The organism is Micromonospora profundi (assembly GCF_011927785.1).
Taxonomy (GTDB): Bacteria; Actinomycetota; Actinomycetes; order Mycobacteriales; family Micromonosporaceae; genus Micromonospora; species Micromonospora profundi.
The window spans coordinates 114625-172295 of record NZ_JAATJK010000001.1 but is presented as its reverse complement, the minus strand read 5'-3'; the positions used below and the strand labels follow the sequence as shown (position 1 = coordinate 172295).

46 protein-coding genes and 1 tRNA gene (2 of these 47 only partly in view) are annotated in these 57671 nt (G+C 71.1%); 19 read left to right on the top strand and 28 right to left on the bottom strand.

Annotation, left to right across the window (positions count from 1 at the left end; all coding sequences use genetic code 11):
* Nucleotides 1-713, top strand: partial view of a GGDEF domain-containing protein gene (locus F4558_RS00775; RefSeq protein WP_167942910.1) — the end only. Its footprint begins 838 nt before the window's first position; the window shows 713 of its 1551 coding nt (coding positions 839-1551); its start codon lies off the left edge, out of view; it ends in the stop codon at nt 711-713.
* A gap of 126 nt (nt 714-839) precedes the next feature.
* Here F4558_RS00775 and prfA read toward each other — a convergent pair whose 3' ends face one another.
* Both prfA and rpmE read right to left on the bottom strand, forming a co-directional pair.
* A complete protein-coding gene (prfA, locus tag F4558_RS00770; RefSeq protein ID WP_167942909.1) occupies nt 840-1928 on the bottom strand; it encodes a peptide chain release factor 1 in 1089 nt (362 codons plus the stop codon).
* 131 nt (nt 1929-2059) lie between these two features.
* The gene (gene rpmE / locus F4558_RS00765) at nt 2060-2284 is read right to left on the bottom strand and encodes a 50S ribosomal protein L31 (protein WP_030333150.1); all 225 of its coding nucleotides are present in this window, start codon (nt 2282-2284) and stop codon (nt 2060-2062) included.
* A gap of 275 nt (nt 2285-2559) precedes the next feature.
* Here rpmE and F4558_RS00760 point away from each other — a divergent pair, with 275 nt between their 5' ends.
* Nucleotides 2560-3456: a phosphatase domain-containing protein gene (locus tag F4558_RS00760; protein WP_167942908.1), complete on the top strand. Its 897-nt coding sequence runs from the start codon at nt 2560-2562 to the stop codon at nt 3454-3456.
* 46 nt (nt 3457-3502) lie between these two features.
* Here F4558_RS00760 and F4558_RS00755 read toward each other — a convergent pair whose 3' ends face one another.
* The 9 genes from F4558_RS00755 to argS all read right to left on the bottom strand — a co-directional run bounded on the left by F4558_RS00755 (nt 3503) and on the right by argS (nt 21248).
* A complete protein-coding gene (locus F4558_RS00755) occupies nt 3503-7027 on the bottom strand; it encodes a phosphodiester glycosidase family protein (RefSeq protein ID WP_167942907.1) in 3525 nt (1174 codons plus the stop codon).
* A 256-nt stretch (nt 7028-7283) separates the two neighbouring features.
* A complete protein-coding gene (gene rho, locus F4558_RS00750) occupies nt 7284-9479 on the bottom strand; it encodes a transcription termination factor Rho (RefSeq protein ID WP_053655636.1) in 2196 nt (731 codons plus the stop codon).
* A gap of 293 nt (nt 9480-9772) precedes the next feature.
* Nucleotides 9773-10717, bottom strand: coding sequence for a homoserine kinase (gene thrB / locus F4558_RS00745; protein ID WP_053655635.1), 945 nt, complete (start codon nt 10715-10717; stop codon nt 9773-9775).
* Between the two features lie 62 nt (nt 10718-10779).
* Complete coding sequence (locus F4558_RS00740; protein ID WP_167942906.1) at nt 10780-12024, bottom strand: MFS transporter; 1245 nt, start codon at nt 12022-12024, stop codon at nt 10780-10782.
* Between the two features lie 195 nt (nt 12025-12219).
* Entirely contained in the window at nt 12220-15531 is a 3312-nt protein-coding gene (locus F4558_RS00735) for an efflux RND transporter permease subunit (protein WP_167942905.1), read from the bottom strand.
* 149 nt (nt 15532-15680) lie between these two features.
* Nucleotides 15681-16730 carry a threonine synthase gene (thrC, locus tag F4558_RS00730; protein ID WP_053655632.1) on the bottom strand — a complete coding sequence of 350 codons (1050 nt, stop codon included), beginning with the start codon at nt 16728-16730 and terminating at the stop codon, nt 15681-15683.
* Nucleotides 16731-16868: 138 nt separating this feature from the next.
* Nucleotides 16869-18179: a homoserine dehydrogenase gene (locus tag F4558_RS00725; RefSeq protein WP_053655631.1), complete on the bottom strand. Its 1311-nt coding sequence runs from the start codon at nt 18177-18179 to the stop codon at nt 16869-16871.
* Nucleotides 18180-18187: 8 nt separating this feature from the next.
* A complete protein-coding gene (gene lysA, locus F4558_RS00720; protein WP_167942904.1) occupies nt 18188-19573 on the bottom strand; it encodes a diaminopimelate decarboxylase in 1386 nt (461 codons plus the stop codon).
* 1 nt (nt 19574) lies between these two features.
* On the bottom strand, nt 19575-21248 hold the full coding sequence (gene argS / locus F4558_RS00715) for an arginine--tRNA ligase (protein ID WP_167942903.1): 1674 nt from the start codon (nt 21246-21248) through the stop codon (nt 19575-19577).
* 98 nt (nt 21249-21346) lie between these two features.
* On the opposite strand from argS, the gene F4558_RS00710 reads away from it, so the two are divergent.
* From F4558_RS00710 to F4558_RS00690, 5 genes are all read left to right on the top strand, one after another.
* Nucleotides 21347-22159: a thioredoxin-like domain-containing protein gene (locus F4558_RS00710; RefSeq protein WP_167942902.1), complete on the top strand. Its 813-nt coding sequence runs from the start codon at nt 21347-21349 to the stop codon at nt 22157-22159.
* 9 nt (nt 22160-22168) lie between these two features.
* Nucleotides 22169-22837, top strand: coding sequence for a DUF305 domain-containing protein (locus F4558_RS00705; RefSeq protein WP_167942901.1), 669 nt, complete (start codon nt 22169-22171; stop codon nt 22835-22837).
* 186 nt (nt 22838-23023) lie between these two features.
* Nucleotides 23024-23716, top strand: coding sequence for a winged helix-turn-helix domain-containing protein (locus F4558_RS00700; protein WP_053655626.1), 693 nt, complete (start codon nt 23024-23026; stop codon nt 23714-23716).
* 86 nt (nt 23717-23802) lie between these two features.
* Nucleotides 23803-23874 (top strand) — tRNA-Arg (locus F4558_RS00695).
* 426 nt (nt 23875-24300) lie between these two features.
* The gene (locus tag F4558_RS00690) at nt 24301-24804 is read left to right on the top strand and encodes a cupin domain-containing protein (protein WP_157552498.1); all 504 of its coding nucleotides are present in this window, start codon (nt 24301-24303) and stop codon (nt 24802-24804) included.
* Between the two features lie 83 nt (nt 24805-24887).
* Here F4558_RS00690 and F4558_RS00685 read toward each other — a convergent pair whose 3' ends face one another.
* Nucleotides 24888-27020, bottom strand: coding sequence for a DUF3533 domain-containing protein (locus tag F4558_RS00685; protein ID WP_082377456.1), 2133 nt, complete (start codon nt 27018-27020; stop codon nt 24888-24890).
* 126 nt (nt 27021-27146) lie between these two features.
* Between F4558_RS00685 and F4558_RS00680 the strand changes: the two genes are divergently transcribed.
* Nucleotides 27147-27773 carry a TetR/AcrR family transcriptional regulator gene (locus F4558_RS00680; protein ID WP_053655625.1) on the top strand — a complete coding sequence of 209 codons (627 nt, stop codon included), beginning with the start codon at nt 27147-27149 and terminating at the stop codon, nt 27771-27773.
* Nucleotides 27774-27788: 15 nt separating this feature from the next.
* On the opposite strand, the gene F4558_RS00675 is transcribed toward F4558_RS00680, so the two are convergent.
* The 4 genes from F4558_RS00675 to F4558_RS00660 form a co-directional block, all read right to left on the bottom strand.
* Entirely contained in the window at nt 27789-30149 is a 2361-nt protein-coding gene (locus F4558_RS00675; protein WP_053655624.1) for an ATP-binding cassette domain-containing protein, read from the bottom strand.
* A 103-nt stretch (nt 30150-30252) separates the two neighbouring features.
* Nucleotides 30253-30699 carry a helix-turn-helix transcriptional regulator gene (locus F4558_RS00670; RefSeq protein WP_053655623.1) on the bottom strand — a complete coding sequence of 149 codons (447 nt, stop codon included), beginning with the start codon at nt 30697-30699 and terminating at the stop codon, nt 30253-30255.
* Between the two features lie 91 nt (nt 30700-30790).
* A complete protein-coding gene (locus F4558_RS00665; protein WP_167942900.1) occupies nt 30791-31750 on the bottom strand; it encodes a DNA polymerase domain-containing protein in 960 nt (319 codons plus the stop codon).
* A complete protein-coding gene (locus F4558_RS00660) occupies nt 31747-33219 on the bottom strand; it encodes an MFS transporter (protein WP_053655621.1) in 1473 nt (490 codons plus the stop codon). The genes F4558_RS00665 and F4558_RS00660 overlap by 4 nt, the downstream gene beginning before the upstream one ends.
* A gap of 123 nt (nt 33220-33342) precedes the next feature.
* Between F4558_RS00660 and F4558_RS00655 the strand changes: the two genes are divergently transcribed.
* The 3 genes from F4558_RS00655 (at nt 33343) to F4558_RS00645 (ending at nt 36639) form a co-directional block, all read left to right on the top strand.
* Complete coding sequence (locus F4558_RS00655) at nt 33343-33729, top strand: winged helix-turn-helix transcriptional regulator (RefSeq protein WP_053655676.1); 387 nt, start codon at nt 33343-33345, stop codon at nt 33727-33729.
* A gap of 100 nt (nt 33730-33829) precedes the next feature.
* A complete protein-coding gene (locus F4558_RS00650; RefSeq protein ID WP_053655620.1) occupies nt 33830-34417 on the top strand; it encodes a TetR/AcrR family transcriptional regulator in 588 nt (195 codons plus the stop codon).
* Complete coding sequence (locus F4558_RS00645) at nt 34417-36639, top strand: MMPL family transporter (RefSeq protein ID WP_053655619.1); 2223 nt, start codon at nt 34417-34419, stop codon at nt 36637-36639. Before F4558_RS00650 ends, F4558_RS00645 begins: the two co-directional genes overlap by 1 nt.
* A gap of 99 nt (nt 36640-36738) precedes the next feature.
* Here F4558_RS00645 and F4558_RS00640 read toward each other — a convergent pair whose 3' ends face one another.
* A complete protein-coding gene (locus tag F4558_RS00640) occupies nt 36739-37992 on the bottom strand; it encodes an erythromycin esterase family protein (RefSeq protein ID WP_053655618.1) in 1254 nt (417 codons plus the stop codon).
* Between the two features lie 188 nt (nt 37993-38180).
* Here F4558_RS00640 and F4558_RS00635 point away from each other — a divergent pair, with 188 nt between their 5' ends.
* Nucleotides 38181-38372 carry a DUF2795 domain-containing protein gene (locus F4558_RS00635; RefSeq protein WP_053655617.1) on the top strand — a complete coding sequence of 64 codons (192 nt, stop codon included), beginning with the start codon at nt 38181-38183 and terminating at the stop codon, nt 38370-38372.
* Nucleotides 38373-38429: 57 nt separating this feature from the next.
* Here the strand turns inward: F4558_RS00635 and erm are convergent, their stop codons facing one another.
* On the bottom strand, nt 38430-39227 hold the full coding sequence (gene erm / locus F4558_RS00630; protein WP_053655616.1) for an ErmE/ErmH/ErmO/ErmR family 23S rRNA (adenine(2058)-N(6))-methyltransferase: 798 nt from the start codon (nt 39225-39227) through the stop codon (nt 38430-38432).
* A gap of 491 nt (nt 39228-39718) precedes the next feature.
* Entirely contained in the window at nt 39719-40618 is a 900-nt protein-coding gene (locus F4558_RS00625) for a Gfo/Idh/MocA family protein (RefSeq protein ID WP_167947152.1), read from the bottom strand.
* Between the two features lie 250 nt (nt 40619-40868).
* Here F4558_RS00625 and F4558_RS00620 point away from each other — a divergent pair, with 250 nt between their 5' ends.
* Nucleotides 40869-41264: a hypothetical protein gene (locus F4558_RS00620; RefSeq protein WP_053655615.1), complete on the top strand. Its 396-nt coding sequence runs from the start codon at nt 40869-40871 to the stop codon at nt 41262-41264.
* Nucleotides 41257-41673: a hypothetical protein gene (locus F4558_RS00615; protein WP_053655614.1), complete on the top strand. Its 417-nt coding sequence runs from the start codon at nt 41257-41259 to the stop codon at nt 41671-41673. The genes F4558_RS00620 and F4558_RS00615 overlap by 8 nt, the downstream gene beginning before the upstream one ends.
* A 116-nt stretch (nt 41674-41789) precedes the next feature.
* On the opposite strand, the gene fabG is transcribed toward F4558_RS00615, so the two are convergent.
* A complete protein-coding gene (gene fabG, locus F4558_RS00610; RefSeq protein WP_053655613.1) occupies nt 41790-42545 on the bottom strand; it encodes a 3-oxoacyl-ACP reductase FabG in 756 nt (251 codons plus the stop codon).
* A 63-nt stretch (nt 42546-42608) separates the two neighbouring features.
* Complete coding sequence (locus F4558_RS00605) at nt 42609-44261, bottom strand: alpha-amylase family protein (RefSeq protein ID WP_167947150.1); 1653 nt, start codon at nt 44259-44261, stop codon at nt 42609-42611.
* Nucleotides 44262-44319: 58 nt separating this feature from the next.
* Here F4558_RS00605 and F4558_RS00600 point away from each other — a divergent pair, with 58 nt between their 5' ends.
* Together F4558_RS00600 and F4558_RS00595 are read left to right on the top strand one after the other, a co-directional pair.
* Nucleotides 44320-44934, top strand: coding sequence for a DUF1349 domain-containing protein (locus tag F4558_RS00600; RefSeq protein WP_167942899.1), 615 nt, complete (start codon nt 44320-44322; stop codon nt 44932-44934).
* Between the two features lie 119 nt (nt 44935-45053).
* Nucleotides 45054-45725: a DedA family protein gene (locus tag F4558_RS00595; protein ID WP_167942898.1), complete on the top strand. Its 672-nt coding sequence runs from the start codon at nt 45054-45056 to the stop codon at nt 45723-45725.
* A gap of 12 nt (nt 45726-45737) precedes the next feature.
* On the opposite strand, the gene F4558_RS00590 is transcribed toward F4558_RS00595, so the two are convergent.
* The 5 genes from F4558_RS00590 to F4558_RS00570 form a co-directional block, all read right to left on the bottom strand.
* Nucleotides 45738-47300 (bottom strand): cellulose binding domain-containing protein, encoded by a 1563-nt coding sequence (locus F4558_RS00590; RefSeq protein WP_167942897.1) that lies wholly within the window; start codon nt 47298-47300, stop codon nt 45738-45740.
* Nucleotides 47301-47430: 130 nt separating this feature from the next.
* Nucleotides 47431-48834 (bottom strand): chitinase, encoded by a 1404-nt coding sequence (locus F4558_RS00585; protein ID WP_167942896.1) that lies wholly within the window; start codon nt 48832-48834, stop codon nt 47431-47433.
* 170 nt (nt 48835-49004) lie between these two features.
* A complete protein-coding gene (locus F4558_RS00580; protein ID WP_167942895.1) occupies nt 49005-50423 on the bottom strand; it encodes a carbohydrate-binding protein in 1419 nt (472 codons plus the stop codon).
* 71 nt (nt 50424-50494) lie between these two features.
* Complete coding sequence (locus F4558_RS00575; protein WP_053655606.1) at nt 50495-51250, bottom strand: YidC/Oxa1 family membrane protein insertase; 756 nt, start codon at nt 51248-51250, stop codon at nt 50495-50497.
* Between the two features lie 98 nt (nt 51251-51348).
* Entirely contained in the window at nt 51349-51642 is a 294-nt protein-coding gene (locus F4558_RS00570; RefSeq protein ID WP_306273522.1) for a DUF6412 domain-containing protein, read from the bottom strand.
* A 184-nt stretch (nt 51643-51826) separates the two neighbouring features.
* Between F4558_RS00570 and F4558_RS00565 the strand changes: the two genes are divergently transcribed.
* The 3 genes from F4558_RS00565 (at nt 51827) to F4558_RS00555 (ending at nt 55405) form a co-directional block, all read left to right on the top strand.
* On the top strand, nt 51827-52963 hold the full coding sequence (locus F4558_RS00565; protein WP_053655605.1) for a carboxylate-amine ligase: 1137 nt from the start codon (nt 51827-51829) through the stop codon (nt 52961-52963).
* A gap of 21 nt (nt 52964-52984) precedes the next feature.
* Nucleotides 52985-54364: an FAD-dependent oxidoreductase gene (locus tag F4558_RS00560; RefSeq protein WP_167942894.1), complete on the top strand. Its 1380-nt coding sequence runs from the start codon at nt 52985-52987 to the stop codon at nt 54362-54364.
* A 72-nt stretch (nt 54365-54436) separates the two neighbouring features.
* The gene (locus F4558_RS00555; RefSeq protein ID WP_053655670.1) at nt 54437-55405 is read left to right on the top strand and encodes a LacI family DNA-binding transcriptional regulator; all 969 of its coding nucleotides are present in this window, start codon (nt 54437-54439) and stop codon (nt 55403-55405) included.
* A 387-nt stretch (nt 55406-55792) separates the two neighbouring features.
* Here the strand turns inward: F4558_RS00555 and F4558_RS00550 are convergent, their stop codons facing one another.
* Nucleotides 55793-56746 (bottom strand): carbohydrate kinase family protein, encoded by a 954-nt coding sequence (locus tag F4558_RS00550; RefSeq protein ID WP_167942893.1) that lies wholly within the window; start codon nt 56744-56746, stop codon nt 55793-55795.
* Nucleotides 56743-57671: the 3' portion of an AGE family epimerase/isomerase gene (locus F4558_RS00545; RefSeq protein ID WP_167942892.1), read on the bottom strand. The gene runs 337 nt beyond the window's last position; 929 of the gene's 1266 nt are visible here — the last part of the coding sequence; its start codon lies off the right edge, out of view; the stop codon is at nt 56743-56745. The genes F4558_RS00550 and F4558_RS00545 overlap by 4 nt, the downstream gene beginning before the upstream one ends.

The following is a 57671-nucleotide window of genomic DNA, read 5'->3' as shown; positions in this document are numbered from 1 at the left end:
GCCTGGACACCATCCAGGTCGCCACCGAGACGCTCGGCGCTGCCGAACCCGCACGGCTGCGCAGCATCGCCCTGTCCCGGGCCGGCGACCACTCGGCGGCGCACCGGGCCGACCGGCTGGCGTTCCGGCTCGCCGCCCAGCGCAACGACCGGCTCCGCGACGTCTACATCGACGGCATCGCCGCCCGGATCGACCACGAGGAGATGCGCCGGGAGGCCGCACGGTACGAGGGTGAGGCGCTCACCGACCCGCTCACCGGGCTGCCCAACCGGCGCCGGCTGGAGCGGTACATCGCCGCCGTCGTCACCCGGGGCGACCGGGTGGTGATCGGTGTCTGCGACCTGGACGGCTTCAAGGCGGTGAATACCAGGCACGGGCACCACTCCGGCGACCTGGTCCTGCAACGCATCGCCGGGGTGATCAACCGGGTGATGCGCCGGGGCGACTTCGTGGCCCGCTACGGCGGCGACGAGTTCGTCGTGGTGCTGCCGGACACCGGAATGGCCGAGGCCGCCGAGGTGGCCCGCCGGATCGAGGTGGCCGTGCACGCCGAGGACTGGGAGTCGCTGGTGCCGGGCACACCGGTCGGGGTGAGCATCGGTTTCGCCGAGGTCTCCGGCGGCGGCAGCGGGCCGCGGGACGCGCTCAGCGTCGCCTTCGAGCAGGCCGACCGGGAGATGCTGCGCGCCAAGTCCCGTCCCCGCGCGAGCTGACCGCGAGAGCTGGCGTCGATCAAGGAGTTGTGGTGCCTCATCAAAGGCCCACGACGCGACAAACCGCCCACCACAACCCCATGATCGACGGGGACGGGGACGGGGACGGGGCCCGGGCAGGGCTGGTCAGCGGCGGGTCAGTTCGGTGTCGCCGGCCAGGCGGGCCGCGCGGTCGGCCTCGGCCAGCGCGTCCAGCACCCCGTCCAGGTCACCGGCGAGCGCCAGGTCAAGGTTGTACGCCGTGTAGCCGATCCGGTGATCGGTGATCCGGTTCTGCGGGTAGTTGTAGGTGCGGATCCGCTCCGAGCGGTCCACCGTGCGGACCTGCGCCTTGCGGGCGTCCGAGGCGGCGGCGTCGGCCTGCTCCTGGGCGGCGGCGAGCAGCCGGGCACGCAGGATCCGCATCGCCTGCTCCCGGTTCTGCAACTGGGACTTCTCGTTCTGGCAGGAGACGACGATGCCGGTCGGCAGGTGGGTGATCCGCACTGCGGAGTCGGTGGTGTTCACCGACTGTCCGCCCGGCCCTGACGACCGGAACACGTCGATGCGCAGGTCGTTCTGGTCGATTGTGACGTCGACGTCCTCGGCCTCGGGCAGCACCAGCACCCCGGCCGCGCTCGTGTGGATCCGGCCCTGCGACTCGGTGACCGGGACACGCTGCACCCGGTGCACGCCGCCCTCCCACTTGAGCCGCGACCAGACGCCGTTGCCGCCGTCGGGCACACCCTTGGTCTTGATCGACAGTGAGACGTCCTTGACGCCGCCGAGGTCGGAATCCTGCGCGTCGATCACCTCGGTGATCCACCCGTGCCGCTCGGCGTACCTGGTGTACATCCGCAGCAGGTCACCGGCGAACAGGGCCGACTCCTCGCCGCCCTCGCCGGCCTTGATCTCGACGATCACGTCCTTGGCGTCGTGCGGGTCACGGGGAATGAGCAGCTCCGCGAGGCGCTCCTCAAGCACCGGCAGGGACGCCACGATCGACTCCACCTCACCGGCGAAGGACGGGTCCTCGGCTGCCAACTCGCGGGCCGCGGTCAGGTCGGCGCGCGCCTGCTCCAGCTCGCCGGCGGCCTTTCGCAACGGCACCAGCTCGGCATACCGACGGCCGACCCGACGCGCGGTGGCCTGGTCGGCGTGGATGGCCGGATCGGCCAACCGCTTCTCCAACTCCGCGTACTCGTCGAGGAGGCCGGCCAGACGCTCGCTGCTCATGCTGCGGATGCTCCTTCGACGGTACGGCGACGCCCGGCCGGGGACCTACCGGCAGCCGGGCGAAAACAGGTGTGGAACGCGGACGGCGCCCGCCTCCGGTGCGAAACCGGACGCGGGCGCCGAACGTGGAGCTACTTGGCCTTCTTGGCCTGAACCTTGGCGTACTTCTGCTGGAACTTCGCGACCCGGCCGGCGGTGTCGAGAACGCGCTGCTTACCGGTGTAGAACGGGTGGCAGGCGCTGCAGGTCTCGGCGTGGATCGCCCCGCCCTTGGCGGTGCTGCGGGTCGTGAACGTGTTGCCACAGGAGCAGCTGACCTCGGTGGTCACGTACTCCGGGTGGATGTTTGCCTTCATCTCGCCTCGGTCCTCTCGTTGGTGGTCGCCGGGTCGCCGTCATCGCTCGTCGCGCCGTACGCGACGGGCTCGGGCGTGAACCGGAACCGGTGGCCGATTGACCAGTGTGCCATGGGCCTGAGCCGACCCGATAATCGGGCCACACACCTCGTCCGGCATCGTCAACACGTGCCTCCTCGTCCGCATTCCCGCCGCCCGCCGGGGCATTCGCCCAGCCAGGAAACCGTCACGGCGTACCCCACGCGGGGTGCGCGGGTCGAGTCGGAGGTGCGTCGATGGCCCGCCTGATCGCCACCCGAGGGCTGCCCGCCTCGGGCAAGACCACCTTCGCCCGTACGCTCCAGCCGTCCGTGCTCCGGGTCAACCGGGACGACCTGCGCCGGATGCTGCACGGCGAGCGGCTCTTCACGCAGTGGGCCGAGGCGCAGGTGACAGTCGTGCAGCGCGCCCAGGTCGAGGCGCTGTTGCAGGCCCGCGCGGACGTGTGCGTGGACGACACCAACCTGCGCGCCCGCACGTTGCGGGGCTGGGCCGATCTGGCCGCCCGGCACGGCGCGGATTTCGAGGTGCACGACTTCACCGACGTACCGCTGGACGAGTGCCTGCGCCGTGACGCCGCCCGCCCGGAGCCCGACCAGGTCGGCGCGGACGCGATCCGCCGGCTGCACGAGCGGTACCTCGAGGGGCGCACCCTGCCGCTGCCCGTCCCGCAGGCGCGCACCGGCCGGCCCGCCGCCGTGCACCCGCCGTCGGCAGAACCGCCGGAGATCGTCCTGGTGGACATCGACGGCACCGTCGCGCTGGCCGTGTCGCGCAGCCCGTACGACATGACCCGGGTGGGTCGGGACCAGCCGAACCCCGCGGTGATCGCGGCGGTCCGGGCCATGCACGCCGCCGGGTACGGGGTGGTCTTCTGCTCCGGGCGGGACGCCTCCGCCCGGGCCGCAACCGAGGCGTGGCTGGCCCGGCACGTCCGGGTCCCCTACCTCGGGCTGCACCTGCGTGCCGTCGGCGACTCCCGCAAGGACTCGATCGTCAAACGGGAGATCTACGACCGGGAGATCCGGGACCGCTACCGGGTGGTGGGCGTGTTCGACGACCGCGTCCAGGTGGTGCGGATGTGGCGCGACCTCGGCCTCACCGTGTTCCAGGTGGCCGAGGGCGACTTCTGAGGGATGTCCGGACGGGCCCCCGGCCTGGGGAGCCCGTCCGGACAGGTCACCGGGTGACGGTGACGGTGGCCTCGGCGCGGACGCCGTTGACGGTGACGGCGAGGCTGATGGGTCCGGCGGCGCGCAGCGCGGTAAGCGTGCCGGTGACCGGGTCGAAGCGGGCCGTGTGCCACGGACGCACGCCGGCCGCGGAGCCGACGTGAACGCCCGGCGAGGCCGACCAGTCGGCGCTGACCGGGGCGGCAACCGGCACCGTACGACCGTCCGGTTGGGTGAGCGTGGCGGTGACCGTAGCCGGGCTGCCGACCGCCACGCTGGGCGGGGCATTCACCGTGAGCCGGTCCAGGTGGGCGTGGAACTCCGCGTCCACCCAGCGTGGCCCCTCGGCGAGTGGGTCACGGCGGGCCCGATCAGCCTCGGCCGGGGTGACCGGGTCGACGCCGAACTCCGTCCAGCCGGTGAAGCCGCCCTGGTCGGCCGGGGTGGACGGCGTCTTGCCCGCGTTGCCGTTGATCACGTACGGCACGCCGTCCACCCGGTCGGCGTGGAACGTGCCGACGTGCCCGCCCACGAACAGCGCGCCCTTGCCGGTGCGGTGCTGGAAGTCGGCGAGCCACTGCTCCAACAGCGCCGCCTCCTTACGGTCACCGAGTTGGCTGGCCTGGGCAGGGCTGGGATCGCGTGCCGGGTGGTGGTGCAGCACGACGACCGAGCCGACCCGCCGGTCGGTAGCCGCCGCGTCAAGCGTCTCGCGCAGCATCCGCACCTGGTCGAAGCCGCCGCCGCGCAGCGTCCCGGTGGACGAGTTCAACGTGACGAACCGGGTGCCGTTGTGGTCGAACACCCGTGACGTGGCACCGAACGCCGCCTCGAAGTTGCTGATCGGGGCACCCATGATCTCGTGGTTGCCGGGCACGTAGTACCAGGGCAGCGCGTCACCCAACTCCTCGTCGAGGATCCGTCGCGCCAGCGCGAAGTCCGCCGGGTAGGCGGTGTCCACGAAGTCACCGTTGATCAGGAGGAAGTCCGGCCGGGCCGCGCGCACCTCGCGAAGCGTCCGCCGGGCCTGGGCGACAAGGTTGCTGTCCGGGGCGGCGGCGACGAACTGGGCGTCGGAGAGCACCGCGAACCGCCACGGCGCGTCGTCCACAGTGCCGTCGCGGACCACCACCCGATCGGTACGCGGCGACGCCTCCGGCACGTCGACAGTGGGCGGCACCTTCGCCACCAGGTCGTCGATGATCACCTCGCTGCTGTACTGCGCGGCGGCGTTCGTCTCGGCCACGTAGAAGCGGCGCACCCGCACCGGGTACTGCACGCCTGCCGGCACCGCGAACTCCACGTACCGCCATCCGGTCCAGCTGATCAGCGGACCGCGCAGCACGTGCTGGGTGTCCTGGGCGTCGTGCAGGTGCAGGCTGGGCCACTCCCCGGTGCCGTTGCCGTGGATCCACATGCCGAACGCCTGCGGCTGGCCGGGCACCTCGATCCAGGCGGGCGGGTCGGCGTACGCGGCCCGCGTGCCTGTCGACTGGCTGAAGTCGTACGACATGCGCAGGCCGGTGCCGGTGTGCCCTGGCGCCGGCGCGACCGACCCGCTGGCCCGGGCCTGGCTGAACCGCCAGGACGCGGCGTCGTCGAATCCGGCGACCGGTACGTCGGTCAGCCCGACGGTGACCGGCAGAACCGTGCTCTCGCGTCCGACGTGGACGGTCACCAGGGCGGAGCCGGTGCCCCGGAGCGCGGTGACGCTCAGGTTGCCGTCGCCGGTCGGGGTGATCCGCAGCAGGTTCCGGTCGTAGTCGAGTGTCATATCGGCCGGCTCGATGGGCGCGGTGTTGCCCTCGGCGTCGTACCCGACCACTCCGACAAGGGCGTTGCCGTCCTGCCCGGTCAGGCCCACCCTCGGCACTGTGGAGCCGATCCGGGCCAGCGGGCCGAGCACTGTGAGACCCAGCGTGCCGGTGGCCCGGCCACGTGCGGCGGTGACCGTGCTTGCCCCCGGTGCGCCCGCGCGGAACACGCCGCGGCTGTCGACCCGGCCACGTACCGCAGGTGTCGCCCGCCATCCGGGCGCACCGGCCGCCGGACCGTACGTCTCGTCGTAGCCGGCCGCGGTGAGGGTGCGGGTCAGCCCGGGGAAGACCCGGTTGGGCCGGCCACCGCGCACCGGCGAGACGCCCGGGGCGACGGTGGGGTCGCTTGCCGTCTCGACCCAGAAGCCGGCGAGTCGGCCGCTGCCCTTCGGGGCGTAGATGGCCAGGCCGTTGGGCACGGCCCGTTCGCTGCCGTCGGACGGGCCGTTCTCCACCTGCACTGTCGACGCGCCCGGCTCCCTCGCCAGCAGCGTCGACGACCCACCGCCGTCGAGGTTGAGCGCGTGGTGGGCGCCCAGCTCCGCCATCATCCGGCCCATCTCGGTCTGCGTCACGCCACGGCTGTCGACCTGGCGTCCGTCCACCGTCAGCATGATCATTTTCCGACCGTCGGCGCTGAACCCGACTGCGGTGCGTGGGGCGAGCGTCGGGTCGGCGATGCTCTGCACCACACCGTCGCGGACCAGGACGCTGCCGCCACCGACCGCCGCGTGCAGTGTGCTGCCGTCGGACGGCTTGGGTCGCCAGGCCACAGTCACCGGGTCGCCCGGTCGGAGCGCCGCGAGGGCGTCCGCGCCCGCGTCGCGGCCGAGCAGCACGGTGCTGCCGGCGGCGATCGGGCCGCTGCCGGCGACGCCGGCCACTGTGGCCACCCGACCGCCGGTCACTGTGACTTCGACCACGCGGGCGGCGCCCTCCACGGCACGCTGCCGGGAGTACGTCCCCCACAACTCGGTGAACGCCCCGATGCCGCCGGCCTGGACCAGGTTGTTGAACTGGGTGAGCGGCACCGGCCCGCTGGGCAGGGTGGCGCTGCCGTCGAAGTTCACCTCGATCACCCGGCCGAGCCCGCTCGTGGTGACCGCCACCGCGTTGCGGTGACCGCTGACCGCCGACTGGATCAGCTCACCGTCGCGGACGCCGACGCCCTGGGCGGCACCGGAGTTGTTGATGTCGAAGAAGTCGCCGTTGACGGCGGCGACCGCACGGGAGTCGTCCACCGCCTTGCGCAGTGGCTCGGCCCGGCTGACCGCCCCCGAGTTGACGTAGTCGACGGTGGCGCCGCCGGTGAGATCAGTGGTGAGCGCGTCGGCACGCAGCCAGCCGTCGGCGTCGTACCTGTCGAAGGACGTCAGTTGCACGCCTGGCGCGACCGGCCGGGTGGCCTTCGTGGTCTCCAGGCCGCCGGCCGGCTCCAGGCCACCGGCGGCGGCCGTCGGGGCGGTCGCCGCGGTCGCGGCCGCCGGGTCGGCGGCCAGGCTGGTCGAGTCCGCCGGCCGGGACGACGCGGGCGGCGCGTCCTCCGCGATCGTGGGCGCGGCCAGCCCGGTGGACGCGGCGGCGACGGACCGGGTCGCGGGCGCGGCGGGTGGGGCTACGGGTGCGGCGGTGGCCGGCAGCGGCACGGCCAGGGCGAGCAGCGGCGTCAGCAGCAGGACGCCGGTGCGGCGGGCGGATCGTCTGCGGGTACGCATGGACGACAGTCAACCCGCCAATGAATAGAAGTTTCAAGACCTGTCGGCTGAACCGAAGGAAAATTCCGCTCTCGGGCTGCCCGCTGACGCCGTCCGGCGGCGTCCGGCGGCGTCCGGCGGCGTCCGGCGGCGTCCGGCGGCGTGAGTGCACGGTCGGAGTGCTGCCCCGCTGAAGCAGAGCAGAGGCAGCGAGCGGACACGACGAAGGGGCACGCCACACGGCCGTGCCCCTTCGTCGTGTCTCACCCGAGAGTGGTCACTCCCCCGGCGTCGACTTCGCGATCTGCATCAGGAACTCGATGTTGGTACGGGTGTGCTTGAGCTTGTCGAGCAGCAGGTCCATCGCCGCCTGCGAGTCCAGCGAGTGCAGGACCTTGCGGAGCTTGTGGAGGATCACCAACTCCTCCGGCGCCAGCAGGACCTCTTCCTTACGGGTACCGGACGGGTTGATGTCGATGGCCGGGAAGGTCCGCTTGTCAGCGATCTTCCGGTCCAGCTTCAGCTCCGCGTTACCGGTGCCCTTGAACTCCTCGAAGATGACCGTGTCCGCCATGGAACCGGTCTCCACCAGGGCAGTGGCGATGATGGTCAGCGAGCCACCGTTCTCGATGTTGCGAGCCGCACCGAGGAACCGCTTCGGCGGGTAGAGAGCTGTGGAGTCGATACCACCCGACATGATCCGACCGCTGGCCGGCGCCGCCAGGTTGTACGACCGACCGAGCCGGGTCACCGAGTCGAGCAGCACGACGACGTCGTGCCCCAGCTCGACCAGGCGCTTCGCCCGCTCGATCGCCAGCTCGGCCACCGTGGTGTGGTCCTGCGGCGGACGGTCGAACGTGGCCGCGACGACCTCGCCCTTGATCGACCGCTGCATGTCGGTGACCTCTTCGGGCCGCTCGTCCACAAGCACCACCATCAGGTGGCACTCCGGGTTGTTGTGCGTGATCGCGTTAGCGATCGCCTGGAGCACCATCGTCTTACCCGCCTTCGGCGGCGACTGGATGAGTGCCCGCTGACCCTTGCCGATCGGCATGACCAGGTCGATGACCCGTGTGGTGAGGATGTGCGGCTCGGTCTCCAGCCGCAGGCGCTCCTGCGGGTAGAGCGGCGTGAGCTTGTAGAACTCCGGCCGGCGCCGCGCCTCCTCCGGCTCCATCCCGTTGATCGTGTCCAGCCGCATCAGCGGGTTGTACTTGTCCCGCCGCTGGTCACCGCTGTTGCCACCCTCGCGGTTGGCACGCACCGCGCCGGTGATCGCGTCACCGCGACGCAGGCCGTACTTCTTGATCTGGGACATCGAGACGTACACGTCGTTCGGGCCGGCGAGGTAGCCGGTCGTCCGCACGAAGGCGTAGTTGTCGAGCACGTCGATGATGCCGGCCACGGGGACGAGGACGTCGTCCTCGCCGACCTGCGGCTCGCGACCACCGGTGTCGCCACCGGTCTCGGCGCGCTCGCCGCGACCGCGACGGCGGTCCCGGAAACGGCTGCGCCGGCCACGCCGGCCGCCGCCCTCGCCGTCGTCATCGTCGTTGTCCCGCTCGACCCGCTGACCACGGTCGTTGCGGTCGCCGCGGTCGGCACGCTCTGGCCGGTCGTTGCGCTCGGCACGCTCGCCCCGGTCGGAACGCTCGCCCCGGTCGTTGCGGTCGCCCCGGTCGTTACGGTCGCCCCGGTCGGAACGCTCGCTCCGCTCGTTACGCTCGCCGCGCTCGGCACGCTCACCCCGGTCGGCACGCTCGCCCCGATCGGCACGCTCGCCCCGATCGGCACGCTCGCCCCGATCGTTGCGATCGCCCCGCTCCGAACGGTCACCCCGGTCGGCACGCTCGCCCCGGTCCGGACGCTCGGCACGCTCCGGACGCTCGGCCCGGTCCCGGCGGTTCTCGCCGCGATCGGCCCGCTCGCCGGTCTCCACCTCGTCGGTACGCGCCTCAGCGGCACGTCCCTCGGTGCTGCGTACCTCGGTGGCACGTGGCTCTGTGGTCTGCGCCTCGGCGCTGGGCTCAGCGGCGCGCGGCTCGGTGCTGCGCGCCCCCGTGGTGCGGCCCTCAGCCGGGGCGGTACGGGTCCGCCGGGTACGACCCCGACTCGCGGTCTCGGTGGCCGGCTCGGCCGGCGCCTGGTCGGTGCTGCGACCCTCGGCCGCCGGGCGATCCACTGTCTCGCGCACCTCCTCACGGGCCGGAGCGGCCGCAGCCGCGACCTCAGCCCGCGGTCGAGGGGTCCCGGCAGCGTTGCCGCCCTGCCGCTCGGAGATCGCGGCGATCAGCTCACCTTTACGCATGCGAGCCGTGCCGGAAATGCCGAGCGACGCGGCCAAGCTCTGCAGCTCTGGCAGCAGCATCGCCGACAGACCGGTGCCGCTGCGCCGACGACGGGCGGGGGCGGCAGCGGTGGCATCGCCAGCGACGTTGGAAACATCCGACGTCACGTCGGTGGTGTCGCTCAATGGATTCCTTCCCTCGATAGGCCGGGACTGCCCGGAGTCGGAACTCAGGTGGCCGGGCGGCCTCGGTGCACCCGCCTCGCAAGGACGCGTCGCGGGAGTCTGTGACACAGCAGCCGGTGGTTTCCCGACTCACCAACATCGGTGAGCAGGTCTCGCCGTCTGCGGCGACCTGTGGAAACTGCGGTGCGGCGTGGGCCTTGAGCAGGGGTGACGGGCTGACCGCCGAAAGCTTCGGGGAGCGCCGCCCCGCAGGAGATCGCGTGCTTCGCGGCTGTGCTAGGTCTAGAGCGTAATCAACTCTTCCGACCTGCGGCAACAGGGTCCCGCTCGGCGTGTCCAAGTCTACCCCGGGCGACCCGGGCACCGCTGACGTCTATCGGTAACTTCCAGAACTCCCAGTCTGTTCCCAGCGGGAAATCCGCTGGCGGCTCGCTCAGCGCCAGCACGGTCGGCCCCGCCCCACTGACCACAGCCGCCACACCCGCCGCGCGCAACTCGTTGACCAGCGCAAATGTCGCAGGCATCCCGGCTGCGCGGTAATCCTGGTGCAGTCGGTCGACGGTGGCCGGCAGCAACAGCGACGGATCTGCGGTCAGCGCGTGGACCAGAAGCGCCGCCCTCCCCGCGGTGAACGCGGCGTCGGCGTGCGGCACTGTGGCCGGCAGGGCGGCCCGCGCGGTCGCGGTGAGGCCACGCTCGGACGGCACAAAAACGGTGGGCCGCACCCCCTCGGCGACCGCCAGCGACACCGCTCGGGCACCGGTCGGCTCGGACCAGGCGAGCGTGAAACCGCCAAGCAGGCACGGCGCCACGTTGTCGGGATGGCCCTCGATCTCGGCGGCCAGCCCGAGCACACCAGGCTCGTCCAGTCGGTCCTCCCCGTCGGTGACCAGGGCACGGGCCAGGAGCACCCCGGCGACGATCGCGGCGGACGACGAGCCCAGCCCGCGTGCCTGCGGGATCCGGTTGACGCACTCCACGGCCAGCCCGGCGGGTTGCCCGCCGAGCACGTCGAAAGTCGCGCGCATGGCCCGTACCACCAGGTGCCGGTCGTCGGTCGGCAACTCGCCCGCGCCCTGACCGGTCACCGTCACCCGGACGCCGGCGGGCGCGACCTCGGCAGCCAGGTCGTCGTAGAGCCCGAGGGCGAGACCGAGCGCGTCGAAGCCGGGGCCCAGGTTGGCGCTGGTGGCGGGGACCCGGACCCGGACCGGCCCAGCGGTGAAGTTCGTCGGCACGCGCCCATGCTAGGGGTCGGCACCGACGATCCGATGCGGTGCCCGCAGCATGGGACCGCGGGTCAGCCTGTCGGGTTCGGAACCGGCTCGGCGACCGGGTCGGTCAGCGAGAGCTTGCGGGTGGCGATTCGCCAGCCGATCGCGTACACGAGGGTGACCAGACCACAGCCGGCCAGCACGACCCGTTCGTCCACGACGTCCACCACGAGGGCCACCGCCAGTTGGCTCACCGAGATGGCGAGCGTCGCGAGCATCATGTCGGTGGCGAAGACACGCCGGCGCAACCGGTCCGGCACCTCGCCCTGAAGGGCGAAGTTCGACATCACCCAGTTGCTGCCGCCCGCGAAGTGCGCCAGGAAGACCAGCAGCAGCACCAGGGGAAACCAGCGGACCACCGACGTACCCAGGTAGGACAGGCCGTACAGCGACATGGACACGGCGAGCCCGGGAAGCAGCCAGGACCGATTGGTCAGCACCCGACGCATCAGGATCGGCCCCACCAGCGCACCGGCACCGCGTACCGCGAAGAGCAGGCCGGCGCCGAGCGGACCGACCCCGTACACGCCGGCGAGCAGCGGGAACACGGTGAGCACCCCGTTGCCCAGACCGACCGCCGACTTGACTGTGACAAGCGCCAGCACGCGGGGCCGGTGCCCGATGTAGCCGAGCGCCTCGCGGACCGCCGGCCAGGTCCGCTGGACCGGCAGCTCCGGGTCGCGCTCCGCCTGCAACGGACGGCGGATCCGGGTGGCCAGGCCCGCGGCGAGCGCCAGGCCGACCCCTGCCACCCAGAAGCAGATGTACGGGCCGGCGGCCGAGCTGAGCACGCCGCCGAGCGATGCGCCGACCACTGTCATGGTGCCCCAGGCCGAGCCCGCCACCGCGTTGCCTGCGGCCAGTTCGTGCGGCCGGAGCACGTTGGGCAGCGCGGCCTGGGCGGCCGGCGAGTAGAAGGCCTTGGCGACCGCGACCACGCCGATGGCCACCAGCGCCAGCCACGCCGTGCCGGCGCTTCGCACGCCGAGCAGCAGGAGTACGCCCACCAGCGCGGCCACGTTCGCCGCGATCATGACCTTCCGCCTGTCGAACCGGTCGGCCACCGTGCCGGTGTACGGCAGCAGCAGCGCCACGATGCCGGTGTCCACCGCCAGCACCAGGGCGCCCCAGACTCCGCTTCCGGTCAGGTGGGGCAGCAGCACAAGCAGCGGGACCATGACGAACCAGTCGGCGCCGAAGACCACGAGTTCGGCGAGGAAGAGGTTGCGGAAGCTGCGGTTGCCGGTGATGACCGAGAAGGTGGACGCCACGGAGCGGGACCCTACCCGGTCGATGTGGTGCTTACTCCGGCTCCGAGGAGCGTCGAGACTGTCATGGAGGTGCCGTCCCGCCCAGGTGCCCGTACGGCGGACGGATCAGTCGTGGTCGCACCGCCGGGGTGTCCATGAAGCACGCGCCCCCGGCAGGTGGGGACCTGCCGGGGGCGCACCGAACTGCCGGTTCGGTTACTCGGTCGGCTCCGACGGGGGCAACGGCGAGGTGCGACTACGGGGCAGCCGTAGCACCTCGAACTGGTCGGTGCCGTCCACCAACGCGCCCGAGGGCCGCCCAGCGGGCGGTTGCGAGCCCTCCCCCACAGCCGTTGACCCGGCGCCCGAGGCAGCCCGGGACGTAGGTGCGCCGGCCGGCACCGCCACCTGGTTCGGGCTGGACGGCTCGGCTGTCTCCGGACCCGAAGGCCGGTCCACCGCCTCGTCCCCGGAACGTCCACGGCGACGCCGGTCCCGCAACGCGCCCTTCGTGTGCTCCACCATCGTGTAGAGCGTCGGCACGAGGATCAGCGTCAACAGCGTCGAGCTGAGCAGGCCACCGATCACCACCACCGCAAGCGGCTGGGAGATGAAACCGCCCTCGCCGGTCAACCCGAGCGCCATCGGCAACAGCGCGAAGATCGTCGCGATGGCGGTCATCAGGATCGGGCGCAGTCGGCGCCGGCCGCCCTCGACCACCGCCTCCTGGACGCCCATGCCCTGCGCCCGGTACTGGTTGATGAGGTCGAGCAGCACGATCGCGTTTGTCACCACGATGCCGACGAGCATCAGCACGCCGATCAACGCCGGTACGCCCATCGGCGTCCCGGTGATGAGCAGCAGGCCGATCGCACCGGTCGCCGCGAACGGGATCGAGATCAGCAGGATCAACGCCTGGGTGAGGCTGCGGAACGTGGCCACCATGATCAGGAACACGATCGCGATGGCGGCCAGCACCGCCAGGCCCAGGTCGCCGAAGGCGTCCGCCTGGTCGGCGCTGACCCCGCCGATGGTGAAGGTCGCCCCCGGTACGTCGATCGCGTCCAGCCGCTTCTGCAACTCCTGGCTGGTCGCGCCCAGGTTCGAGCCGGTCGCCGTGCCGGTCACCGAGACGCTGCGCTCACCGTCGATCCGGGTGACCTGCTGCGGGCCCTCGGCCTGCGTGATGTCAGCGATGTCGTCGAGCTTCACCGGCCCGACCGGAAGGGCACGCAACTCCTCCACCGAGACCGGCGCCGTCGCGCTCAACCGCAGCACGACGTCCTGCTGGCGGCCGTCGAGCGCCACCTGACCCAGCGGGGCGCCACGGAACGCCTGCGCCACGAGCTGACCCACAGCGGCCTCGGTGAGCCCGACCCGACCGGCGGCGACCCGGTCGACGGCCACGTTGACGCGCGGCACCTGCTCGGCGAGGCTCGTGGACACGTCTTCGACGTCCGGCACCCCGGCCATCGCCGTCCGGGCGGCCTCGGCGGCGCGGGCCAGCACCTCCCTGTCGCTGCCCTGGACGATCACCTCCAGTTGGCTGGTCGAGGCGTCCTGCCCGCCGGCGAAGGTGATCTCCTCCTTGTCGATGCCGAGCTTGTCGAACTCCTCGCGCAGCCGCGCGCGCATCTCCTTGGCGTCGGTGTCGCCGTCGAGCGTCAGCGACCAGGTCGCGACGTTGTTGCCGCCGCCGCGCGCGAACGGGTTGTCGCCGCCACCCGCTGTCACCTGGTACGTCTCGACCCCGTCGAGCCGTCCGAGGACCGCCTCGACCTGCTTGGCCGCCTCGTCGGTGGCTGCCAGCCCACTGCCGGCAGGCAGCTCCTGGCGGAAGCTCAGCGTGTCCTGCCCCGAGTCGTCCAGGAAGTTGGTTTCCAGCTTCTGCGCCAGTCCGAACGTGCCGAAGAGCACCAGCAGGCCGAGCCCGACGGTGATCCAACGGGTCGACCGCTTGCGGGTGGCGAACCCGATGACCGGCAGGTACGCCCGCTGCAACGGGTTGCGGAGCTCCTTCTCCTCCGCCTCGCGTCGCACCGCCTCGTCGTCGACAGTGCCGCCGGACGGCTTGAGGAACCAGTACGCCAGTACGGGGATCACTGTCAGCGAGACCAGCAGCGAGGCGAGCAGCGCCACGGTCACGGTGATCGCGAACGGGGCGAAGAGCTGCCCGACGAACCCGCCGACGAGCGCGATCGGCGCAAACACCGCCACCGTCGTGAGGGTGGACGCGGTCACCGCGCCGGCCACCTCGCGGACGCCGGTGATGATCGCGGCCTGCTTCTCCTCGCCGTACTCCAGGTGCCGTTTGATGTTCTCCAGCACGACGATCGAGTCGTCCACCACCCGGCCCACCGCGATTGTCAACGCGCCGAGGGTGAGCAGGTTGAGCGAGTAGTCGCCGATCCACAGGGCGAGCAGCGCCACAAGCACGGACAGCGGGATGGAGACCGCTGTGACCACTGTGGAGCGCACCGACAGCAGGAAGACCAGGATGACGATGACAGCCATCACCAGGCCCAGCAGACCTTCGGTGGTCAACGACTCGATCGACTTCTCGACGAACGGCGCCTGGTCGAAGACCACCGTCAACTCGGCGCTGGCGGCTTCCTTGAGGTCGGCCAGCCGGTCCCGGATCTCGTGCGAGATCTCCACCGCGTTGCCGTCCGGCGTTGCGGTGACCATGATGCCGAGGCTTTCCTTGCCGTTGGTCCGGGTGAGCGCGGTGGCCGGGGCGAGCGTCTGCTCGACGGTCGCCACGTCACCGAGACGGACCGGGGTCGCGCCGGGCGCGACAACGATGCCGCGCAGGTCGTCAAGGGTGGCGACCGGCGTACCGACCTGCACCGGCAGGGTCAGTCCGTCCGCGGCGACCGCACCGGCGGGCACCGACACACCGTTGGTCTTGAGCGCGGACCCGATCGCGGTCGGCGGGAGCTTCGCCGCGGCCAGCTTCGCCTGGTCCGGGGTGATCACCACGATGTCGTCGCGGGCGCCGGTCACCTCGACCGCACGCACCCCCTCGATGCTCTCCAGCTCCGGCACCACAGTCGCACGCAACTTCTCGGCGAGGGCCCGCTCGTCACCGGTTCCTGACGCGGCCAGCACCACCGCCGGCAGGTCGTCGGTGCCGCCCGCGATGACCTGCGGGTCGACGCTCTCCGGCAGCTGGGTGTCGATCCGGCTCAGCGCGGTCTGCATCTTGTTGACCGCGTCGTCCAGGTCGGTGCCGAACACGTACTGGACCTGGACGGTCGCCGACCCCTCCCGGGAGGTTGAGCTGATCTTGTCGAGGCCGGGGATGCCCTGGAGCGCCCTCTCGATCGGCTCGGTCACCTGGGACTCGACGATCTCGGGACCGGCGCCGGGGTAGGCGGCCACGATGAACGCGCCGGGAAACTCCAGTGATGGCAGCAGTTGCTGCTTCAACGACGGCACGGCGAACGCTCCGAACGCCGTGATCACCACCGCGATGAGGGCGACGAGCCCACGGTTGGCGAGGCTGAATCTGGCGAGCAGCGACATCGGCCTGGCTCACTCCTGAACGAGATTGCGGGCGGGAATACCCGGAAGTGTGCCGGACACGATCAGCCCGGCCCCCGCCGCCCCCACGCTCTCAGCGCGGCCGTACGGCCGCAGCCCACCGCTCTCCGCCCAGCCGGGCGGTCACCGCCTCAGGCCAGGTCGAGAGCGCGGGCCGCAGCCAGCGGATCGTTGGCGATGGTGAGCGGCGCGGGCGCGGTGGAGATCGCCCACTCCGGGTCCTTCAGGCCGTGCCCCGTCACCGTGCAGACGACCGTCGAACCCGCCGGCACCGCACCCGCGGCGGCCTGCTGGAGCAGACCCGCCACGCTGGCCGCGCTGCCCAACTCGACGAAGACCCCGACCTCGCGGGCCAGCAGCCGGTACGCGGAGAGGATCTCCCGGTCGGTCACCGCCGCGATCAGACCGCCGGAGGCGTCCCGCGCGTCGAGGGCCTTGGTCCAGCTCGCCGGGTTGCCGATCCGGATCGCTGTCGCGATTGTCGACGGCTCCGGCACGACCTGGCCGGTCACGATCGGGGCCGCACCGGAGGCCTGGAAGCCGTACATCTTCGGTGCGCGGGTCGTGGTGCCGGCGGCGTAGTCCTCGGAGTAACCCATCCAGTAGGCGGAGATGTTGCCGGCGTTGCCGACCGGCAGGCAGTGGATGTCAGGCGCGTCGCCGAGCGCCTCGACGATCTCGAAGGCGGCGGTCTTCTGACCCTGGAGCCTGTCGATGTTCACCGAGTTGACGAGCGCGACCGGGTGGTCCTGGGCGAGCTTGGCGGCCAGCGCCAGGCAGTCGTCGAAGTTGCCGCTCACCTGGAGCAGCTTCGCCCCGTGCACGAGCGCCTGGGCCAGCTTGCCCAGCGCGATCTTGCCCTGCGGCACCAGCACCGCGCAGGTCAGACCGGCGCGGGCCGCGTACGCCGCGGCCGACGCGCTGGTGTTGCCGGTGGAGGCGCAGATGATCGCCTTGTTGCCGGCCTCGACCGCCTTGGAGACCGCGACGGTCATCCCCCGGTCCTTGAAGGAGCCGGTCGGGTTGGCGCCCTCCACCTTGAGGTAGACGTCACAGCCGAGGCGGGCCGAGAGCACCGGCGCCGGAAGCAGCGGGGTGTTCCCCTCGTGCAACGTGACGACGGGCGTGGCCGCGGTGACCGGCAGCCGATCCCGGTACGCCTCGATCAGACCCCGCCACATGTCGCTCTCCTCGCCTCTACCTTCGCGCCGCCCTGCGTACCTGGTCACCCTGGACCAGCCTGTCGGAGCGCCCGGTGGCACACCCCGGGTTACCCACCTGGCGGGACGAGCGAGCCGCCCCACCACCGGTTCAACGATTCACGCCCCGCCCTCGACCCGCAACACGCTGGTCACGGATCGGACGATGTCCAGGCCACGCAGCTCGCCAACGGTCGCGGCGAGCGCGGCGTCCGGCGCGACGTGCGTGACGATGACCAACTCGGCGTCGCCGTCCCGGCCGGGCGCCCCGCCCGCGGAACCCTGACGGACTGTCGCGATCGACACGTCGTGGCGGGCGAACACACCGGCCACCGCGGCCAGCACACCCGGGCGGTCGGACACGTCAAGGCTGACGTGGTAGCGGGTCAACGCCTCGCCCATCGGCCGGACGGGCAGGGCGGCGTACGAGCTCTCGCTTGCCGCGCGGACCCCGGCGAGCCGGTTGCGGGACACCGCCACCACGTCGCCGAGCACGGCGCTGGCGGTCGGCGCGCCACCCGCGCCCCGGCCGTAGAACATCAACTGTCCGGCCGCGTCGGCCTCGACGAAGACCGCGTTGAAGGCGTCGCCGACGCTTGCCAGCGGGTGGCTGCGCGGAATCATCGCCGGGTGCACCCGGACGCTCACCGTCTCACGGCCGGCCGGGTCGACACCCCGGGCCGCGATGCAGAGCAGCTTGATGGTGCAGCCCATCGCCTTGGCGCTGGCCATGTCGGCGGCTGTCACCTCGGTGATGCCCTCGCGGTGCACGTCGGCAGCGCTGACCCGCGTGTGGAACGCCAGTGAGGCGAGGATCGCCGCCTTGGCCGCCGCGTCGAAGCCCTCCACGTCGGCGGTCGGGTCGGCCTCCGCGTACCCCAACTCGGTGGCCTCGTCGAGCGCCTCGGCGAAGCCGGCGCCGGTGGCGTCCATCGCGGAGAGGATGAAGTTCGTGGTGCCGTTGACGATGCCTGTGACCCGGTTGATCCGGTCGCCGTGCAGCGACTCCCGCAGCGGGCGCAACAAGGGGATGGCCCCGGCCACTGACGCCTCGTAGTAGAGGTCGCCGCCGCCCTCGGCGGCCGCGTCGTGCAGGGCCACGCCGTCCTCGGCGAGCAGGGCCTTGTTGGCGGTGACCACGCTCTTGCCCGCGCGCAGCGCCTCGACCAGCCACGTCCGGGCGGGCTCGATGCCGCCGACGACCTCGACCACCACGTCCACGTCGTCGCGCTTGACGAGGCCGAGCGCGTCGGTGGTGAACAGGGAGTCGTCGACCGGCAGGTCACCGCGGTCACGACCGAGTCGGCGGACGGCGATGCCGACGATCTCCAATGGAGCGCCGATCCGGGCGGTCAGGTCGGCCGACTGCTCGTGCAGCAGCCGGACCACTTCCTGGCCGACAGTGCCGCAGCCGAGCAGCGCCAAACGCACAGGTGACGTCATCCAACATCCAATGCGAGCAGGTCCTCTTCCGTTTCCCGCCGGACGATCAGGCGCGCCTGGCCGTCCCGCACCGCGACGACCGCTGGCCTGGGGACATGGTTGTAGTTGCTGGCCATGCTCCGGCAGTAGGCGCCGGTGCCGGGCACTGCGACAAGATCTCCGGGCTGCACGTCGGCGGGCAGGAATTCATCCTTCACTACGATGTCCCCAGACTCACAATGCTTTCCCACCACGCGGGCGAGCAGCGGCTGCGCCGTCGATGCCCGCGAGGCCAGCGTCGCCGAGTAGGACGCGTCGTAGAGCGCCGTACGGATGTTGTCGCTCATCCCGCCGTCGACGCTCACGTACGTCCGGATGCCGTCGAGGTCCTTGACCGTGCCCACCTCGTAGAGGGTGAACATGGCCGGCCCGACGATGGCCCGGCCGGGCTCGATCGACAGCCGGGGCGCGGCCAGGTTCTCCGCCGCGCATTCCGAGTCGACGATCTTGCGCAGCCGCTTGGCCAGGTCCTGTGGAGTGGCCGGGTCGTCCTGGGTGGTGTACGCGATGCCGAAACCACCGCCCAGGTCCAGCTCGGGCAGCTCCACCCCACGCGCGTCCCGGATCTGCGCCTGGAGCGCGAGAATCCGGCGGGCGGACACCTCGAAGCCGCTCGCGTCGAAGATCTGCGACCCGATGTGCGAGTGCAGACCGCGCAGCTCCAGCACGCCCTCGTCGAGGACCTTGAACGCGGCAGCGGCGGCTGTGCCACCGGCGAGGGAGAAGCCGAACTTCTGGTCCTCGTGCGCGGTGGCGATGAACTCGTGGGTGTGCGCCTCGACACCCACTGTGACCCGGATCAGCACCCCGGGCCGTACGCCCCGCTCGCGGGCCAGCGCGGTGAGCCTGTCGATCTCGGTGAACGAGTCGAGGATGATCCGTCCCACCCCGGCGTCCAGCGCCCGACTCAGCTCGGCCACCGACTTGTTGTTGCCGTGGAAGCCGATCCGCTCCGGCGGCATCCCCGCCGACAGGGCCGTCGCCAGCTCGCCGCCGGTGCAGACGTCGAGGAACAGCCCCTCCTCGGCGATCATCCGGACCACCGCGCGGCAGAGGAACGCCTTGCCTGCGTAGTAGACGTCCTCGTCCGGGAAGGCGGCCCGGAAGTCCCGACAGCGCGAGCGCAGGTCCGCCTCGTCCAGGACGTACACCGGGGTGCCGAACTCGGCCGCGATGTCGCGGACGCTCAGGCCCGCGACGGCGACCGCGCCGTCGGCGGCGCGCGTCACGCTGCGCGGCCACAGCGCCGGCACCAGGGCGTTGACGTCCTCCGGGGTACGCAGCCAGGCCGGCTCCCGGCTGCCGATGTCGCCGTGCATCGCACCGGCCTCGTGAGCCCTCATGTCACATCCTCTCGGGTGCGGAGACGCCGAGCAGGCGCAGTCCGTTGGCGATCACGGTGCGGGTGGCGTCGTTGAGCCAGAGCCGGGCCCGCTGGGCGTCGGAGACGGGCTCTTCGCCGCGCGGCAGGATCCGGCAGGCCGGCTCGTCGTAGAACCTGTGGTACGCCTGCGCGACGCGCTCCTCCAGGTAGCGGGCGACCCGGTGCGGCTCGCGCAGCTCGGCGGCGGAGGCGATCACTGCGGGAAACTCGGCGAGCGCCTTGAGCAGCTCGTTTTCCTTCTCGTGGCCGAGCAGGTCGGGGCGGAACTCCGCGCCGTCGCCGCGGGTGAGACCGACCTCGGCGGCGTGCCGGGCCACGCTTGCCGTCCGGGCCGCCACGTACTGCACGTAGTAGACCGGGTTGTCACGGCTCGCCCGCGTCCACAACTCGATGTCGATGTCGATCGGCGAGTCGCTCGAGTAGCGGGCCAGGGCGTACCGGGAGGCGTCCACGCCGATCGCGTCGACCAGGTCCTCCAGGGTGATCACCGTGCCGGCCCGCTTGCTCATCCGCAACGGGGCGCCGTCGCGCAGCAGGTTGACAAGCTGCCCGATGAGGATTTCCAGGTTGCGCTCGGGGTCGTCGCCGAAGCAGGCGGCCATCGCCTTCATCCGCCCCACGTAGCCGTGGTGGTCGGCGCCCAACATGATGACGATCCGCTCGAAGCCGCGCTCCCGCTTGTCCAGGTAGTAGGCGCAGTCCGCGGCGAAGTACGTCCACTCGCCGTTGGACTTGCGCAGCACCCGGTCCTTGTCGTCACCGAAGTCGGTGGTCCGCAGCCAGGTGGCGCCCTCGGACTCGTAGACCCGACCCTGCTCGCGCAGCCGCACCAGGGCGAGATCCAGCTCACCCCTGTCGTGCAGGTCCTTCTCGTTGAAGTAGGTGTCGAACTCCACCCCGAAGTCGCGCAGCGAGGAGCGGATCTCGTCGAACATCAGCGCGACGCCCTCGACCCGGAACACCTCCTGGGCGGCGTCGTCGTCGAGTGTCAGCACGTCGGGCCGCCGGGCCCGCACCTCGGTCGCGATCTCGGCGATGTACGCCCCGCCGTAGCCGTCCTCCGGCGCCGGCTCGCCCTTCGCGGCGGCGAGCAGCGACCGGGCGAACCTGTCGATCTGGGAACCGGCGTCGTTGAAGTAGTACTCGGTGCCCACCTCGGCGCCCGTGGCGCGCAGCAGCCGGCTCAGCGCGTCACCGACGGCCGCCCAGCGGACGCCGCCGATGTGCACCGGCCCGGTCGGGTTGGCCGACACGAACTCCAGATTGATCTTCTCGCCGGCGAGCCGGTCGCTGCGGCCGTACTCCTCGCCGGCCTCGACGATCAGCCGGGCGAGCTGGCCGGCGGCGGCGGCGTCCAGCCGGATGTTCAGAAAGCCCGGCCCGGCGATCTCCACCGATTTGATGCCGGATGCCCGACCCAGCTGGTCGGCCAGGGCGGCGGCCAGTTCGCGCGGCGGGACGCCCACCTTCTTACTCAACTGCAGAGCGAGCGTCGAGGCGTAGTCGCCGTGCTCGGGGTTGCGCGGTCGCTCCACCACCGTGCGCTCCGGCAGCGCGGCGTGGTCGAGGCCACGCTCGGCGAAGACGGTGTGGGCGGCGGCGAGGACGACCGAGGCGAGTTCTGCAGGAGTCACCCACCCATGTTATCGGGGGTAGACTCGGGCACTCGGCGGCAACCCTGCGCGTCATCCGGCCCGCCATCTCCCCTGACCGACCGACCTGACGAGGCACGATGAGCATCAGCACCCCGGGTGGCCCTGAGCGCCGCCCGACCGTGGTCAGCACCGGCAAGAAGCCGGCCGCAGGCCGGCCGACGTCCGGTTCCAAGGCCGGCTCCGGCAAGCCGGCGGGTAAGCCGGCCGGCAGCCCACGGGCAGGCGGCAAGGGCCCCCGCAAGCCGATCACGCCGGTCAAGGTGAGCCAGGGCCGGGCCTGGGGCCCGATCGCGCTCTTCGTCGCCGTGGGCGTGCTCGCGGTCGGCATCATCGGCGTCGCCGGCTGGGCCACGTTCCAGGGCGCCAAGTCGTGGGACGATCGGGCGAACTCCATCGACGGCATCGTCAACTACCGCAAGTCGGACCCGGAGAGCCTGAAGTACGAGGCCCACAAGTCCGGCCCGCTGACCTACAAGTACTCGCCGCCCACCGGTGGCGTGCACAACGCCGCCTGGCAGAACTGCATGGGTGACGTCTACGACGCCCCGATCGCCACCGAGCACGCGGTGCACAGCCTGGAGCACGGCGCCGTCTGGATCACCTACCAGCCGGGCCTGTCGCAGGACCAGGTCGACAAGCTCGCCGGCAAGGTTCGCGGCGTCGAGAAGATGATGATGAGCCCGTTCGAGGGTCTGGACAAGCCGATCTCCCTTCAGGCGTGGGGCTACCAGCTCAAGGTCGACAACGCCGACGACGGGCGGATCGACGAGTTCATCAAGACCCTGCGGGTGAACGCCTCCATCGAGGGTCCGACCGCACTGTGCAACCAGGGTGTGACGGCCACCGGCACCACGCCGCGTGACCTCCAGGCCCAGATGCCCACTCAGTAAGGACGGCGAATGACTGCGCCCACCACCACCGACAGCGAGCACGACGAGGCACCGGCGTTTCCGGATGACGCCGGCCGGGCGTCGGCCCGCCGCTACGGCGTCGGAGTGCTCGCCATCATGCTGGTGGTGGGCCTGCTACTCGGGTACGCGGGTGGCCTGCTGACCCCGCAGCTCACCCAACCCGGCGATGCCTCGGTCGAGGCGGGCTTCGCACGGGACATGACGACGCACCACACCCAGGCGGTGGAGATGAGCCTCACCGCGTACCGGTCGGCGACGCTGCCTGCCGTCCGCCAGATGGCGGTGGACATCGCCACCGGGCAGCAGGGCGAGATCGGTGCCATGCAGACCTGGTTGCGGGAGTGGGGCCTCAGCCCGACCGGGACGGAGCGGCCGATGGCCTGGATGTCCGACGGGGTGACCGTCAAGGACGGGCTGATGCCGGGGATGGCCACCCCGCAGCAGATGGCGGCGCTGCGCGACGCCCAGGGCATCGAGGTCGACAGGCAGTTCCTGGCCCTGATGATCAACCATCACCTGGGCGGGATCCACATGATCGACGCGGTGCTCGACGAGACCGGCAACGACGAGGTGCTGCGGGTGGCACGGACCATGAAGTCCACCCAGCAGACCGAGCTGAACAACCTCCGGCAGCTCCAGGCGCAGGCCAACGGCTGATCCGTCACACGGGCACAACGGGCCCGCGTCACCGCCGCACACGGGCGAGGGCGCGGGCCCCTTCGTGGGTTCTTGTAGGCTTAAGTCCGTTATGGGAGCTTTGAGTGTCACAGGCGATTACGTTGCTTAGAGAGTTTTCTCCCCACATATCGTGACCAGTTGCGATTCGGGCTCGTTGCCCAAGACGTGGGGGTTGCACTCAGAGACGCACGGCGTTCGGTCACCAGTTGGTGCCGACGCCACACCATCGGCGGTGACGGGGCGGTGGCAGCCGTCCGTCGCGGACAGCGGCAGGGCGAGCCGGGAATGCTCAGCCGCGAACAGGAACTCGAACTGATCGACGCGCTGCGGGGCGTCCACCCCGACGAGTTCGGCCTGGACGAAGAGCTGTGGACGAGGCAGAGCCTCACCACGCTCATCCAGCGCCGTTTCGACCTGCCGCTGGACGCAGGCGCCGTCGGGGCGTACCTGCGGGCCTGGGGGTTGGGTCCACGGGAACCGCGTGAGCGCGCCTGCGGGCTCTGCGTCAGCGCGGTCGAGCGCTGGGTACGCACCGAGTACCCGGCGATCACCCGCGCCGCCCAGGAACACCTGGCGGAGGTCTACTGGATCGGCCGCGTACGACTGCGCGGCACCATGCCGGCGGCCGACGTGATCTCCGCCGTCTCGTCCCGGGGCCGGGTGCGCTTCATGATCACCACGCCGACTGTCGACCCGCCGCTCCCCCGCGACTTCGTGCTGCGGCTCAGCGGCGAGGAGCAGCGCACCGTGCACCTGATCATCGACGGCTCCTGGCCGCGCAACGAGTGGCCGCGTCGACTGCCCCGGCGGATCGTCCTGCACCCGCTGCCCAGCTGCGGGCGGGCGATCGCTGCCTGAGCCGCGGTATCGGGCGACACGACCCTGTCGCCCGATACCGGTTCGGCGTACGCGGAGGAGGTTTGCTAGTCTTCTCCAGTCGCTGAGCCCCCGTAGCTCAGGGGATAGAGCACCGCCCTCCGGAGGCGGGGGCGCAGGTTCGAATCCTGCCGGGGGCACTCTTGCTAAGAAGTCCGACCAGCAGAAAAGGCCCCTGACCAGGGAAACCGGTCAGGGGCCTTACTCGTGTCTCCGGCTGCCAGCGGCCCATGGCGAGCATCTGTGCCACATCCGCGCCAATCCCGGACGCCGGTCAGTCGTACTCAACGCTGGCTCGACGCGCGTGATGCAGGGGTGTGTGCCAGCGGAGAGGCCTGGACCTCGGCCGTGAAGACGGCGGCGCGCGCCCACCGTCACAATACTTATCCCGCTTGTCGGTGAGTTTGTTATGCGCCCTGACGGATAACGGCGTCGTTAGTTCATTACCCCGATCGGTGTGACTGATCACGACCGATCACCCTTCGTGAATCTGACAGTCGACCCTACGCTAGTTGAGGGAGTTCACCGCTTTTATACGGTGAGCAAGTTCTTTGCCAGGGGGGCTAATGAGCATTTCTATTCCCGGAATTGACGTTGATTCCGGTCGCGGGGGCGGCCTGCACGTGCCGGCTGGCCAGGGAGTTACCAGATGGTTCTCCGGCGACGTCTACACGATGCGCCTCCAGGCGGCCCAGACCGGCGGCTCCATCGGCATCGTGGAGGCCAGCGTGCCACCAGGTGGCGGTCCGGTCCCGCATACCCACGCGGATCAGGAGGAGACCTTCTACCTGCTCTCCGGTGAGCTGGAATTCCTGGATGGCGAACGAACTTTCACTGCGGTCACCGGCGATGTCGTCCATATCCCACGAATGGTTCGCCATCGGTTCAAGAACGTCGGTCTGCACACGACGAAGTTGCTTTTCATCTACACGCCGGGCGGCGCGGAAGGGCTCTTCGTGGAAGGGGGCGACGAGCCCCGACCAGGTGTGCAGGTCGACAACTGGGGGCCGGAACGCTTTGACGAGCGCATGCTTGGTTTGTTCCACAAGTATGGTGTGGAGGCCGTGTAGCTTGCGGCTGGTCGATGGTCATCCTGCCGGGGTCGGCGTAGCGGTCCACCGCCGACCCGGGCGGGTCGGCGGTGGACCTTCGCTCAGTGCGCCTCGGCCGACACCAGCTTCACCGACGCCGCCGGCGCCGGGCCAGCGCCCGGCTCGTCGACCTCCGGGCGGCGTGTGAGCCACTTGTCGATCAGCAGGTTCAGGACCAGCCCGACGGCACCCCAGATGGCGATGACAAGCAGGTTCTGCCCGACGCCGACGCCGTCGAAGTAGCGCAGTGATCGGGCGATGTCGACAGCCGCAGGCAGCGGCAGTACGTCCTGGAGAGGCCGGAACACCTCGGGTACGAGGTACACCGACATGCCGCCGCCGGAGGCGGGCAAACCGGCCATCATCAGCACCACCATCATCGGGATGATCCCGGCCAGGCCGACGGTGCGGGTGAGAACTCCGGTGGCAAGGGAGACCGAGAAGATGGTCAGCGCCCCGTAGCCGATGAGTTCGAGGGCGTTGCCACTGATCGCGCCGATGAGGACGTCGAAGAGGAACCACAGCCAGACGGACATGCCGACCGCCCAGCCGGCCAGCAGCGGCAGGAACTGGGGCAGGCGGCGCACGTGCGGGGCGCCGCCGCGCAGGACGGCCAGGAACAGGAAGCCGGCCATGATCCACGACATGCCGACGTACATGCTGTTGCTGCCACCGGTGTCGGTGTCGCTCAGGGGCTGCACGTCGGTGAGCGTGAGCGGAAGCTCCTGGGCCGCGGCGATCGGTTGGAAGATCGCGCGGATCGTGGACTGCTGGCTGGGGTTGGCGGCGGACGCCGAGTAGAGCGTCGCCGGGGCGTCCGGTGCCGTCGGCAGGACGAAGGCGGCGACCACGTCACGGGCCTTGATCTGCTCGGTGGCCTGCTCGGCGCTGTCGGCGACGGTGACGTCGAGGATGCCGGTGAGCTGCGTGTTCAGGCCGTCGGCGGTCTGCTGAGCCAGTTCGGGGGTGGCGGCGACCACGACGACCGGGATGTCGTGCGGCTGCGGCTTGTGCATGGAGAAGCCCATGGCACCCACGACGACAACGAGGATGGCCAGTGGGAAGCCGGCCGCGGCGACGTACCGGAATCGCTTGGATCGCGGCGGCCCGCCGGCGAGGGCGGGGGCCTTCGCGTCGGGGTCGGGGATCGGCGGGACGCCGGGGATGACGTTCCCGGTCGCGCTGCGCTCCTTGAGCAGGCAGAGCGCGAGGGCAGCCACGATCCACACGGCCAGGACGACCAGGTGGGTGCCGAGGCCGTTGCCGTCGAAGTACAGGACCGAGCGCAGCGCCTCGCCGGCCGCCGGGAGCGGGAGCACGCCGTGCAGGAACTGGAAGAACCCCGGCATGTTGTGCACTGACAACGCGAGGTTCGACGCGGGCATGCCGAACACGACCCAGAGCAGCATGCCGGGCAGCACCGCGAGAGGGCCGACCACCTTGGAGAGCAGCAGCTGGGCCATGCCGACGGCTGCGGTGGCGAGCATGCCGACGCCGAGGAAGGTGAGGTAGTGGCCCTCGACGGCGCCCACGACAGGGCCGAGGATGAGCCAGATGATCGAGCTGGTGAACGCGGACCAGCCGGCCAGCACGGGCAGGAACCGTCGCAGCCGCAGCAGGTGGGGAACGCCCATCACCATGATGCTCAGCGGCACGTAGCCGGCCAGCATCATGCCCATGGCGGCGAACAGGACCGCGATGCCGGCCCGGTCACCGTCGGGCAGCGGCGCGACGTCCTCGGTGGTGGCCTGCCAGTTGTTCGCCACGGCCACCGGCGCGAGCAACTGCTGGACGGTGGCGCCCTGCGAGGCTCCGGCCGCCGAGGCGGTGAGGATTGTCGCGCTGTCGCCGCCGGGAGCGGGCAGGACCAGCGCGGCGGCGGCTTCCTGGTCGTGCAGCAGGTCGACAGCGTCGTCCCGGGTGGGCACCAGCGTGGCGTCGGTGGTGTTGCCGGGCGCGGCGTTGAGGCCGTCGACGATCGCCTGCGCGGTGGCACCGCTGCCGACGACCGCCACAGGCATGTCCCTGGGGTGCGGTGAGTGCATTGTCGCCATGTAGGTCGCGAACATCATCGTGACCATGAGGAACGGCATCACGAACAGGGCGACCATCCGGATGATGTGTTCCTTGCGGTCCGGGCCGGGCGGGCGGCCGTCGATCACGTCGGCAGCCTCGATCACGGCTTCGGTGTCCATGCACTCTCCAGATCGGTTTGTAAGCCAAGTGACTTACGAACTGTAGGCGGCGCAGGCCGGAACCGGGAATCCGGCTAGGTTGACCTGAGTCACATCCGGGGGCGAGAACAGCGAAGGAGCCGGGTCATGGGGCGGTCAGTGGCGGCACGCACCGCCCTGCTCGACGCTGCCGAGCGGCTCTTCGCCGAGTCGGGCGTCGCGGAGATCTCCGACCGCAAAGTCGCCGAGGTGGCCGGCAACACCAACCACTCTGCGGTGCGCTACTACTTCGGTGGACGCGAGGGCCTGCTCAAGGCGCTCATGGCCCGCCACGTGCACGACGTGGCGCAACAACGCGAGGGAATGGCTCCACCCGAGGACTCCGTCCTCGGCGACATACGCGGCCTCGTGGAGCCGAGCATGCGGGTGCTCGACCACCTGCCGCGACCGAGCTGGCGAGCCCGGTTCCTCGACCACGTGCTCCACAACCCCGCCACGCTGCCGCTCGTGCGGGAAGCCCAGGACACCACGCCACAGGCAGTGCACCTGCGCGCGTCACTCGCGGCACGGCTGCGGCACCTCGACCCGGACATCGTCGCCGGCCGCGCACGCCTGATCACCCGCATCGTCAGCACCGCGACCGCCGAAGTCGAGGCACGCGCCGAACGCGACGGCGAAGACCCCCGATGGCCGCAGGTCGGCGACTTCCTGGTCGACGCCATCGCCGGAATGCTCTCGGCCCCCATCAGCCGACCGGGTCGAACCGAGAGCTGACCCCGGCGCGCCGGCTCAACCGCCGACGTACGTGGCGAGGTGCTCGCCGGTGAGCGTCGAGCCGGCGGCGACGAGATCCGCCGGGGTGCCCTCGAAGACGACCTGCCCGCCGTCGTGACCGGCACCCGGACCCAGGTCGATGATCCAGTCGGCGTGCGCCATGACCGCCTGGTGGTGCTCGACGACGATCACCGACTTGCCGGAGTCGACGAGCCGGTCCAACAGGCCGAGCAACTGCTCGACGTCGGCGAGGTGCAGGCCGGTGGTCGGCTCGTCGAGGACGTAGACGCCACCCTTCTCGGCCATCCGCGTGGCCAGCTTGAGCCGCTGCCGCTCGCCGCCGGACAGGGTGGTGAGCGGCTGGCCGAGGCTGAGGTATCCGAGGCCGACGTCGGCGAGCCGGTCGAGGATGGCGTGCGCGGCAGGCGTACGCGCCTCGCCGTCGGCGAAGAATCGTTCCGCCTCGGTCACCGACATGGCCAGCACCTCGCTGATGGTGCGGCCACCGAAGCGGTATTCCAGGACCGAAGCCTGGAACCGCCGGCCCTCGCACTCCTCGCAGGTGGCCGCCACACCGGCCATCATTCCCAGGTCGGTGTAGATGACCCCGGCGCCGTTGCAGCCGGGGCACGCGCCCTCGGAGTTTGCGCTGAACAGCGCCGGCTTCACACCGTTGGCCTTCGCGAACGCCTTCCGGATCGGCTCCAGCAAACCGGTGTACGTCGCCGGGTTGCTCCGCCGCGACCCCCGGATGGCGCTCTGGTCGACGGACACCACGCCCTCCCGGCCGGACACCGAGCCGTGGATCAGCGAACTCTTGCCCGACCCGGCCACCCCGGTCACCACCACCAGCACACCCAACGGGATGTCGACGTCGACGTCGCGCAGGTTGTGGGTGCTCGCGCCCCGGATCTCCAGCAGACCCGACGGCGTCCGTACGGACGGCTTCACGCCGGCCCGGTAGTCGAGGTGCCGGCCCGTGAGGGTGTCGCTGGCCCGCAGCCCGGCAACGGTGCCCTCGAACACCACCTCGCCACCTGCCGTACCGGCGCCGGGGCCGAGGTCGACCACGTGGTCGGCGATGGCGATGGCCTCCGGCTTGTGCTCGACGACAAGCACGGTGTTGCCCTTGTCGCGCAGCCGCAGCAGCAGGTTGTTCATCCGCGCGATGTCGTGGGGGTGCAGACCGATGGTCGGCTCGTCGAAGACGTAGGTGACGTCGGTGAGCGACGACCCGAGGTGGCGGATCATCTTGGTGCGCTGCGCCTCGCCGCCGGAGAGGGTGCCCGACGGCCGGTCCAGGGACAGGTAGCCCAGCCCGATCTCCTCGAACGAGTCCACCAGGTGTTGCAGCCCGGCGAGCAGTGGGGCGACCGAGGAGTCGTCGATGCCCCGGACCCAGCCGGCCAGGTCGCTGATCTGCATGGCGCAGACGTCGGCGATGTTCTTACCGTTGATCTTCGAGGACCGGGCCTCCGCACTGAGCCGGGTGCCGCCGCACTCGGGGCAGGTCGTGAACGTCACCGCCCGCTCCACGAAGGCGCGGATGTGCGGTTGCAGCGTGTCGACGTCCTTGGAGAGGAACGACTTCTGGATCTGCGGGATCAGACCGACGTACGTCAGGTTGATGCCGTCGATCTTGATCTTGGTCGGCTCCCTGTGGAGCAGGTCCTGCAACTCCTTCTTGTTGAACTTGCCGATCGGCTTGTCCGGGTCGAAGTAGCCACAACCACGGAAGATGCGGCCGTACCAGCCCTCCATGCTGTAGCCGGGGATGGTGATGGCGCCCTCGTTCAGCGACTTGCTGTCGTCGTAGAGCGCGGACAGGTCGAAGTCGGTGACGGAGCCCATGCCCTCGCAGCGCGGACACATGCCGCCCAGCCTGTTGAATGTCGCCTTCTCGGTCTTGGTCTTGCCGGCGCCGCGCTCGACGGTGATCGCTCCGCTCGCCCGGACCGACGGGACGTTGAAGGAGAACGCGTTCGGCGAGCCGATGTGCGGCTGCCCGAGCCGGCTGAAGAGGATGCGCAGCATCGCGTTGGCGTCCGTGGCGGTGCCGACTGTCGATCGGGCGTTGGCGCCCATCCGTTCCTGGTCGACGATGATCGCCGTCGTCAGCCCGTCCAGCACGTCGACCTCGGGCCGGGCCAGCGTCGGCATGAACCCCTGCACGAAGGCGCTGTACGTCTCGTTGATCATGCGCTGTGACTCGGCGGCGATGGTGCCGAACACGAGCGAACTCTTGCCCGAACCGGAGACGCCGGTGAAAACCGTCAGACGGCGCTTCGGCAGCTCGACGGTGACGTCCTTGAGGTTGTTGACGCGCGCGCCCTGCACCCGGATCAGGTCGTGGCTGTCGGCGGCGTGCTTGCTCATCGTCTCTCCATCTGTCGGGCGGGCGTGCCCCGGCTGGCCGGCGCTCGTCGGGTCGCGCTTGAGGTGACACCAGGGCCACCCATGCCGCTTCGACCCGTGGCGGTCACGGTAGGCCCGGTCGCGTGACCTGCGCTTCTCGATTTCTGACCGGTCTGGTCACCTGTTTGGCGGTGCAGGACGGCATGCCCTCCGTCGCTCCTGCCGCCTGCCGGCGGTAGGTGCTCGGTGGCACGCCGACAAGCTCGGTGAAGCGGGTGCTGAAGGTGCCGAGCGACGAGCAGCCGACAGCGAAACAGACGTCGGTGACGCTGAGGTCACCGCGCCGCAGCAGGGCCATCGCGCGCTCGATGCGGCGGGTCATGAGATAGCTGTACGGAGATTCGCCGTAGGCGAGCCGGAACTCCCGACTGAGATGCCCGGCTGACATGTGCACACCCCTGGCGAGCGCTTCGACATCCAGCGGCTGCGCGTATTCCCTGTCGATCCGGTCACGCACACGGCGCAGCCGCGCCAGATCGTCGAGACGCGATGCGGCAGGTCTGCTGCTCATCTGGAAAATCGTGCCACACACCACCGACAAACCTGGATCACCGAAGCGCGGCGCGCGGCCAGGCCGGGGCGAGCCACTCACGGGCGTACCGTCAGGTGGTTTCGCGGCGGGCTCGGGCCCGGCGCTTGCCCTCGTGCATGGCCTGCACCCGGGCCACCGGGATGGTCCGCCCCTCGGCCACCAGGTCGGCGGGCAGCGACTGCGGCGCCGGCATCAGCGCGGCCCACGGGTCGGTCTCGGCGACGAGCGGCGGCACGGTCCGGATGGTGAAGTCCGCCGGGGTCACAGCGGTCAGGTCGGCCCAGTCGACAGGGAACGACACAGGCATCCCGGGACGCAGCCGGGGGCTGTACGCGGCGACGACAGTCGCACCGCCGGATCGGGTGGCGTCCACGAAGACCTTGCCGCCCCGGTCCTCCTTGATGTACGCCGTGGTGGCGAGGGCCGGATCCAGCCGTTCGGCGCGGACGGCGAGCGCGCGGGTGGCGGCGGCCAATTCCTCCGCCGTGGGCTCACCGGCGATCGGGACGAAGACGTGCACGCCCTTGGCGCCGCTGGTCTTTACCGCTCCGGCCATACCGGCGTCGGTGAGCGCCTGGCGGACAAGCAGGGCCGCGCCGACCGCCGCAGCGAAGCCGTCGCCCTCGGGTGGGTCCAGGTCGAGCACCAGGTGCGTGGGGCGGTGCAGGTCGGCTGCGGTGGCGAGCGTCGGGTGGTATTCGACGGCCCTCTGGTTGGCGAACCAGAGCAGGGTCCGCCGGTCGTCGCAGAGGGCGTACGAGATCTCGCGATGCGAGGCCTCGGCCCAGACCGGCACGCGGCGGACCCAGTCCGGGGTGTACTTCGGCAGGTTCTTCTGCATGAACGGCGGCTGCCCCGGGCGGACCCTGATCACCGACAGAGGCCGGTCCCGCAGTTGCGCCAGGATCTGCTCCCGGACCGCGTCGAGGTAGTCGACCAGGTTCCGCTTGGTCGCGTCGGCGCGGTCGGACAGCGGCTGGTCCAGGTTGGTCAGGGCCACGCCGTCCCGGGTCTCGTCAGCCTCGGTCACCCGATCACCCTCCCGGCCGGGGGACTGCCGGTCAACCGGACGCGGCGCTTCGACGCGGGAAGATTGCGGCGGTCCGCGCGGGGCAGCGTGGCCAGCGAGAGCAGCAGCGCGGTGACCACCAGGGCGGCGGCCACTGCGAACGCGGCCCGGTAGCCGCCGGCCAGCGCGGCCACCTCGTCCCAACCGGCGGTCCGCAGACCGTCGGCGCGCACGGCGGCCAGCGTGCTCAGCGCCGCCAGGCCGACCGCGCCGCCGACCTGCTGGGTGGTGTTCGCCAGCCCCGACGCGAGCCCGGCGTCCGCGTCGGTCGCCCCGGCCATGGCAAGGGTGGTGACGGCCGGCAGGGTCAGACCGCCGGCAACCCCGAAGACCACCATCGCGGGGAGTACGTCGGTGAGGTAGCCGCCGTCGACGGGAAGCCTGGCGAGCAGCAGGAAGCCGACGGTCGCCAGGCCGAGCCCGGTCACCAGCACGCTCCGGGCGCCCCAGCGGGCGATCAGCCGAGCGGCGAGGCCGAGCGAGATCACGGCGATCACCACAGGGGTGGGCAGGAAGGCCCAGCCGGTGGCCGCCGCGTCCAGCCCGAGGACCAGTTGCAGCTCCACGGCGAGCAGGAACTGGAAACCGAAGTACGCGGCGACCATGAGGAACTGCACGCTGTTCGCGGCGACCAGGCCTGGTACGCGCAGCACCCGACCCGGCAGCAGCGGGGTCGACGCCGTGCGCTGGCGGACGGCGAACCCACCGAGCAGCAGCGCGGCGAGCGCCGCCGCTCCGAGGGTCCGGCCGCTGGTCCAGCCGTTCTCGGCGGTGCCGACGATGCCCAGCACTGCGGCCATCAGGCCGGAGGTGGCGAGCAGTGCCCCCGGTACGTCGAGGCCAGCCCGCAGGCCGATCCCCCGTTCGGCGGGAAGGGTGCGGACGGCGGCGACCAGGATGAGCGCTCCGATCGGCAGGTTGACCAGGAAGATCGACCGCCAGCCGGCCAGCTCGGTGAGCAACCCGCCGGCCACCGTCCCGATCGACGCGCCGGCTGCGCCGGTGAAGCTGAAGACCGCGATGGCGCGAGCCCGCTCGGCCGGCTCGGGATAGAGCCGGACGATCATGCCGAGGCTCACCGCCATTGCCAGCGCGCCGCCGACGCCCTGCCCGAACCGCGCGGCCACGAGCTGGCCCGGCCCGGTGGCCACCGCACAGCCCAGCGAGGCCAGCGTGAACAGTGCGACGCCGGCCAGGAAGACGCGCCGCCGGCCCAGCAGGTCGCCGAGGCGGCCGGCGAGCAGCAGCAGTCCGCCGAACGCGACAAGGTAGGCGTTCACCACCCAGGCGAGGCCGGGCGCGGTGAAGCCCAGGTCGCGCTGGATGGCGGGCAGCGCGACCGCCACCACGCTTCCGTCCAGAATGATCATCAGGCTGCCGGCGCAGAGCACGAGCAACGCAGGCCAGCGGGGCGGAACGACCCGGTCCATGAAACTCCTCCTTGGTGCACGCTTTGTTACCGACGTCATCGTCTGTGACCATGGGCCGGAGCGGAAGGAGGCACTGTTGTGTCCCAGAGGAACAGCGATGTGTCCGCCCCCGTCGCCGCAGAGCTGACCTGCGCGGCCGGGGACGTGCCGTTCACTGCCGGGCAGGCCCGGGCGTGCACCGTCCGCGAGGTGCTGGACCGGGTCGGCGGCAAATGGAGCATCAGCATCCTGGTTGTCGCCTCCAACGGGCCGGTGCGCTTCACCGAGCTGGAGCGGCACATCGAGGGCATCAGCCGCCGGATGCTCACGCTGACGCTGCGTAACCTGGAACGCGACGGCCTGCTGCACCGCCGGGTCTATCCGACAGTGCCGCCCAAGGTCGAGTACACGGCCACGCCGATGGCGCTGGAGCTGTACGAGTCCCTGGTCGCCCTGACCAACTGGGCCGAGAGGCATCGCCTGGCCATCGCCGAGGCGCGGACCAGGTACGACAGGGAACACGCCGGATAAACGCGGCCCGGGTGTGGGGAACACCACGAGGGTTTTCTGACCGATCGGTCAGGGTCTGACCGATCGGTCAGGCATGCTGGTCTGCGGAGGTGGACCAGCGATGGCCAGAGCAGTTTCCGCGACGCACGGTGACATCCTCGCCGCCGCGGCGCGGCAGTTCGCGGTAAGCGGATACCGGGGCACCTCCCTGCAGGACATCGCCCGCGAGGTCGGCTGCTCCAAGGCCACAGTGCTCTACCACTTCGCCAACAAGGAAGCCCTCCTCGCCGAGCTGATGGCACCGGCCATCGCGATGCTGCGAGACCTTGACGACCAGCTCACCGACCGCACCGGCACGGACAGCCAGGAGGCCGCCGCCACCGGCTTCGTCGACCTCGCCGTCCGCTTCCGGCGGGAGATCGCGCTCCTGCGCGGCGAATTCGCCGAACTGCTCTGCCAGCCGGCCTTCGCCCACATCCAGCAGATCTCCGAACGCCTGCGCGACGCCATGGCCGGGCACTCCGACCAGCCAGCCGCCCAGATCACCGCATTCGTGCTGCTGGCCGGCATCCCCGAGGCGTGCGCCGAGTTCGCCGACGTACCCGACGACGAACTGCGCGTCGCCCTGCTCACCCTCGTACGGCGGGCCATCACACCCGTCGAGGCAACCCTGCAACACCTTCCAACGACCGAGGACAAGGACTCCTGATGGCCACCCTGCTCTACCGGCTCGGCCGGGGCGCGCTGCGCCGGCGACGGCTCGTCGTCGCGCTCTGGCTCGTCGTACTCGTCGCCGCCGGTCTGGCTGCGGCGACGCTGCGCGGCCCGACGGCGAGCAACTTCACAATGCCCGGCACCGAGAGCCAGCGCGCCCTCGACCTGCTCGCCGAGCAGTTCCCCGCGGCCAGCGGCGCCACCGGCACAATCGCCGTCAAGGCGCCAGCGGACGGCCAACTGGCCAGCCCCGAGGGCCAGGCCGTGGTCAAGGGACTGGTCCAGGAAGCCGCCACGCTGCCCGGCGTGGTCGGTGCTGTCGACCCGCTCCAGGTCGGCGCGGTCTCGCCCGACGGCCGGTACGCGCTGGTCCAGGTCCAGTTCGCCAAGGGCTCCGACGGGGTGACCGACGAGCAGCGCACCGCGTACGAGAACGTCGGTGCCGCCGCCGAGGCGCAGGGCTGGCAGGTCGCCCCCGGTGGCGAGGTGCTCGGTGGCGAGCCGGAGGTCGGCTCCACCGAGGCGCTCGGTGTACTGGTGGCCGCCATCGTCCTGTTCATCACGTTCGGGTCGCTGGTGGCGGCCGGAATGACGATGCTCAACGCGCTTATCGGCGTGGGAGTCGGCATGGCCGGCCTGTTCGCGCTGAGCGGTGTCATCGAGCTGACCAGCACCGCGCCGATCCTGGCGCTGATGCTCGGCCTGGCGGTCGGCATCGACTACTCGCTGTTCATCACCTCCCGGCACCGACAGAACCTGCTCGACGGCCTCTCACCGGAGGAGGCGGTCGGCCGTGCTGTCGGTACCGCCGGCTCCGCCGTGGTCTTCGCGGGCGCCACAGTGGTCATCGCCCTGGCCGGGCTGGCCGTGGTGAACATCCCGTTCCTCACCGTGATGGGTCTCGCCGCGGCCGGCACTGTCACAGTGGCGGTGCTCGTCGCGATCACCCTCCAGCCCGCGCTGCTCGGCTTCGCCGGTCACCGGGTACTCCCCCGACGGCTGCGCGCCGGTGCCGCCGGGGCGGCTGCGCCGGTCGACGATGCGAACCTCGACGACCGGCCGGAGGCCGCGACCGCGCCGGCCGAGGACCAGTCCACGTTCGGTTTCCGCTGGGCGCGGCTCGTCACCCGGTTCCGCGTACCCGTCATCCTGCTCGGCCTGGTCGGCCTCGGGCTGCTCGCGCTGCCCACCCCGGACATGCGGCTGGCTCTGCCGGACCCCTCGACGGCGGCCGTCGGCTCACCTCAGCGCGTGTCGAGCGACCTGACCACCGAGGGATTCGGGCCCGGCTTCACCGGCCGGCTCGCGGTTGTGGTCGCCGGGGACACGCCGGAGGCCACCTCGGCTGCCGTGCCACAGGTCACCACCCTGCTCCAGGGCACCGAGAACGTCCTCGCGGTGGCCCCGCCGCAGGTCAGCCCGGACGGCCGGACAGCGCTGCTCGGCGTCGTACCCAAGACCGGCCCGACCGACGAGGCCACCGAGACCCTGGTGAACCAGATCCGTGGCTCGGTACGGGAAATCCCCAACGCGGACGTGCTGCTCACCGGCGTCACGGCTGTCGGTATCGACGTCTCCGAGAAGCTGTCCGACGCGCTGCCGGTCTACCTGCTGCTTGTGGTCGGGCTCTCGGTGCTGCTGCTGATGCTCGTGTTCCGCTCGGTGCTGGTGCCGATCAAGGCCGCGCTGGGCTTCCTGCTCACCGTCGCCGCCACGTTCGGCATCACTGTCGGTGTCTTCCAGCAGGGCCACCTCGCGGACCTGGTCGGCCTGGACACTCCGGCCCCGCTGATCAGCTTCCTGCCGATCCTGCTCATCGGCATCCTGTTCGGCCTCGCCATGGACTACGAGGTCTTCCTGGTGTCGCGTATGAGAGAGGACTACGTGCACGGCGAGACCGCGCGGCAGGCCACGATCAGCGGCATGGGCCACGGCGCCCGGGTGGTCACCGCCGCCGCCCTGATCATGATCTCCGTGTTCGGTGGCTTCGTCTTCCTCGAAGACCCGGTGATCAAGTCGATGGGCTTCGCGCTCGCCATCGGTGTGGCCATCGACGCCTTCGTGGTCCGCATGACGATCGTCCCCGCCGTGATGTCCCTGCTCGGCGACCGGGCGTGGTGGCTGCCGCGTTGGCTGTCCCGTGTCCTGCCCAACGTCGACATCGAGGGCGAAAAGCTCCGCACGGAGCTGAATGACCGGGCCCCGTCCCGGGTCTGACACCCCATTAGTCGATCATGGAGTTGTGGTGCCCGTTGCGCCCCGATACAGGCACTTCGTCCGGCACCACAACTCCATGATCGACGCCAGCAAGGGCCGTTACACCCCGGCCGGGTACGTCTCCATCTCCCCTGGGGCCGCGGGGACCGGCAGCGGGTGTAGGGCTGTTGTCTCGTCGCACCAGATCAACGCGTCGTAGCGTTCACCGAGCCGCGTCGGCACGTAGTTGCCCCAGGACTCGAACGACGGGTCGTAGACCACACCGATCGCCCGGTGGTCCGCCGTGTCGGTGACCCAGCCCGGCTGGTCGCCATCGAAGACGAGGACCGCCCGGTCCGGCATCAGCTCGTGCAACCGCCGCTCCACCGAACCTTCCCGCGCCGGCGGCACCACCATCGGCTCCGGCGGCGAGCCCCAGCGGGGAGCGGCGATCACAGTGCCCCGATAGGTGCCGAACCCGATAAGCGTCACCGCGTCGTCGCCGTGCCGCTCCCGGGCCAACTGCCCGATGTTGACCATCCCGTCCGCGGCCATGTCGGTGGCCCGCGCGTCCCCGACGTGCGTGTTGTGCGCCCAGACGATCCCGCGGGCGTCCGGGCCGTACCGTTGCAGCAGCCGATCCAGGGTGTCCTGCATGTGGGTGTCGCGGATGTTCCAGGAATCCGGGCCACCGGCGACCATCGCCCGGTAATACCGTTCCGCGCCGGCCACCACCTCGGCGTTCTGCCAGGCCGAGAAGCGGTCCGGGCCGTCGGCGAGAGCGTGTTCCCGGGTACGCGCCAGCAGCCGGATCACCTCCTCCTCGCACCGCGCGGAGACGAAGCGGCTGGCCGCGCCGTAATCCTCGACCCGTTTGCCGTACGGCTCGAAGCACCGGTACGCGTCCTGCGCCGCCTCCAGCGACTTCGGGTCCTCCTCCCCCAGGTAGTCGAAGATCGCCTGCATCGACTCCCAGAGGCTGTACACGTCGAGCCCGTGGAACCCGGCCCGCTGCTGCTCCGGCCTCTCCAGATTCCAGGCCCGCAACCAGCTGCAGAACCGCGCCACCTCGGCGTTCGCCCACATCCACGTCGGCCACCGCTCGAAGCGTTCGAGTGCGTTCTGCGGCTCCAGCGCCCCGCCCGGCGCGGCGGTGACCGAGCGGTGCACCCGGTCGCAGTCGGGCCAGTCGCCCTCCACGGCCACGAACGAGAAACCGCACTCCGCGATCAGCCGGCGGGTCAGCTGCTCACGCAACCGGTAGTAGTCGTAGCTGCCGTGGGTGGACTCGCCGATCATCACCACCCGGGAGTCCCGTACGCGCTCCAGCAACGGGTCGAAGTCGCTCGGCGCGCCGAGCCGCTGAACCAGCATGGCAGCGGCTACCCGGCGACCGCTTCGACAAACCGTCGGCGCGCCGTGGGCCGACACGCCGCGCGACCGGCGGCTTTGACCGCGCTGGCGAGCCGGCCGCCGGGCGCGTCGTTCGCGGTCCGGCGACGGGCCGCCGCCACCCGGCTCGCCCCGGTGTACGCCCGGGGCGAGCGGGTAGCCAGCCCGGCATGACCGTCACCGGGCTGCAGTTGCAGGAGTACCTGGCCGGGCTCGACTACCCGGTCTCCCGCGAGGACCTGTTCCGCTGGGCGCAGGAGAACGGGGCCAGCACGGTGTTGTTGCAGATGGTGCAGGCGTTGCCGGCGGAGCAGTTCGAGTCGCCGGACGAGCTCGCCGCCGCGCTGACCACCCTCTCCTGAAACGGCCCCGGACCAGGGCCCGGGCCCACCTCTGCTCGCGGTCCCGGGCCCCGGGCGTCAGCGAGCGTGCAGCAGGCGGAACAGCACCAGCCACTGCTCCGGCCACACGTACCCGACAGGGGTGTCGGCCGCGATCCGCGTGGCCCGCAGAGCCGCGGCGACCCGGGCCGGCGGGTGGTGCCGGCGCAGGGACGCGGCAAGCGACCCGCCCAAGCCCTCGAAACCCACCGACACCAATCGCCGGTACGCCGGCAGTGCCGCCCACGGCAGCAGCGGTTCCGCGCGCCGTTCGATCCGCAGGATCCCGGCGTCCACGGCGGGCACCGGACGGAACGCGGTACGCGGCACGCGCCCTGCGAGACGCCAGTCGACCTCCGGCCACGTCGACACTGTGAGCCGGGTCCACCGGCCGTAGTCGCCGCTGCGCCGCCGGGCGTACTCCAGTTGGGTCAGCAGGGTGGCCGAGCGTAACCGGGGCGCGGCCAGGCACCACCGCACCACGGCGGAGGTCAGCGACCACGGGATGTTGCCGACCACAGCGAACGGCTCCGGTGGAGGCTCGGCGGCCAGGAAGTCTGCCTGCCGGTGCTCGACATTGGGCAGGGCGGCACAGACCGCTGCCAGCTCCCGGCCGGCGGCCGGGTCGACCTCGTACGCCGTCAGGTGCCCACAGCGTGCGGCGAGCGGCCGGGTCAGCTGGCCTCGGCCGGCACCGACCTCCAGCACGGGCCCGGCCGGGTCGGGGTCGGCGGCGCGTACCAGCCGCTGTACGGCCGACCTGTCGACGAGGAAGTTCTGGCTGAGTACGCGACGGGATCGGTCACGTTCGGTTGATCGGGAGTTGCGGGGCGCCACGGGTCGTCGTCCTGTCTGTCGCCGTTCGGCGACGGGCTGGACAGGCAGCCGTCATTGCGGGCCTGTCCGAAGGAATCGGGACTCGGACGGCCCTGGGCGATGACACGGGTACGCGAAAGTTCGGCAGCACGATGCTTGCCGTGGACGTGAGTCGATCAGCGGTGGTGGGGCTGGGCCCCGGCCAACCGCGTGGGTGGACCGATCAGCGGCGGGTCGCGTCCCGGCCGGCCAGGGCCGGACGCCGGACTCGCGGACGGGACACCAGCAGGGCGCCCCAGGCGGCCGGCGCAACGGCCCCCTCGATCAGTGCATGCGTGAACATGCCCGCACCCTACCGATCCCCCACCCGCAACCCCACCGATTTCCCGCCCCACCGCGCGCCTCTCATCACCTCGTTGATCATGAGGTTGGCGGGCCGGAGCGGCGTTCCAGCCCCCACTAACCTCATGATCAACACGAGAGGGTGGGGCGGGGCGGGAGAGGACGGGGGGTTACGGGACGGGGACTGTGCGGGAGGTGGTGCGGGCGGATTCGGCGGCAGCGAGGATGGTGACCACCTCGCGGCCGAAGCGGACGTCGCAGCGGTGGTCGCGGGTGCCGGCGCGCACCTGCTCGATGAGCTGGTCGATTGCCACCCCGAATGCGGTGGCGGCGTCGTACTCGCCGTGCGGAACGGTTTCGATGCCGTTCTCGCCGTAGAACACGAACTCCCGGGCCATCGCCTCGCGCGGGGCGTCCAGGGACAGCGCGGCACTGCTGGTGGCGCCGCCCTCGTGGGTGAACAGCAGGTGCACCATGCCGCTCGGACCGTCCATGGCGGCCACCTGGGTCACCCGGCCGAGCACCGGCAGGAGGATCGAGAGCGCGTGCGGGGCGATGTCCCAGAGCGCGCCGTGCTCCCGCCGCCACAGCGAGCCGCCGTACGGGCTGCCGTCCTGGAAGATCGACGCGAACGCGGTGGTCCGCCCGTGCTGCCAGCCACCGGCTGCGGCGGTCGCGGCGAGGAACGCTGTGACGTTCGGCTGGAACCGCTGGGTGAAGAAGACGACCGAGGCGACCCCGGACGCCTCGGCTGCGGCGACGACACGGTCGGCGTCGTCGACGGTGAGCGCCAGCGGCTTGTCCAGCAGCAGGTGCCGGCCGGCAGTGGCCGCCCGTACCGCGATGTCGGCCTGGATGTCCGGCGGCAGCGCGACGGCGACGGCCTCGCACTGCTCGATGAGGGCGTCGATGTCGTTGTACGTCGGCACCCCGTACATCTCGCCGAGCGAGGCGGCCCGCTCCGGGTTGCGCCCCCACACCCCGACGAGTTCCGCGTCCGGGTGTGCGTGCAGCGCCTTCCCGTGCGTCTCGATCGCCCAGTGACCGGTGCCGAACAAGCCGAACCGCAGCACGTGTACCTCCGCCGTCGTCCCACCGCGGCGACGCCACGGCCCTGATCCACGCTAGTCGCCGCACCGGGCGTGCCGGCGGCGGGTTGACCAACGCAGCGCCAGGGTGGTCGTGGTGACCGGCGCAGCCGGCAGCTGTCGCGTCGGGGAACGCGACGACACTCAACCGACGACAGCGAGGCAGGATCGTGGGGTACTACGACGGTTAGTAGGCTGTGCCGGTGACCGAGGCAACGATCGGGTGGGGCCGATGACCAGCGCGGCGGCGGCCAACTCCCCGGTGGACGGGATCATCGCGACGGTATCGATCGTGCTGTCGCTGCTCGTCGCGGTGTGGGCGCTGGTCGTGGCGATACGTCAGCGGCCACCGGACCGGGTGCAGTTCGCCGGCCTGGCCCTGCTGGAGCTGGCGCTGGTAGTCCTGAGCGTGCTCGCGCTCGTCGCGATCGGTGGCGGCGACCGACCTGGTGAGCCCGGCGCGTTCTTCGGCTATCTGGCCACGCTGGTCTGCCTGCCACCGCTGGCCTGGGTGCTGGCCCGGATGGAGCCGACCCGGTGGGGTTCCGCGATCGTCTGCGCGGTCTGCCTGGTGACCCCGGTGGTGGTGGTCCGGTTGCAACAGACCTGGGAGGTGCTCGGTGGTTGAGACACAGCCGACCCGCCGCGCCACGAACAGCGGTCCGGGCCGCCTGCTGATCGCCGTCTACCTGATCTTCGCTATCGCGGCGACCAGCCGGGCCGGCCTCCAGATCGCCACGAAGTTCGACGAGGCGCCGGTGGCGTACCTGCTCTCCGCTGTCGCCGCGCTCATCTACATCGTGGCCGCGGTGGGGCTGGCCCGTGCCGGCCACGCCGGCCGGCGCGTGGCGCTTGCCTGCTGCGCGGTGGAGCTGGTCGGGGTCGTCACGGTCGGCGTTCTGAGCCTGGTCGACAGGGAACTCTTCCCCGACGAGACGGTGTGGTCGCAGTTCGGCAGCGGATACGGCTACATCCCGCTGGTGCTGCCGGTGCTCGGCCTGTTCTGGCTCTGGCGAACCCGCCGCGACCCGGCCTGACCGCAAGACGCGGCCCGACCGCAAGGCACGGCCCGACCGCACGAACGCGGCCCGCCAGGTTCAACGCACGACGAGGACGCTCCCTGGTGCAGGGTGCGTCCTCGTCGGGAGAACCATCAGGCCCGCGGGCCACCGGCGACGTAGATGACCTGGCCGGAGACGAACCCCGCGCCCTCGCTGGTCAGGAACGAGATGGTGTGCGCGACGTCCTCCGGGCGGCCCGGGCGGCGGACCGGGATCTCGGCGGCTGCGTGCTTCTGGAAGTCCTCGAAGTCGACCTTCATCCGGGCGGCGGTGGCCGCCGTCATGTCGGTGACGATGAAACCGGGGGCGACCGCGTTGGCTGTCACCCCGAACGGCCCCAGCTCGATGGCGAGCGTCTTGGTGAAGCCCTGGAGGCCCGCCTTGGCGGCGGCGTAGTTCGCCTGGCCCCGGTTGCCCAGGGCGGAGGTGCTGGAGAGGTTGACGATCCGCCCCCACTTGCGCTCCACCATGTGCTTCTGAGCGGCCTGGCTGAACAGGAACGCGCCGCGCAGGTGCACCCCCATGACCGTGTCCCAGTCGGAGTTGGTCATCTTGAACAGCAGGTTGTCGCGGAGCACGCCTGCGTTGTTCACAAGCACTGTGGGCGCGCCCAACTCGGCGGCGACCCGCTCGACGGCAGCCTCGACCTGTGCCCGGTCGGACACGTCGGCACCCACGCCGAGGGCGCGACCGCCCGCGCCGGTGATGGCCTCTACCGTCTCCTTGGTTGTCGACTCGTCGATGTCGACGACGGCGACTGCCATCCCGTCGGCGGCCAGCCGCTGGGCGGTGGCCGCACCGATACCGCGTGCGGCTCCGGTGACGATGGCGACGCGGGGCTCCGACATGACTACCTCCGGGTAACTTGGGGTCGATCGAAGGAGCTTAACCCCGGAGCCTTCCGGCCGAGGTCACCAGGCTGAGCCACGGCAGAGCCTGATCCACCGGTAGCCGTAACCGGCCACCTTGACCGCCCCGAGCTTGCCCAACTCGCCGTAGCCACGGTCGCTGAGCACGTCCATCGGCATGTCGGCCTCCGGTTCGAGGCTGCTCAGGTCCACTTCGACGTCGTCGGTGCCGAGGTTGTGCACGAACACCATGGTCCCGGTCGGCCCGTCCGCCCGGTGCGCCAGCACGCCGGCCGGCATCGACACGTCGATGTGGGTGGTCGAGCCGGAGCCGATCTCGGGCGCCTCGCGCAGCGTGCGGATCATGCGTTCGAACCAGGCGAACAGCGACTTCGTGTCGCTGGTCTGGGCCGTGACGTTTACCTGCTGGTAGCTGAACTCACCCTTGTCGATGACCGGGCGGACAAGCTTCTCCGGGTCCGCCGTGGAGAAGCCGGCGTTCGTCGCGTAGGACCACTGCATCGGGGTACGGATCGCCTCCCGGCCGGGCAGCGACAGATCCTCCCCCATGCCGATCTCCTCGCCGTAGCGCAGCACCGGCGTGCCGCGCATGGAGAACTGGAGGGCGTACGCCAGCTCGATGCGCCGCCGGTCGTTGCCGAGCATCGGGGCCAGCCGTCGGCGGATCCCCCGGTCGTAGATGCGCATGTTCTCGTCCGGGCCGAACTCGGCGTACACCTGGTTGCGTTGTTCGGTTGTCAGCCGGGACAGGTCGATCTCGTCGTGGTTGCGCAGGAAGGTGGCCCACTGCCCGCCGACCGGCAGCTTCGGGGTGTCGCGCAACGCCTCGATCAGCGGCTCCGGGTCGTGCCGGGCAAGGGCGAGCACGAGCCGGCCGTTGAGCATGAAGTCGAAGAGCATGTGAATCCGGTTGCCGGAGCCGCTGCCGTCGCCGAAGAACGTGGGCAGTTCGTCGGGTTCGACGTTCGCCTCGGCCAGCAGGACGGCGTCGCCACGGCGCCACTGCACGTGCTGGCGCAGCTCGGTGATGAACTCGAAGTCCTTTGGCGACTTCGGGTTGCCCGGCTCGGTCAGCTCGATGATGAACGGCACCGCGTCCATCCGGAAACCGGAGACGCCGAGCTGGAGCCAGAACGACATGATCTTCTTGATCTCGGCGCGGACCTGCGGGTTTGACACGTTGAGGTCGGGCTGGAACTTGTAGAAGCGGTGGTAGAACCAGGCCTTGGCGGTGCGGTCGTACGTCCAGGTCTCGTTCTGCTCCCCGGGGAAGACCATGCCCTGGTGGCGGTCCGCGGGCTCCTGGTCGGACCAGAGATACCAGTCGCGGTACGGGGAGTCCGGCGAGGATCGGGCGGACTGGAACCACGGGTGCTCGTCGGAGGTGTGGTTGACCACCAGGTCGATGATCACGCGGATGCCCCGGTTCTGTGCCTGGTGCAGCAGCTCGGCGAAGTCGCCGAGGGTGCCGAAGCGCGGGTCCACGTTGTAGAAGTCGGTGACGTCGTACCCGTCGTCACGGTTGGGCGAGGGGTGGATGGGGTGCAGCCACAGACACGTCACGCCCAGCCGGGCCAGGTAGTCCAGTCGGCTCATCAGGCCGCGGATGTCGCCGACCCCGTCGCCGTCGGAGTCGGCGAACGTGTCGATGTCGAGGCAGTAGACAACGGCTTCGGAATACCAACGGTCACCCATGCCGTCCAAACATGTCCGATTGATCATCGCGGCAAACCCGCCGGGTACGGTTTCCCTCATGGCGTTCGAGCTCGTACCACCGAGTGAGCCGTTGGACTGGGTCCGGGGCACCTGGCTGCACCCGCCGGTGCGCACCGAGCACGGTCCAAACGGTGAACTGCTTGTCGAGCCCGCGGCCGAGAGTGACCTGTGGCGGCGGACAAGCTACGGCTTCGTCCACGAGGACGCCCCGGCCCTGCTCGCGCCGCTGCCTGTCGGCACCGCCATGGAGGTTAGCTTCGCCCTCGAACTCACCGAGCAGTTCGACCAGGCCGGCGTCCTGGTGTGGGTGGACGAGCGGACCTGGACCAAGGCCGGCGTCGAGGTGAGCGACGGCGACCTGCAACTCGGCGCGGTGGTGACGCGGGAGTTCTCCGACTGGTCGGTGGCACCGGTGCCGGAGTGGGCGGACCGGGTGGTCACGGTCCGGGTCAGCCGGGCCGGCGACGCGCTCACCGTCCGGGCCCGGGTGGACGAGGAGCCGTGGCGACTCGTCCGACTGACGCCGCTGGACCCGGAGTCACAGGTCACCGCGGGCCCGTTCTGTTGCGCGCCCTCGCGGACCGGGCTCGTCGTGCGGTTCACCGGCTGGCGGCAGGGGCCGGCCGACACGGCGGTGCACCCCGAAGACTGATGGCCGGGCGGGCGGCGGAGGTCGGCCCGAGCGGGTGGACGGGGTCACCGGCAGGTGTGCATCGCCCGGTCTGCGGGTAGAGGTTCCTGATCCCCGTTGCCGGCCCGGAAGGACGACCAATGGCGTACGCCCAGGCGGGTGACCCGTCCGAGTTCACCGGGTTGACCGGTTGGGTGGCCTCCGTGATCGAGGCGATGGGTCCGGCCGGCGTCGCCCTGCTGGTGGCGCTGGAGAGCATCATTCCACCGATCCCCAGCGAGATCGTGCTGGCGATGGCCGGCTACCTGGCCCACGAGGGCCAGTTCAACGTCTTCCTCGTGACGCTCGCCGCGACGGTCGGTTCGCTTGTCGGCGCGCTGGTGCTCTACTGGCTGGGCGCGGCGCTGGGCGAGGAGCGTCTCAAGCGCTGGCTGGACCACATCCCGCTCGTGGATCGCGACGACCTGGAGAAGGCCGACCGCTGGTTCGAGCGGCACGGCCGGTGGGCGGTGCTGATCGGCCGGGTCGTGCCGGTGGTGCGAAGCCTGGTCTCCGTCCCGGCCGGGGCGAACCGGATGCCGCTGGGCGAGTTCATCCTGCTCACCACGATCGGCAGCGGCGTGTGGAACGGCCTCATCGTCGGCGCCGGCTACGTGCTGGGCAGCCGCTGGCAGGACGTCGAGCGCTACAGCGACTGGTTCAACTACGGCATCATCGCGGTCTTCGTGGTCATGACTGCCAGCTGGGCGATCCGGAAGATCCGCCGGCGCCGGGGACGCGACGACCGGCGGTCGGTGACCGCCGGTCGCTGATCTGCGTCCGCCTCAGCTGAACTGGGCGCTGATCGACGTGAACTCCCACGTGTTCTGCGCGATGCCGGAGCAGTTGGAGACGACTCCCCCGCCAGGGCACGGCCGGTCCCGGTTGACCGACCAGAACGTGAACCGGCTCAGCCCGCGCGCCTTTGCCCAGTCACGGATCTGGGCCCAGGTGGCCGGCGTGGTCAGCTCCTGCTGGTCGGAGAGCCCGTTCATGCCGGAGATGCCCATGTGGGCGTACGCCGTCGCGTCGGACCAGCCGAAGGCCGTCTTCAGCGTGTTCTTCAGTCCTTCGGCCGCGTTGACGGTGCTCTGGTACATGTTGGCCCCGCCACCGAAGTCGAACGGCATGATCGTGAAGGTGTCGATGTTGGCGCCGAGCGCGGCGGCCTGGTTGATCAGCCGGGTGCCGTAGTACGACGGGCCGGTGGTCGAGGTGCCGAACGTGATGATCGTCTTCAGGCCCGGGTTGTTCTGCTTGACGATCTTCAGCGCGCCGAGGATCCGGTCCTGCACGACCTCGTTCTCGAACTCGTCGCTGTTCTCGATGTCGATGTCGATCGCCTTGAGCCCGAACGCGTTGATCACCTGTTGGTACGCGCCGGCCAGGGCGCTGGCCGAGGAGCAGTTCGGGCCGAGCTTGTTGCCGCTCCAGCCGCCGATGGACGGGATCACGTCGCCGCCTGCCGCCCGAATGGCCGCGATGGTGTTGGCGTGCACGCCGCCAGTGAGCGGGCCGCCACCGTCCCAGGCGGGCGTGCAGCCGCCGCCGGAGAGCACGAACGCGATGGTGAACCACTTGACGCCGGTCGCCGACATGACTGTCGCCGGTGCGGGCGGGTCACCCCAACCCGGGTAGAGGTAGGGCGCGACGGCCATCGAACCGCCGCCGCCGGTGCACCCTGTGGTGCTCGCGGCGACAGCCGACGACCGTGGCGACTCCCCTGCCGAGTTGTACGCGGCGACCGTGTAGCTGTGCGCCGAGCAGGCGGCCAGGCCGGACACCGTCGCCGACGTGCCGGTGACAGTGGCACGGACCGTCGAACCCTCGTACACGCGGTAGCCGGTCACCGTGCCGCTCACCGCGTTCCAGGCCAGCGACACCGCCGACGCGGTGGTGCCGGTGACGCGCAGTCCGCCGGGCGTTGCGGGGGCGCCCGGGGTGGTCGGACCGCCAGCGCAGGGTGAGCCGTTGACTGTGCAGTTGGTGGGGTCCCCGGTGCCGGCGACGACGAAGCCGAACGAGGTGCTCGCGCCGGCACCCAGCGCGCCGTTCCAGGACTGGTTGCGGGCGGTCACGTGCTGGCCCGAGCTGCTCACCACCGCGTCCCAGGCCGACCCGATCGTGCTGCCCGCGGACAGGTCGAACTGGACGTTCCAGGAGGTGATCGACGTGGACGTGTTGTTGGTGACGGTGAACTTCGCCTCGTACCCGCTGCTCCAGCTGCTGGTGCGGACGAAGGCGGCGGTGGCAGCGGACGCGGCCTGCGGCGCGACGACGGTGGTCGCCACCAGCGCGGCGGCCAGCGCGACGGCGAACGTCGCCGCGCGGGGGGATCGGAGTTTCACGTGGCCTCCAGGGACCGGTGTGGTGGGGGTGTCGCCCGACGGTGAAGCGGCGGGCGATGGCGCCCCGTGCGGCCGGGTGAGGCCTCGGCCGCACGGGTGGTACCGACGCCGGTGCGGGCGTCGGGACGGCTCAGGGCAGGGTGTCCAGGTGCGGTGCGACCGTGCGGGCGAAGCCGTTGCCGTTGCTGACGTCCCAGTTGACCGACCAGGTCATCGCGCCCCGGATGCCCGGGTAGGTTCGCGGCGGCCGGAAGCTGCCGCAGTTGGTGCCGCGGGCCAGGCAGTCCAGCGCCGCGTTGACCACGCTGGGCGCGACGATGCCGCCACCGGCCGCGCCCGGGCCGGCGGGCAGGCCGAGGCCGACCTGGTCGGGGCGCAGTCCGGCCTCCAGTTGGATGCAGGCCAGCGCGACGATGAAGTTCACGGTGCCCTGGGAGTACGCGGCGTTCTGGTCGCAGCCGAGCATCGCCCCGGAGTTGTAGAACTGGGTGTTGACGACGGTGAGGATGTCCTTGATGTCCAGGGCGAGCTTGAAGTAGCCGCTGGTCGGGGACTGCATGTCGATCGTCTGCGGTGCCATCGCGATGATCAGACCGGCGCCGATCTTGGCGCGGAGCGCTCGCAGCGCCTGCGCCATGTACGTCGGGTTGAGCCCGTTCTCCAGGTCGATGTCGATGCCGTCGAAGCCGTAGCGGTTGATCAGCGCGGCGGCGGTGTCGGCGAACACCGTGGCCGACGCCGCGTCGTTGACAGTGACCCGCCCGGTTTCGCCGCCGACGGAGAGGATGACCCGCTGGCCCCGGGCGTGCAGGGTACGCACGTCGGCGCTGAAGTCCGCGTCGGTGTAGCCGCCGAGCGAGGCAGCGAGCCCGGGGTCGACGCCGAAGGTGAGCGCGCCCGGCGTCGAGGTGGCCTCGGCGAAGGCGACAGCTACCAGGTCGTACTGGGTGGGGACGTCGCGCAACCGCAACTCGACCGCCGGGTTGTCGAAGTTGTGCCAGTAGCCGGTGAGCAGGTGCTTCGGCAGCCCGCCGGTGGGCGGCTGCGTGGTCGGCGGAGGCGTCGTGGGAGGCGGCGTAGTGGGAGGCGGGGTCGTCGGGGCCGGGGTCGTGGGAGGCGGGGTGGACGGTGGGGTGCCGCCGCCGCACGGTGCGCCGTTGAGCTGGCAGCCGGTCGGCGAGCCGGAGCCGCTGGCCAGGAACCCGAAGGACACCGACGCCCCGGGGGCGATGCTGCCGTTCCAGGACCTGTTGGTGAAGGTGTGCCGCTGGCCGGCGGAGGTGAGCAACGCGTCCCAGTAGCTGCCGAGCGCGGTGCCGGACGGCAGGTCGAAGACGAGGTTCCAACCGTTGATTGTCGAGCTGCCGCCGTTGGTGATCGTGTACTTCCCCTCCCAGCCGGCGCCCCACTCGGCGGTCTTGACGAAGCTGGCGGTCGGGCCGGCGGCGAACGCGGGCAGCGCCACCCAGGCCGCGCCGAGCGTCGCCGCCAGCACGGTCACCAGGGACAGGACAAGGGATCTGGCAGGCTTCATGCGGCCCTCCACGCCCGACTGGGCATTCATGTACGTCAACGTTGGCGCTAATTATTAAGACAGTTAACTGTCCCTGTCCAGAGGTCGGCGTGAATGACCGCGCCCCGACACGGACGACCGGGCCTCCCGCCGCACCTCGGCGCGGTGGGAGACCCGGCGGACGCCCCGCCTCAGCGGCGGAAGGTGAACCAGTTGACGTTGACGAAGTCGTTCGGCTGACCGCTTGTGAAGGTGAGGTAGACGGAGTGCCGGCCGGTCACCGCGGCGACGTTCCCGGGCACCGAGGTCCAGCTCTGCCAGCCGCCGGTGCTGCCGATCGCGAAGCTGCCGATGGGCGTCGCGGTCGGGCTGTCCAGCCGCACCTCGACCAGCCCGCTCACCCCGGAGCCGGCGCCGGAGGCCACCCGGGCCACGAAGTCCCGGGGTGACGTGGAGCCGAACTCGACGTTGTCGTAGCGCACCCAGTCACCGTTGCGCAGCGCGCCGATGTTCTGCCCGCCCTCGGCACACGCCTCCACGATCACGCCGTTCTGCGCGCTGAACGCCTCGGCCTGGATCTGCCCGTACGCGTCCCGCGTGCCGCTCGGCGGCGGCGTGGTCGGCGGCGGCGTGGTGGGCGGGGTGGTTCCGCCGCCGCGCCGGTACACGGCCACGTAGTCGACGAGCATAGGCCGCCCCGGGACGGTCGCCGCGGTGGGCGTGGCGCTGCCGGCCACCCCGTTCGGGAACGCCCCACCCATCGCCACATTGAGCAGCAGGAAGTAGCCCGCGTGTGAGGTCATCTGCGACCAGGCCGCCTCACCGACCCGGCTCTGAGTGACGGTGTGGTAAAGCTGGCCATCGACGTACCAGCGCAGTTGCTGGGGGCTTGTCGAGGCGTCCCACTCGAACCGGTAGGTGTGGAACGCGGACTGGCAAGTGCTGCCCGGACAGGCCCGGGACGCGCCGATGCCGTTGAACTCGTCGCACGGCCCGCCCGGCGCGACGCCGCAGTGCAGCACGCCCCAGACCGAGTTGAGGCCGTTGACGTTCTCCATCACGTCGAACTCGCCGATGCCCGGCCAGTTCTGGTAGTTGCCCCGGTAGGGAGCGCCGAGCGCCCAGAACGCGGGCCAGTAGCCGGCCGCCGCCGCACCGGTGACGTTCGGCATCTGGATCCGGCCCTCGATGGCGAGCACGCCACCGGCCGGGGCCTTGAAGTCGCTGCGGACGGTTTCGATACGGGCGGAGGTCCAGCCGCCCGCACTGTCGCGCAGCGGCGTGATCCGCAGGTTGCCGCTGCCGTCGTGGCTGACGTTCGCGGTGCTGGCGGTGTAGCGCTGGATCTCGCCGGTGCCCCAGTTGGCCGGGCCGCCGGGATAGTTGTACCCGGTGTCGATGATCCAGTTGGCGGCCGACGGCAGGGTGCCGGCCGCGCCTGTGAAGTCGTCGCTCCAGACCGTGCTCCAGCCGGTGGCGGGGGGCGGCACGGCGGCCTGTGCGGTCATGGTGACGCCGGCCAGGGCGGTGGTGGTGGCGACGAGCAGGACGGACGCCACCAGACGACGTCGGACGGGTGGGGCGGTGGTGGCCGCCGAAGGAGGTGCCATGGACGTGCCTCTCTGCGGGGACGGTCGAGAGAGCGCTCTCTCAGGAGTTGTACGTCCCGCCATGGCAGTTGTCAACGTCGATCTGCTTCGTCGCTCTGCGCGACCGCCTGCGGACGCCGGAGCGCCACCTGCTCCAACACCGACCAGGCGGTCGTGGTCACCAGATAGATCACCGCGGCCAGCGGCAGCACCAGCGCCACCAGCACTGTCGCGAACGGCAACAGCGGCAGCAACCGGCCGAGCGTGGCGGCCCCCGGCCCCTCGGTAGGCGTACCGGCCACGGTGCCCACCGCCGCCGACGCCCGGCGTGCGCGCCGCGACGACCACCACGCCAGCACCACCAGCACTGCCAACAGGACTGCGAAGAGCGGCAGGGCCGCACCCGTCAACCCGTCGCTGAGGTGATGACCCAGCGGCACACCGGCCAGCCGCTCGTCAAGCAGGCCGGTGCCACCCTCGCTTGTGGTGAAGAGGCGGTACAGCACCAGCAGGAACGGCGCCTGGAGCAGCAACGGCAGGCAGCCGGCAATGGGGTTGGCGCCGGCCGACCGGTACAACGCGAACACCTCACCCTGAAGCTTCGCCGGGTCGTCGGCGTACCGGCGTTGCAGGTCGCGCACCTGCGGGGCGAGCGCCGCGCGGCGCCGCTCCCCGCGGACCTGCGCAACGGTCAGCGGTGAGATCAGCAGGCGGACGGCGATGGTGAACAGGACGATGGCGGCGGCGGTCGCCATGCCGCCGGCGAACGGTTCGAGCAGATCGGTGAGCCAGGACAGCGCGCTGCCGGCGGCGCCGACAACGGTGTGCAACGGTGCGAAGGCGAGCATGGGAAACCCCTCGGTCCGATTCCGGTGAGGTCCTCCCCCGGCGCCGTACGCGCGGGGAGAACCGGTGACTGTGGGATCGGCCGCGCGGCGGTGTGGCGCTACGCGGCGAGGGGGTGCCCTGGTGCGCGGGGTCGGGGTCGCCCGGCGGCGTCCGGATCGATCTGTCGGGGCGTCCGGCGGCCCCGGGACCGGGCGCGCAGCCCGGCCCATACGCGTGCGAAACCCGGTGCCCCCGACCCGCCGGGCACCCGCGCCGCGAGCAGCGCGTTGAGCAGCACGAGGGCGGTCAGCGCGACGCCCGCCAGCAGGTCGGACGGGTCGGCCGCGAGCAGGGTGAGCTGGGCGGACGCGGACATCCACGCGACCCAGAGGAACCCCAGCGGCACCGGCACGGGCTCAGCATAGGACCCGGTGTCACACAGTCCGGCCGATTCGCGACGCGCGGCCCATGCGCCGAAGCGCGACACGCGATGCGACGCGCCGTACGCCACGTTTCCGGGCGTCACCACCGCGGGTAACCACAGACAGACCGACGCGGACGGCCCGCGATCGGCTGGAGCGGACGGTGGTGTGGCGATGACGGGCCAGGTGACGGAGGCGCCCAGCGGTTCGGCCGCGGGGACCGGGTTGCTCACCGTCGGTGTCGAGGAGGAGTTCCTGCTCGTCGATCCGCACACCGGAGCCGCGGTTCCCGCCGTCGACCTGGTGCTGGAGCAGGTGCCGGCGGAGTTGCGCGGGCAGGTGGAGCGGGAGTTCCAGACCAGCCAGATCGAGATCGGCAGCCCGCCCGGGCTTGAGCTGTCCTCGATCCGGCACTCCCTCGGCGTGCTGCGCAAGGCGCTCGCCGACGCCGCCGAGCGGGCCGGCGTCCGGCTGTTGGCGATCGGCACGGGCCCGGTGGACGGGCCGGTGCCGCCGGTGGTGGACAAGCCACGCTTCGACCGGATGATCGAACGGTTCCGGCTGCTCGTGCCCGGCCCCGGCAACAACGGGATGCACGTGCACGTGGGTGTTCCCGACCCGGACACCGGTGTGCAGGTGCTCAACCACGTCCGGCCGTGGCTGCCGCTGCTGCACGCTGTCACCACAAACTCCCCGTTCTCCCGGGGTGAGGACTCCGGCTATGCCAGTTGGCGTTCGGTGGAGTGGGAGCGCTGGCCGTCGGTGGCGCCGACGCCCTGGTTGGAGTCGCATGAGCACTACCAGCGGCTGATCCGCCAGTTGATCGCCAGCGGCGTGATGCTCGACGAGGGGATGCTCTACTGGTACGCCCGGCTGTCGGCGAAGTACCCGACCGTCGAGCTGCGGATCGGCGACGTGTGCCCGTCGGTGGACGACGCCGTGCTGGTCGCCGCGCTGGTCCGCGCCCTGGTGGCCACCGCCATGGACGACGTCGAGGCCGGCCGCCCCGCCCTGCAGACCGATCACCACCTGCTCGTCGGCGCGCACTGGCGGGCCGCGCACGACGGCCTGGAGGGCGAGGCCGTCGACGTGACCACCGGGGAGCTGCGCCCGGCCTGGGAGCTGCTGGACCGGTTCGTGGAGCGGATGCGACCGGCCCTGGAGCAGCACGGCGACTGGGCCGAGGTGACCGACCTGTTGGGCGGGCTGCGCCGGCACGGCACGGGCGCGGCACGGCAGCGTGCGGTGTTCGCCCGCACCGGGCGGCTCGTCGACGTGGTGCAGGACGTCGCACGGCAGACCCATGGCTGATCAGCGTGACAGGATGAACCTGTGGCGCAACGGTTGATCGTCATTGGCGGGGACGCGGCCGGCATGTCGGCGGCCTCCCAGGCCCGACGCCGTCGGGGCTCCGACGACCTGGAGATCGTGGTCTTCGAGCGCGGGCACTTCACGTCCTACTCGGCGTGCGGCATTCCGTACTGGATCAGTGGTCAGGTCGACGGCCCGGAGCAGTTGATCGCCCGGGAGCCGGTGACGTTCCGCACGGAGTTCGCCATGGACGTGCGGATGCGCCACGAGGTGACAGCCATCGACATGGAACGCCGCGAGGTGGTCGCCCGGGACCTGGAGGGCGGCGGGGAGGTCCGCGAGCACTTCGACGAGCTGATGTACGCCGCCGGCGCGACGCCGGCACAGCCGCCGTGGGCGCGGACCGACGCCGGCGGCGTGTTCGGGGTGCAGACCCTCGACGACGGGGCGGCACTGCGCGACTGGCTGGACGCGGAGCCGCAGCCGCGCCGGGCAGTGGTCATCGGTGGCGGTTACATCGGCGTCGAGATGGCCGAGGCGCTCATCCAGCGCGGCCTGTCCGTCACCCTGGTCGAAGCGTCCGATCAGCCGATGTCGACCGTGGACAGCGACATGGCCGAGTTGGTCGTCGACGCGATGCGCGGGCTGGGTGTGACGATCCGCGCCGGCCTGCCGGTCACCGGCCTTGAACAGCGGGACGGCCGGGTGTCCGCAGTGGTCACCGCCGAAGGGCCGATTCCGGCCGACGTCGTGGTCCTGGGCCTCGGCGTACGCCCGAACGTCGCGCTGGCCGAGGCTGCCGGCCTGCCGATCGGGCCGACCGGCGGAATCCGGGTGGACCGCCGGATGCGGGTGCCGGGCTTTCCCGGGGTCTGGGCGGCCGGTGACTGCGTGGAGACGCTGCACCGGGTCAGCGGGATGCCTGTGCACATACCGCTGGGCACGCACGCCAACAAGCAGGGCCGGGTGGCCGGCATCAACATCGGCGGCGGGTACGCCACCTTCGCGGGTGTGATCGGCACGGCGGTGACGAAGGTCTGCGAGCTGGAGGTGGGCCGCACCGGTCTGCGCGAGCGGGATGCGAGCGAGGCGGGCTTCGACTTCATCTCGGTGATCGCCGAGTCGACAAGCCGGGCGGGCTACTACCCCGGTGCCCGGCCGATGACCGTCAAGCTGATCGCGGAGCGTCCCAGCGGCCGCTTGCTGGGCGCGCAGATCGTCGGCTGGTCCGAGGCTGCCAAGCGGATCGACACGCTGGCCGTGGCGTTGTGGAACGGCATGACGGTGGACGACATGACGGCGCTCGACCTGGGCTACGCTCCGCCGTACGCGCCGGTGTGGGATCCGGTGCTGATAGCCGCCCGAAAGGCGGTCGACGCGCTCGCCGCTGTCGCCCGCTGACCAGCGTCCGCCGTGGAGGACCACCCTGTGACCCAGACCCCGACCCGCCCGGCCGTACGCCGGCGCCCGACGATGGTCGACGTCGCCCGGCACGCCGGGGTCAGCTTGAAGACCGTCTCCCGGGTGGTAAACGACGAGCCGGTGGGTCAGGAGTTACTGGGGCGGGTACTCGCCGCCATCACCGAGCTGGGTTTCCGGCGCAACGACATCGCCCGCAACCTGCGCTCGCGGCAGCTCAACGCCACAGTCGGGTTGCTCATCGAGGAGATCGCCAACCCGTTCTACGCCACGATCGCCAGCGTCGCCGCCGAGATCGCCGCCGCCCACGGCACCATGCTGATCACGGCTTCGTCCGAGGAGGATCCGGAGCGGGAACGCGCCGTACTCCAGGATTTCACCCAGCGCCGGGTCGACGGGCTCCTTGTGGTGCCGGCAGGCCCCGACCATTCGTTCCTGCGCCGCGAGGTCGAGTTGGGCATGCCTGTGGTCTTCCTGGACCGGCCGCCGCATGGGCTGCTCGCCGACACTGTCCTGCTGGACAACCGGGGTGGCGGCCAGGCCGGAGTCGGCGCGCTGCTGGACGAGGGACACCGGCGGGTGGGCCTTCTGCTCGGTGCGCCAAGCGTGCCCACAATGCGTGAGCGACTGGCCGGCGCCCGCACGGCACTGGCCGCCGCCGGGATCGAGCCGGACGGGTCGCTGCTCTGCGACCGGCTGATCGCACCGGAGGACGCCGGACGGGCGGTCGCCGCGCTGCTCGACCTACCGAACCCGCCCACCGCGTTCTTCTGCGGCAACAACCGGCTGACCGTCGGCGCACTCCAGGAGCTGCACCGGCGCGGCAGCGACGCGGCGCTTGTCGGCTTCGACGACTTCGAGCTGGCCCACCTGATGCCCCGGCCGTTGACCGTCGTCGCCTACGACACGAGGGAGCTGGCGAGGGTCGCCACCGAACGCCTCTTCCAACGCATCGCCGGCGACGACTCCCCGCCCGCAACAACGGTGCTACCCACAAGACTGCTACGCCGCGGCCTCCGCTAATCCCCCACCACGCCCGCCCGCGTCAGCTGCCTTTCCTGCCTTTCCTACCTTTCCTGCCTTTCCTGCCTTTCCTACCTTTCCTGCCTTTCCTACCCTCCCCGCCCTCGGCGCTCCCCGCTGCCCTGCGCGCTTTCCCGCCCCCGCGCTCACCCCATCCCCCGCGCTCACCCCATCCCCCGGGCTCACCCCATCCCACGGCGTCGATCATGAAGTTGTGGTGGGCAATTAATCCATCCGTGCCCCTTTTGTGAGGCACCACAACTCCATGATCGACTCACGCGGGCGGGGGCAGGGCAGGGCGGGCAGGGCAGGGCGCGGGCGAGGCGGGGCGGGGGCAGGGCAGGGCGGGGCGCGGGCAGGGAAGGGCGGGGCGGTGGGCCGGGGGTGTTAGTTAGGGGTCGTTAGGAGGGCTTCTACCTCGGCTCGGCGGGGCGGGTCGGCGCCACGCCGGGCGCAGGTCAGCGCGGCCACCGTCGCGGCCTGCCGGAGCACCGCCTCCCACTGCGGCTCGGTGACCGCGGCGAGCCGGTCCGCCGGCCGGTCGCCGAGCGCGTCGAGGTCGGCCAGCGCGGCCAACAGGCCACCGGTGAACGAGTCACCGGCACCGACGGTGTCGACAACTGTGGTGCGTACCGCTGGTTCCTCGTGCAGCGTCCCGTCGGGGGCGAGCAGCCACGCGCCGTCGCCGCCCCGGGTCACCACAGCGCAGAGAACTCCGGCATCGCGCCATTCGGCCATCACGTCGGCCGCCGACCGGTCCGGGTGGAGCCAGGCGAGATCCTCGTCGCTGGCCTTGACCAGATGCGCGTGGCGCACCTGCCGGCGTACCCGTTCCTGCTCCGCAGCCCGGTCCGACACGATGCTCGGGCGCAGGTTGAGGTCGATCGAGACGGTGAGCACGTCCCGCTGGCGTTCACGGGCGAGCAGATCCTCCAGTACCTGCGCGCCGGGTGCCAACGCGAGCGCCAGCGACCCGCTGTGCAGGGCTGTCGCCGGTGTCCCGGTGAGGTCGGGCAGTTCCTGCGGCGTCCACTGCCAGTCGGCCGCGCCTTCCAGCCGGAACTCGTAGCTCGCCTGCCCGGCCGCGTTCAGGGTGGCGACCGCTACCGAGGTGGGCTGGTCGGCGCGGACCGCCCAGGCCAGGTCCACCTGGTTGGCGTCCAGATGCTCGGTCAACTGCCGGCCGTACTCGTCGGGGCCGATCCGGGCCAGCAGGCGTACCCGCTGATCCAGTCGGGCGAGCGTTACCGCGACGTTCGCGGGCGACCCGCCAGGCACGGCCCGCTCCCCCTCGGCGCTGACCACCAGGTCGATGAGGGCTTCACCCGCCACCACGATCATTCGGTCACCTCGCCCGGCTTGCGCGGGCCGGGGCCACCCAGCCCGTCGGCCGAGCGGGACAGCAGCACCGCCTGGTACGCGTGGTAGACGTCCGGCCGGCCGTGCCAGACCGTGTCCGAGGGCAGGTTCTGCGCGTCCAGCTCGTGCCGCCACCCGGTGTCGTCGATGAGGTTGCGGCGGGCGTACGCCCAGAAGACCTGGAACCAGTCGGCGTAGACGGCGTGCCCGGTGCGGCGGTGCAGGGTGACCGCCGCTCCGATGGCCTCGGCCACCACCCAGTGCATCCGGGAGCGGACGACGGGCCGGTCCTCCCAGTCGATCGTGTAGACGAAACCGTCGGCGCCGTCGACCGCCCAGCCGCGCCGGACGCTTGCGGCGAACAGGGCACGGGCGTCGGCGAGCAGCCAGCAGGGCGGCTGTGGCAGGGCGGCCTCCAACTCCAGCAGCAGCCGGGCCCACTCCAGCCAGTGCCCGATGGTCGAGCCGTACGGCCGGAACTGGTCGGCGGGCTGCTCCCGGTTGTAGTCGGGCAGCGGTGTCCAGTCGGCGGTGAAGTGCTCGGGCAGCCGCCAGTCGTGTCGGGCGGCCTCGCCGTGCACGAGGTGGGTGGCGATGCGCAGGGCGCGATCGGCCCAGCTCGCGTCGCCGGTGGCGGCGTTGGCGGCGAGGAACGCCTCGACCATGTGCATGCTGCTGTTGGCGCCCCGGTAGTCCTCGGGGACGGTCCAGTCGCGGTTCCACGATTCGCGGACCGCTCCGGCTTCGTCGTCCCAGAAGTGGTCCAGCACCACGGCGAGCGCGTCGTCGAGCAGCTCGTGCGCGCCGGGTCGCCCGGCTCGGGCGGCGCTGGACGCGGCGAGCAGCACGAAGGCGTGGTCGTACCCAGCCTTGCGGTCGTTTGTCGGCTCGCTCTGCTGGTCCACGG

Coding starts and splice junctions, on each gene's coding strand:
- prfA (WP_167942909.1), bottom strand. CDS start 1,928: ATGAGCAGCGAGCGTCTGGCCGGCCTCCTCGACGAGTACGCGGAGTTG.
- rpmE (WP_030333150.1), bottom strand. CDS start 2,284: ATGAAGGCAAACATCCACCCGGAGTACGTGACCACCGAGGTCAGCTGC.
- F4558_RS00760 (WP_167942908.1), top strand. CDS start 2,560: ATGGCCCGCCTGATCGCCACCCGAGGGCTGCCCGCCTCGGGCAAGACC.
- F4558_RS00755 (WP_167942907.1), bottom strand. CDS start 7,027: ATGCGTACCCGCAGACGATCCGCCCGCCGCACCGGCGTCCTGCTGCTG.
- F4558_RS00735 (WP_167942905.1), bottom strand. CDS start 15,531: ATGTCGCTGCTCGCCAGATTCAGCCTCGCCAACCGTGGGCTCGTCGCC.
- thrC (WP_053655632.1), bottom strand. CDS start 16,730: ATGTGGCGGGGTCTGATCGAGGCGTACCGGGATCGGCTGCCGGTCACC.
- lysA (WP_167942904.1), bottom strand. CDS start 19,573: ATGAGGGCTCACGAGGCCGGTGCGATGCACGGCGACATCGGCAGCCGG.
- F4558_RS00710 (WP_167942902.1), top strand. CDS start 21,347: ATGAGCATCAGCACCCCGGGTGGCCCTGAGCGCCGCCCGACCGTGGTC.
- F4558_RS00705 (WP_167942901.1), top strand. CDS start 22,169: ATGACTGCGCCCACCACCACCGACAGCGAGCACGACGAGGCACCGGCG.
- F4558_RS00690 (WP_157552498.1), top strand. CDS start 24,301: ATGAGCATTTCTATTCCCGGAATTGACGTTGATTCCGGTCGCGGGGGC.
- F4558_RS00685 (WP_082377456.1), bottom strand. CDS start 27,020: ATGGACACCGAAGCCGTGATCGAGGCTGCCGACGTGATCGACGGCCGC.
- F4558_RS00680 (WP_053655625.1), top strand. CDS start 27,147: ATGGGGCGGTCAGTGGCGGCACGCACCGCCCTGCTCGACGCTGCCGAG.
- F4558_RS00675 (WP_053655624.1), bottom strand. CDS start 30,149: ATGAGCAAGCACGCCGCCGACAGCCACGACCTGATCCGGGTGCAGGGC.
- F4558_RS00670 (WP_053655623.1), bottom strand. CDS start 30,699: ATGAGCAGCAGACCTGCCGCATCGCGTCTCGACGATCTGGCGCGGCTG.
- F4558_RS00660 (WP_053655621.1), bottom strand. CDS start 33,219: ATGGACCGGGTCGTTCCGCCCCGCTGGCCTGCGTTGCTCGTGCTCTGC.
- F4558_RS00650 (WP_053655620.1), top strand. CDS start 33,830: ATGGCCAGAGCAGTTTCCGCGACGCACGGTGACATCCTCGCCGCCGCG.
- F4558_RS00645 (WP_053655619.1), top strand. CDS start 34,417: ATGGCCACCCTGCTCTACCGGCTCGGCCGGGGCGCGCTGCGCCGGCGA.
- F4558_RS00640 (WP_053655618.1), bottom strand. CDS start 37,992: ATGCTGGTTCAGCGGCTCGGCGCGCCGAGCGACTTCGACCCGTTGCTG.
- F4558_RS00635 (WP_053655617.1), top strand. CDS start 38,181: ATGACCGTCACCGGGCTGCAGTTGCAGGAGTACCTGGCCGGGCTCGAC.
- F4558_RS00620 (WP_053655615.1), top strand. CDS start 40,869: ATGACCAGCGCGGCGGCGGCCAACTCCCCGGTGGACGGGATCATCGCG.
- fabG (WP_053655613.1), bottom strand. CDS start 42,545: ATGTCGGAGCCCCGCGTCGCCATCGTCACCGGAGCCGCACGCGGTATC.
- F4558_RS00605 (WP_167947150.1), bottom strand. CDS start 44,261: ATGGGTGACCGTTGGTATTCCGAAGCCGTTGTCTACTGCCTCGACATC.
- F4558_RS00600 (WP_167942899.1), top strand. CDS start 44,320: ATGGCGTTCGAGCTCGTACCACCGAGTGAGCCGTTGGACTGGGTCCGG.
- F4558_RS00595 (WP_167942898.1), top strand. CDS start 45,054: ATGGCGTACGCCCAGGCGGGTGACCCGTCCGAGTTCACCGGGTTGACC.
- F4558_RS00585 (WP_167942896.1), bottom strand. CDS start 48,834: ATGAAGCCTGCCAGATCCCTTGTCCTGTCCCTGGTGACCGTGCTGGCG.
- F4558_RS00580 (WP_167942895.1), bottom strand. CDS start 50,423: ATGGCACCTCCTTCGGCGGCCACCACCGCCCCACCCGTCCGACGTCGT.
- F4558_RS00575 (WP_053655606.1), bottom strand. CDS start 51,250: ATGCTCGCCTTCGCACCGTTGCACACCGTTGTCGGCGCCGCCGGCAGC.
- F4558_RS00565 (WP_053655605.1), top strand. CDS start 51,827: ATGACGGGCCAGGTGACGGAGGCGCCCAGCGGTTCGGCCGCGGGGACC.
- F4558_RS00555 (WP_053655670.1), top strand. CDS start 54,437: ATGGTCGACGTCGCCCGGCACGCCGGGGTCAGCTTGAAGACCGTCTCC.
- F4558_RS00550 (WP_167942893.1), bottom strand. CDS start 56,746: ATGATCGTGGTGGCGGGTGAAGCCCTCATCGACCTGGTGGTCAGCGCC.